This is a genomic window from Rhodospirillum centenum SW (assembly GCF_000016185.1).
GTDB lineage: Bacteria > Pseudomonadota > Alphaproteobacteria > Azospirillales > Azospirillaceae > Rhodocista > Rhodocista centena.
Genome location: NC_011420.2, coordinates 4241201 through 4296697 on the forward strand (window position 1 = coordinate 4241201; position 55497 = coordinate 4296697).

Below are 55497 nucleotides of genomic sequence, written 5' to 3' on the forward strand. Positions count from 1 at the left end.
GGCAGCGTGAGCAGCAGCAGAAGCAGCAGGGCCAGCAGAATCCTGCCGCCTGGCGGCGGGACGGTCCGGTCCGGCGAGGGAAGCGAGGAGGTGCTGGTCATGGCGACCCGGTCCGTCCGGAGAGGGGGCTGTCCGGGCCGGGGGCAACCCGGCCGCGGTCGATGATAAGACTTGCCAAGTGTCGGGGGCGCAGTCAAACAGACAGAACAGACAAAGGAACGGGCCGGCTGCGCCTGTCAGGGGCGGACCGCCTGAATCCTGAAGGAAAGATCCTGAAGGAAAGACGCGGCATGACGACCGCTCAGGGGGTTCCCCCTCTTCGGACCCGCGCCGGGCGGCCGGTTCGTCTTGCCTATGTCGTCACGCATCCGATCCAGTATCAGGCCCCCCTGCTGCGGCGGGTCGCCGCCCGTCCGGACATCGACCTGACGGTCTTCTTCCAGAGCGACCTGTCCGTCAGGGGCTGTGTCGATCCCGGCTTCGGACGCCCCGTCACCTGGGACGTGCCGCTGCTGGAGGGATACCGCCACGAATTCCTGCCGGCCCTCGGCGGCACCGACCGGGTGGATGTGCTGCGCCCCTGGAGCTACGGCCTCTGGCGGCGCCTCCTGCGGGGGCGGTTCGACGTGCTCTGGGTCCATGGCTATGGCCGGCCCTACAACATCGGCGCCATCGCTGCCGCGAGGGTGCTGGGCCTGAAGGTTCTGCTGCGGGATGAGGCGACCTCCCTCAGCCGTGCCCGCTCTCCGGCCCGGCAGGCGGCGAAAAGGCTCTTCTTCGCCCTGCTGTCCCGGGCGGTGACGGCCTTTCTCGCCATCGGCAGCCTGAACCGCGACTATTACCGGGAGCACGGCATCGCTGCGGACCGGATCTTTCCGGTTCCCTATGCCGTCGACAACGAGTTCTTCCGACAGCGGGTCGCGGCCGCGCGGCCGGACCGGGAGGTGCTGCGGGCGCGGCTCGGGCTGCCGCCGGACCGGCCCGTCATCCTCTTCGCCTCCAAGTTCGAGCCCCGCAAGCGGGCGCGCGACCTGCTGGAGGCAGTCCGGCGCCTGCCGGCCCTGCTGCCGCCGGACCGTCTGCCGGTCCTGCTCTACATCGGGGACGGTGAGGAGCGCGCGGCCCTTGAGCACGGCGCGGCCGGGCTCCCCCATGTCCATTTCCTCGGCTTCCGGAACCAGTCCGAACTGCCTGCCTTCTTCGATCTCTGCGATGTCTTCGTGCTGCCCTCGGTGGACGAACCCTGGGGGCTGGTCGTCAACGAGGCCATGAACGCTGGCCGCGCCATCGTCGTCTCCGACAGGGTCGGTTGCGGTCCGGACCTGGTGCGCGACGGGGAGAACGGGCGGGTCTTCCCGGCCGGCGATCCGGACGCCCTTGCCCGGGCGCTGGCCGGAATCCTGCACGATCCGGCGCGCATGGCCGCCATGGGGGCGGCCGGTCTCCGCATCATCGAGGACTGGGGGTTCGAGCAGGATCTGCGGGGTCTGCTGGCTGCCCTGGAATACGCCCTCGGACGCCGCTGACCGGATGTGCCGCCCCGCTGCCGCCGGGAGCCAGGGCCTCCAGCAGGGCATGGACCCGGACGGCATAGGCGGGGAAGCCGAACCGCTCCAGGTCCTGCGGCACGGCTCCCTTCGGTCGGGTGAGGCCGGCCAGGACAGCGCGGCGGAGGTCCGCCGGGTTCCGGGGATCGGCAAGCTCGCCTGGCATCCCGTCCGCGACCACTTCCTGCGACCCGTCCAGCCGGCTGGCGACGACCGGGAGGCCACAGGCCATGGCCTCCACCAGAACCAGCCCGAATCCCTCCCCGGAGCCGCACAGGACGAACAGGTCGGCCAGACGGTAATGGTCGGCCTTCTCCGCCTCCGGTACGAAGCCCGTGAACACGACCCTGTCCCCCAGGCCCAGCCCGCGGGCCTTGCCCTCCAGCCGGGGCCTGTCATCGCCGTCGCCGACGATCAGGTAGGCGAGATCCGGCCTCTCCCGCAGCAGGGTCGGCAGCAGGTCCAGCAGCTCGTCGATGCCCTTGTAGCGTTCCAGCGCGGACAGCCGCGCCAGCGTCATCAGGACCGTCCTGCCGCGCAGACCGTAGCGGTCCAGCAGTTCCGGCCGGGGCGGCCCCGGCGCGAAACGGGACAGATCCAGGGCGTTCGGCAGCACATGCAGTCTTCCGTCCGCCAGCCCTGACCAGGACTGGAGCCTGCGCGCCGTGAAGGCGCTGACCGCGACGGCATGGTCCACCCGGCGCACCAGCCCGTCCACCGGCCACCGGCCGGTCGGCTGCCAGGCATCCACCCCATGCACCATCAGGACCGTCGGGATGCGCCGGCCGCGGCGCAGGAGGGCGGCCGCGGGCAGCAGGTTGACATGGCCGCAGAGGATCAGGTCCGGACGCGGGGCGGTCAGGGTCTCCCGCAGCACCGCGCCCAGATAGGCCGCGGCACCGCTGCCGCGGACGGGCCGGTGCCGGACCCGCTCCGGCACCGGGGCTTCCGGTGGCGGGGCGCGGCGCGGCAGGACGACGATCTCCGCGACGCCGGGATGCCGGGCCAGGGCCGAGAGCAGCAGCCGGTTCACCGCGGCGATGCCGCCGATCCCGCCGAAGGCTTCGTGGAGCAGGACATGCAGTCTCATCCGTCCGACCATTCCGCCAGCACCCGCCGGGCCCAGCCGCGCAGCCCCCTGTCCGGCTGCCTTCTGTCCGTCGCTTCCCCCGGCCGCATCCCGCGCAGCCAGTCGTGCAGCGGAACGAAGAAGCCGGACTTGGGTCTGTCCAGGATCGGGCGGGGCAGCGGGAGCGGGGCGGACTCCGCCATCGCGCGTTTGGATGGCCGTGCCGGCCGTACCAGGACGGGGGCCAGCCGCCCGAGCAGTGCCGTGTCCACCAACGGAACCCGGAGTTCGAGCCCGTGCGCCATGCTGGCCCAGTCCGCATCGCGCAGGAGCTGGTTGCGCATGTACCAGGTCGCCTCCAGCGCCGCGACCTGCACCCAGGGGTCCCGCAGCCCGGCGACGGTCCGGCGCAGGGCTGTCCGCGCCTCCAGCTCCGCCCACCCGTCCCGCGCCGCTTCGGGTCCCAGGATGTCCGGCAGTTCCCAGGGCATGTAGAGCGCCCGGCGCAGCAGGTAGGCATCGCTGACGGAGGTGCCGTATTCCAGCAGTCCCGCATATTTGGGGGAGGTGAAGCGGCGGAGGAGCGGGGCCGCCAGCCGCCGGAAGCCGATCCCCGCGGGCCGCAGGCCAGCGAGCGGCCCCAGCCGTGCGGCAAGGCGGGGAACGTCCCGGAAACTCGGATAGGTGCCGAACAGCTCGTCCCCGCCCAGGCCGGAGAGCGCCACCTTGATCCCGGCCCGGGCCGCGGCGCGGCTGACGTAATAGACGTTCACCCCGTCCGTGCTGGGCTGGTCCATGGCCCGGAGCAGCCCCTCCAGATCGCCCGCGAAGTCGTTGGCGGAAACCCGCAGATGATGGTGGCGGGTGCCCAGGGCGCGTGCCGCCTCGGCCGCCAGGGGGGCTTCGTCGGCCGGCGTTCCCTCCAGCCGGTCGAAGGACACGGTGACCGTGTCCACGACGGCGCCGGCCGCTGCTGCCCTGCCCGCTGCTGCGGCGTAGGAGGCGAGGGTGCAGGAATCGAGTCCGGCGGAGAGGAAGACCGCCACCGGCACGTCGGCGACCAGATGGTGGCGGACCGTGTCCTCCAGGGCTTCCCGCAGTGCCCCCGGCCCCGCAGCATCCCCTGGCGGCCTTTCCGCCTCTGCCTCCGCCAGGACCGTCTCCAGCGACCAGAAGCGCCGGGGCGGGCCGACCCCGGAGCGGTCGATCCAGAGACTCGATCCAGGCGGAACGGGAACGATGTCACGGACGATGGTGAACGGTTCCGGCACGGCCCCCCAGAGCAGGAAGCCGGCGGCGCCGGCCGGGTGGATCCGCCGGGGCACCGCTCCGCCGGCCAGGATCGCCTTCACCTGGGAGGCGAGACGGACGGTGCCGCCGCGGTCGCACAGATAGAGCGGCTTGATGCCATGGCCGTCCCGGGCCACGAGCATGCCCTGGCGCGCCTCGTCCCACAGGGCGAACGCGAACATCCCCCGCAGCCGGGGCAGCATGGCCGCACCATGGCGGGCATAGAGGTGCAGCAGCACCTCCGTGTCGCTCCGGCTGCGCAGGACGACGCCGGCGTCGATCAGCTCGGCACGGAGGTCCTGATGGTTGTAAATCTCCCCGTTGAAGACGAGGTGCAGCCGTCCGTCGGCGGAAGCCATGGGCTGCCGCCCGGCATCGGACAGGTCGATGATGGCAAGGCGGCGGTGGCCCATTCCGATCCGGCCGTCCGGGTGGCGCCATACGCCCTGCCCGTCCGGCCCCCGGGCCGCCATGGCATCCGTAATGGCCTCCAGCTCCACCTCCGACACCCGTGAGGCGGCGGGATCGTAGGCGAAGACGGCGGCTATTCCGCACATGGCTGGCCGATGCGCCCCCTGCCGATGCGCCCCCTGCCGATACGCCCCCTGCCCGGTCCGCCGCTCATCCCGGCTCGGCCTCGGCCAGCAGGGTGGCGAAGTAGCGGATCGTCCGCTCCAGCCCCTCCCGCAGCGGTACCCGCGGTTCCCAGCCGAGAAGGGTGCGCGCCCGCGTGATGTCGGGGCAGCGCTGCATCGGGTCGTCCACCGGCAGCGGCCGGTAGACCAGTTCCGAGCGGGAGCCTGTCAGCCCGATCACCTGGTCCGCCAGCTCCCGGATCGTGAATTCGCCGGGATTGCCGAGATTGACCGGCCCCGTGGTGCCCTCCGGCGCCTGCATCAGCCGGACGATGGCGTCGATCAGGTCATCGACATAGCAGAAGGAGCGCGTCTGGCGGCCATCGCCCTGGATCGTGATCGGTGCGTTCCGCAGGGCCTGGACGATGAAGTTCGACACCACCCGCCCGTCGTTCGGATGCATCCGGGGACCGTAGGTGTTGAAGATGCGCGCCACGCGGATATCGACTCCGTGCTGGCGGTGGTAGTCGAAGAACAGCGTCTCCGCGCAGCGTTTGCCCTCGTCGTAGCAGGCGCGCGGGCCGATCGGGTTCACATTGCCCCGGTAATCCTCCGACTGCGGATGCTGGTCGGGGTCGCCATAGACCTCCGACGTGGACGCCTGGAAGATCCGTGCGCGCAACCGCTTGGCGAGGCCCAGCATGTTGATGGCGCCATGCACGGAGGTCTTCGTCGTCTGCACCGGATCGTTCTGGTAATGCACCGGGGACGCCGGACAGGCGAGATTGTAGATCTCATCCACCTCGACGTAGAGCGGAAAGGTAACGTCGTGGCGGAGCAGTTCGAAGCGCGGGTGGCCCAGCAGATGCGCGATGTTGTCCTTGGTGCCCGTGAAGAAGTTATCGACACAGATCACATCGTTGCCGTCCGCGATCAGGCGGTCGCAGAGATGCGAGCCGAGGAAGCCCGCTCCCCCCGTCACCAGAACCCGTGCCCGCGCCCGTTTCATCGACCATGTCCTCGTTGCCAGCAGTTCCTGGGGGGAAATTACCACTTCGGAGCGGGGGGCGTGAACCCTCGATCAGATGCCGTCAGGCCCGCCGCTTGTCTTTGCCTATGAAGTCATCGGTTTGACTGTCCCTTCCGGATAGCGCATATTTTACACATTGTGGGTCGGTGGCGATTCACAGATGGAGTGTTCGTGATGGGGCCGAAGACGTCTGGCGGACCGAAGAAGGCTCTGATCTTCGGCGTTACCGGCCAGGACGGCTCCTACCTTGCGGAATTCCTGCTGGAGAAGGGGTACACGGTCCATGGCGTGAAGCGCCGGTCCTCGTCCTTCAATACGGGGCGGGTGGACCATCTCTACCGCGACCCGCATGAAGGTCCGACGCGCTTCTTCCTGCACCATGGCGACCTGACCGACGCGACCAACCTGATCCGGCTGGTCCAGGAGATCCGGCCGGACGAGATCTACAATCTCGGCGCCCAGTCGCACGTCCAGGTCAGTTTCGAGGTGCCGGAATACACCGCCAACGCCGATGCGGTCGGCGTGCTGCGGCTGCTGGAGGCCATCCGCATCCTGGGCATGGCCGACACGGTGCGCTTCTACCAGGCCTCCACGTCGGAGCTGTACGGCAAGGTGCAGGAGACGCCGCAGCGGGAGACGACGCCCTTCTACCCGCGCAGTCCCTACGGTGCGGCCAAGCTCTACGCCTACTGGATCACGGTGAACTACCGTGAGGCTTACGGCATGCACGCCTCCAACGGCATCCTGTTCAACCATGAGAGCCCGCGCCGGGGCGAGACCTTCGTCACCCGCAAGATCACCCGCGCCGTGGCGGCGATCGAGCACGGCCTGCAGGAACGCCTCTATCTCGGCAACCTGGACGCCCGGCGCGACTGGGGCCATGCGCGCGACTATGTCGAGGGCATGTGGCTGATGCTCCAGCAGGACCGGCCCGACGACTATGTGCTGGCGACCGGCCAGACCCGGTCGGTGCGCGAGTTCGTGGAGCGCGCCTTCGCCATCGTCGGGCGGCAGATCGTCTGGCGCGGTGCGGGCGTGGAAGAGATCGGCGTCGATGCCCGGACCGGACAGGCGCTGGTCGGCATCGACCCGCGCTACTTCCGGCCGACGGAGGTGGAGCAGTTGCTGGGCGATCCGGCCAAGGCGCGGGAGCGGCTGGGCTGGACATACCGGACCGGCTTCGACGAACTGGTCCGGGAGATGGTCGAGGCTGACCTCGCCGCCGTCCGCCAGGGTGCCGCGCCGGAACTGGAGCCGACATGACGGTGCCGGCCATGCAGGGCGTGGATTTCCGTCTCCAGGGCCGCCGGGTCTGGGTGGCCGGCCACCGCGGCATGGTCGGCTCCGCCGTGGTGCGCCGTCTGGCGGCGGAGGACTGCGAGACCCTCACCGTCGGGCGCGACCGGCTGGACCTGCGCGACGGGGCGGCGGTGGAGCGCTGGCTGGCGGAGACCCGGCCCGAGGTGGTGGTGCTGGCGGCCGCCCGGGTCGGCGGCATCCTCGCCAATGCCCGCCAGCCGGCCGATTTCCTCTACGACAACCTCGCCATCGCCGGCAGCGTGATCCATGCCGCCTTCCGCCAGGGGGTGGCGAAGCTGCTGTTCCTGGGCTCCTCCTGCATCTACCCCAAGCTGGCGCCGCAGCCGATCCCGGAGACGGCCCTGCTGACCGGGCCGCTGGAGCCGACCAACGAGGGATACGCCATCGCCAAGATCGCCGGCATCAGGCTGTGCGAGGCCTACCGGCGGCAGCACGGCTGCGACTTCATCTCGGCGATGCCGACCAACCTCTACGGCCCGAACGACAATTTCCACCCGGAGAACAGCCACGTCCTGCCGGCCCTGCTGCGCAAGGTGCATGAGGCGAAGGCCGCGGGGCGGGAGACGGTGGAACTCTGGGGCAGCGGCCGGCCGCGGCGGGAGTTCCTGCATGTGGACGATCTGGCAGATGCCTGCGTGCATCTGCTGCGGCACTGGTCGGATGAGCGGACGGTCAATGTCGGCACCGGCACGGACATCGCCATCGCCGAACTGGCGGCGCTGATTGCCGAGGTGGTCGGCTGGCACGGGCGCTTCGTCTACGACCCGACGAAGCCGGACGGCACGCCGCGAAAGCTGCTGGACGTGTCCCGCCTGACCGCACTGGGCTGGACCGCCCGCATCCCCCTGCGCGACGGCATCGCCGCCACCAGCCGCTGGTATCTGGAGAATGCCGGGGAGTTGCGCCATGGTTAGGACGGACGGTGCCGGGGGACTGTCCCCGACCGGGCACGGGGCCGGGCTCCGCCGCTCCCCCCTCAGGCGCTGGCGCCGGTATCTGCTGCCGGCGGTGCTGCTGCTGCTCGCCCTGCCACCGGCACTGGACGCCGGCCGGCGGCTGCCCGCTTCGCTCGCCGGGGTGCAGGCGGAGGCGCTGACCGCGACCTGGAAGGCGACCGGAGCCGACGCCGACTGGGAGGCGGCACTGGCAGCCCGGGAGCGGCAGCTCACATGGTTCCCGGACCCGGTGGCGCAGCAGCGCACTGCCCGGCTGCTGCTGGACCGGGCCATGCAGACCGGGGGACGGACCGGCATGGCGGCCCCGTTGCTGGAGCGGGCCCGGCTTCTGGCGGAGGCCAGCCTCTCCCGAGGACCCGCCGACGGCCGGGTCTGGGCCCTGCTGGCTCATCTTTCTTTCCTGCGGGAGGACGATCCGTTCCGGACCGTGGATCTGCTCAGGCTCTCGATCCTCACCAGTCCCGCCGACCCCGGTCTTGCATTCTGGCGGGTCGATCTGGCGCTGCGCCTGCGCCCCTACTGGGGCGAGACGGTGGAGGAGCTGCTGCAGGAGCAGTTCCGGCTGGCCTTCGCCTGGGCGGAGCGGGATTTCGTCACCCTGGTCCTGGACCGGGATGCGCTGCTGGCGGTGCAGCAGGCATTCCCGCCCGGAGAGGCGTTGGGTCGCCGGTTCAACGAGGTCGCGGGCGATGCGGTCGTGCGCCGGCTGGCGTCCCCCTGACAGGGCGGGACCACCGCCAGGGCGGCTCTCGGTCCGCGCAAGCAAGTTTGGGGGGGCTGGTGCGCAACCTGTCGGGCGAGGTCGTGCTGGTGACCGGCGGGGCGGGATACATCGGCTCGCACACGGTCCTGGCGCTGCGGGATGCGGGTGCGGAGGCGGTGGTTCTGGACGATCTCTCGACGGGGGTGCGGGAGGCGGTTCCGGCGGGCGTGGCGTTCGAGCCGGGCTCGACCCTGGATCGGGAGGGGCTGCTGCGGCTGCTGCGCCGGTACGGGGTGACGTCGGTGATGCACTTCGCGGCGAGCCTCATTGTCCCGGACTCGGTGGCGCGCCCGCTGGCCTATTACCGCAACAACGTGGCGGGCTGCCTCGCGCTGGCGGAGGCCTGCGCCGAAGCCGGGATCGGACGGCTGATCTTCTCGTCCACCGCGGCGGTCTATGGCGAGCCCGCGGCGGTGCCGGTGGCGGAGACGGCGCCGGCCCTGCCGCTGACACCCTATGGTGCCTCCAAGCTGATGGCCGAGCGCATCCTGGCGGACGCGGCGGCGGCGCACGGGCTGGATCTGGCGGTGCTGCGCTATTTCAACGTGGCCGGGGCCGACCCGCGGGGCCGGGCCGGGCAGCGCACGCGGTCCGCCACGCATCTGGTCAAGGTGGCGGCCGAGGTCGCGGCGGGGCGGCGGCCCGTCCTGGAGATCTACGGCACCGACTACCCGACGCCGGACGGGACCTGCGTGCGCGACTACATCCATGTCGCGGATCTGGTGGAAGCGCACCTGCTCCTGCTGGGGCATCTGCGCCGCGATGGCGGCCGGCATCTGGTGAATGTGGGCTATGGGCGAGGTTTCTCGGTGCGCGAGGTGGTGCGGGCCGTGGAACGGGCGGCGGGGCGGCCGTTGCCCCTGCGGGAGGCCGGCCGGCGGCCGGGCGATGCCGCCCGCCTCGTGGCCGATGCCACCCTGCTGCGCGACCGCTACGGCTGGCGTCCCTCTTACGACGACATCGACACCATCGTCCGCTCTGCCCTCGACTGGGAGCGCACCCTCGATGCCGCGCCGTCAGATGGCCGCCCCCGGCCTGCTGCCGGCCCCGGCTGACGCCTTTGCGCCGATGTCAGTCGCGGTCGCAGGAGATACGATCCGGGGTGTTCCAGCACGGTTCCGTCACGGGAAGGATGTCCATGAGCCCCGCCGCCCCATCGCTCCGCGACCGCCTGATCCGCAATCTGGACGAGATTCCCAAGGCGCACCGGATCCGCGGAACGCGGGTCGAGAGCCTGTGGGCCCGGCTGGCGGAGGGCACGGCGGCTCGCAAGCTCGGCGCCACGGTGGACATCGTGCCGCCGGGCAAGCTCTCCTGCCCCTACCATCTCCACCACGCGCAGGAGGAGATGTTCGTGATCCTGGCCGGCAGCGGCACCCTGCGGGTGGCGGGTGAGATGATCCCCGTGAAGGCGGGGGACGTGATCTTCATTCCGCCCGGTGCGGAGTATCCGCACCAGATCCTCAACACCTCCGACGCGCCGTTGAAATACCTCTCCGTCAGCACCCAGGAGGACCCGGAGATCTGCGAGTATCCGGATTCCGGCAAGTTCATGGCGGAAGCCGGCCTCGCCACCTCCCGCCCGTTCGAGGCCATCCACCGCCAGGGCACCGGCGTCGATTACTGGGACGGGGAGGCGTAGCCGGCGGCGTCCGTCCTCCCCGTCCTTCTCTGTTCCTCCGTGCTTGTCGGCTTCCGACCCGCCCTAGAAAGCGTCCGGGTCGGGCTGGCCGCGGGCGGCGTCCTCCCGCAGTTCGAACCAGAGCCCGTTCAGCACGGCGAAGACGACGGCCAGGGGCAGGCCGAGGAGCCAGGCGAAATACCACATCGTTTCCTCCATCCGTTCCGGGGCCGCGGGCGCGCGGCTCAGTAGTGGTGCCCGTCCTCGCGCAGGATCGCGGCTTCGTCCACCTTGCCGCGGAGCACCCGGTAGACCCAGGCGGTGTAGGCCAGGATCAGCGGCAGGAAGATCGCCGTCGCCACCAGCATGATGAACAGGGTCCGGTGCGAGGACGAACTGTCCCAGATCGTCAGGCTGGAGCGCGGGTCCAGCGAGGAGGGCAGCACGAACGGGAACAGCGTGATGCCGACCGTCGTGATGATGGCGAAGATCGAGAGGCCGGAGGCCAGCAGGGTCAGCCGCTCCAGCCGGGCCCGCAGCCCCGCCGCCGCGGCCAGCGCCCCCGCGATCCCCAGGGCCGGCACCAGGACCAGCCAGGGGCGGGCGGCGTAGTTGGCGAACCAGGCCCCGGCATCGTGCGCCACCTCCTTCAACAGCGGGTTCGACGGTCCGTCGGTGACCGCCGTGCCGACAAGGCGGTAGCCGTCGATCCAGAGCCACAGCGCCAGCCCGCCCAGCGCGAACAGGACCGCCGTGGCAAGGGCGGCGGCGGTGCCGTAGTCGCGGGCGCGGCGGGCGACGCAGCCGTCCGTCTTGAGCGCCAGCCAGGCGGCGCCGTGCATGGCGAGCATCGCCACGGAGACGAGGCCGCAGAGCAGGGCGAAGGGGTTCAGCAGGCCGAAGAAGCCGCCCTCGTAGAACGCCCGCAGGTCGGCATCCAGCCGGAACGGCACGCCCTGGAGCACATTGCCCACGGCCACCCCGAACACCAGCACCGGCACGAAGCCGCCGATGAACAGGGCCCAGTCCCAGCCCTCCCGCCAGCGCGGCTCCGGGCGCTTGGAACGGTACTTGAACCCGACCGGCCGCAGGATCAGCGCCGCCAGCACCACGTACATGGCGAGATAGAAGCCGGAGAAGGACACGGCATAGAGCGGCGGCCACGCGGCGAAGATGGCGCCGCCGCCCAGGATGAACCAGACCTGATTGCCTTCCCAGACGGGGCCGACGGAATTGATGGCGACACGCCGTTCCAGGTCGTTGCGGGCGACGAAGGGCAGCAGCATGCCGACGCCCATGTCGAACCCGTCGGTCGCGGCGAAGCCGATCAGCAGGATACCCAGCAGCACCCACCAGATCAGGCGCAGGGTCGTGTAGTCGATGAGGGTGTAGAGTTCCATGGCCGTCACTCCCCCGCCGGCGCCGACTGCCAGGACCCGGCTCGCGGCGGTTCCTCCGCCGGGCCGGAGCGGATGGCGCGCAGCATCAACGCGATCTCGATCACGAACAGGGTGCCGTAGAGCAGGGTGAAGCCGGCCAGCGTCAGCATAACCTCGCCGACGCCCAGCGAGGACACGGCCACGGCCGTCGGCAGCACGCCCTCGATGATCCAGGGCTGGCGGCCCACCTCGGCGACGATCCAGCCCAGCTCCGCCGCGATCCAGGGCAGCGGGATGGCGAAGACGGCGACCCACAGCAGCCAGCGCGGGGACCCCAGCCGGTTGCGCACCATCTGCCAGAAGAAGGCCGTCATCAGGACGATGAAGAAGAAGCCGAGCCCGACCATGATGCGGAAGCTCCAGAACAGCGTGGCGACCGGCGGCACCAGATCCCAGGCCGCCGCCTCGATCTGCTCGGGCGTCGCCTGCCGCGGATCGTCCACATACTGGAGCAGCAGCAGCGCGTGGCCGAGATTGGCGACGTTGGCGGCGAAGGCCTCGCGCACCGCCGGATCGGCGGCGTCCGGCCCGCCGGCAGCGCGGATCGACTGGAGCGCGTCATAGGCCAGGATGCCGTTCTCGATCCGGGTCCGGCCGTGCGCCACCAGATCGGCGATGCCCGGCACCTCGGTATCCAGCGAGCGCGTGGCGATCAGCCCCAGCGCGGCCGGCACCTCCACCAGATGGTCGGTCGTCCGCGACTCCTGGTCGGGGAACCCGATGATGGTCAGGGGGGCCGGCGGCGTCTCCGTCTCCCAGATACCCTCGATCGCCGCCAGCTTCATCCGCTGGTGCTCGGTGGCGACATAGCCGCTCTCATCCCCCAGCACGACGACGGAGAAGGAGGAGAGCAGGCCGAAGGACGCGGCCACGGCCATCGAGCGGCGGGCCAGGGCGACATGGCGGCCCTGCAGGAGATACCACGCCGAGACGCCCAGGACGAAGACCGAGGCGGTGACGTAGCCGGCAGAGACGGTGTGGACGAACTTCGCCTGGGCCACCGGGTTGAACAGCACGGCGGCGAAGCTCTCCACCTCCATGCGCATGGTCTCGGGGTTGAACACGGCCCCCACCGGGTTCTGCATCCAGCCGTTGGCGATCAGGATCCAGAGTGCCGACAGGTTGGAACCGATCGCCACCGCCCAGGTGGCGGCCAGATGCTGGACCCGCGTCATCCGGTCCCAGCCGAAGAAGAACAGGCCGACGAAGGTTGCTTCCAGGAAGAAGGCCATCAGGCCTTCGATCGCCAGCGGCGCCCCGAAAATGTCGCCCACATAGTGGCTGTAGTAGCTCCAGTTCATGCCGAACTGGAATTCCATGGTGATTCCCGTCGCCACCCCGACTACGAAGTTGATCCCGAACAGCGTGCCCCAGAACTGCGTCATCCGGCGCCAGATGGGGCGCCCGGTGAGGACGTATACCGTCTCCATGACGGCGAGCAGGACCGACAGACCAAGTGTCAGCGGAACGAACAGGAAGTGATAGAGTGCGGTCGCGGCGAACTGCAGCCGGGACAGGGAGACGATGTCGAATTCCATGGCGATGCCGCCGGAGAAGCCCGGCCTCCCTGAAAGCGTGGGGTCCCGTCGCCTGGACGGGGCCGGCGCACCGCTGGCCGTTCCCTGGACGCCGTTCCGCAGGCATAGTGCCGGCGGTGAACGGCGGCCGGGCACCCGGTGCCCCGGCAGAATGGACCGGGAGATCGGGCATCGGTTCCTTGCGGATTGTCAATGCGCCGCAATGCAGCACGGGCCAGGGGTCTGAAGACAGGGGCGGGAAACCTTGCTAACTCTGAAGATACGAAACTACCGCATGGCTGCCCTGACGGGGCGGTGTAAATCCCGTTGTCCGTGAGCGCCGACATGCCCCGCTCCCATATTCCGCGTGACGGCGGTCCGCGGCAGCCCGAGTCGTCGCCGCTCTCCGGCGGACCCGGCACCGAAGATGCCGCTGCTCCGGCCGCGGCCTCCGCAAAGGCGTCCAGGCGGACCCGCCGTCCGGCCTGGGCCGCCGAACCCGCCCTGCGCCGGGCCGCCTGGCTCCAGGCCGGGGCAGCGCTGCTCTGGCTGCCGCAGGCCTGGCTGCTGGCGCGCGCGCTCGGCACCCTGGTCGCCGGCGGCACGGGCGTGGCGGCCGTGGCCACGGAGGCGGGCCTGGTCCTGCTGCTCGGCCTCGTGCGGGCCGTGCTCGACATCTATGGCGGGCGGCTGGCCTTCCGCTCGGCGCGCGACCGGCTGGGCCGCGACCGTGCCCGCGCCGTCGCCGCCCTGGCCGGGTTGCCGCCGCTGGACCCCGGCCGCCCGGCCGCCGGTGCGGCCGCCGCGCTGGTGACCGAACAGGCCGAGGCCGTTCTGGCCTACTGGCACCGCTTCCGGCCGGCCAAGCTGCGCGTCGTCCTGGTCGGGCCCTTCATCCTGCTGGCGGTGGGCTGGGTCTCCTGGCTCGCGGCCCTGCTGCTGCTGCTGACGGCGCCGCTGATCTTCCTGTTCATGGCCCTGATCGGCTGGCGGGCGAAGGCGGCCAGCGAGGCCCGGCTGGCCGAGGTCGCGGACATGCACGGCCTGCTGCTGGACCGGCTGCGCGGCCTGCCGACGATCCGTGCCCTGGGGGCGGTGGAGGCGGCGGCCCTGCGCCTGCGCTCCCTGTCCGATACGGTGCGCCGGCGCACCATGGCGGTGCGCATCGCCTTCCTCTCCTCCACGGTGCTGGAGCTGTTCTCCGCCCTGGGGGTGGCGATGGTGGCCGTCTATGTCGGCTTCCACCTGCTGGGCGAGCTGACTTCGGCACCTGGGGCGGGACGCTCGGGCTGGAGCAGGGGCTGTTCATCCTGCTGCTGGCCCCGGCCTGGTTCGAGCCGCTGCGCGAACTGGCGACGCTCTGGCACGACCGCGCCTCGGGCGAGGCCGCCCTGGCGGCCCTGCAGAAGCTGGGGGACGGGACCGTCGCCGGACCGGCGGCCGCGTCCGACGCCGCCGGTCCGGCGTCGCCCGCCGGCGTGGCCGGCCAGCCGCCGGCGCTGGAGGTCCGCGCGCTGCGCTTCGCCCATCCCGGTGGCGTCGGCCCCGTCTTCGACGGGTTCGACCTTGCCCTGGCGCCCGGCGAGCGGGTCGCCCTGCTGGGGCCGAGCGGCAGCGGCAAGTCCACCCTGTTGGCCCTGATCGCGGGGCTGCTGCGCCCTGAGGCGGGGGAGATCCGGATCGACGGTCTGCCGATGACACCGGCCAGCGCCCCGGCGCTGCGCCACCACATCGCCTGGGTCGGGCACCGGCCGCATTTCCGCGCCGTCAGCCTGCATGCCAACGCCGCCTTCGGCCGGTCGGGGACGCTGGCGGATGCGGCCATCGCCCGGCTGCTGCCGGGGGTCGATCCGGCCCGCCGGGTGGGCGAGGGCGGGGTCGGCCTGTCGGGCGGCGAGGCGCTGCGGCTGGCGCTGGCGCGCGCCGTCGCCGATCCGGATGCCGGCCTGATCCTGGCCGACGAGCCGACGGCGCATCTGGACGCCGGCACCGCCGACGACGTGGCCGACGCCCTGCTGGCCGCGGCCGAGGGCCGGACCCTGCTTGTCGCCACCCATGACCCGCGCCTTGCCGCGCGGCTCGACCGTATCGTCAGGATCGTGCCATGACGCGCCCCGGACCGCTTGCCGCCCTGATCGCCCTCTACTGGCGCGAACGGCGCGGCACCCTGCTGGCGGCGGCGCTGCTGGCCGGACTGACCGTGCTGGCCGGGGTCGCCCTGCTGGGCCTGTCGGGCTGGTTCATCACCGCGACGGCGCTGGCCGGGGCGGCGGGGCTCGGTCTGGCCGGCCTGGACGTCTTCCGGCCGGCCGCGGCGATCCGTTTCCTGGCCGTGCTGCGGACCGGCGGGCGCTATGGCGAGCGCGTGGTCGGGCACGAGGCGACGCTGGCCCTGCTGGCGGCGCTGCGGGAACGGCTGTTCCGTGGTCTCGCCCGGCCGGAGGCGGCGCGCGCGCTGATGGCCCGGCCGGCCCGGCTCCTGTTCCGCCTGACCGTGGACGTGGACGCGCTGGACAGCCTCTATCTGCGCCTGCTGGCGCCGGCCGCGGCGGCGCTGCTGACCGTCGTGGTCGTGGGCGGCGGGCTGGCGCTGCTGGACGGGCGCCTGGGCCTCGGGCTGGTGCTGGCTTGTCTCGTCGTCGGGGTCGGCGTGCCGCTGGCCCTGCGCGGGGCGGCGGAGCGGGCGGCCCGGTCGCGGGCGGCGGCGCTGGAACTCCTGCGCCTGAGGGCCATCGACCTGATGGCCGGCCAGACCGACCTGCTGATGACCGGCCGGCTGGACGCCCAGCGGCAGTCGGTGCTGGCGGCGGAGGCGGCGCTGGCCGCGGCCGACGACCGGCTGGACCGGCTGGACCTGCGCGCGGCCCTGGCCGTCGGCGCCATCGGCGCCCTGCTGCCCGCCGCGGCCCTGGTCGCGGTCGCGGCCCTGCTGGCGCAGGAGGCTCTGACGGTGCCGCAGGCGGCGATGGTCGTGCTGCTCGCCCTGGCCGTGCTGGAGCCCTTCGGCGCCCTGCGCCGCGGCGTGCTGGAGCTGGGCCGGACCCGCTGGGCCGCCCGCCGCCTGCGCGACTGGTGGTCGCCGCCGCCCCCGGCGTCCGACCTTCCCTCTCCGCCGGAGGGATCGGCGCTGGTCCTGCGCGATGTCGGGTTCCGCCATGCCGGGGCGCCCGCACCGCTGTTCCGCGGCGTCTCGCTGACGGTGGCGGCGGGCGAGCGGGTGGCCGTCGTCGGTCCCAGCGGGGCGGGCAAGTCCACCCTGCTGGACCTGATGGCCGGGGAGCGGATACCGCAGGACGGCTATGTCCTGGCCCTGCCGCGCACCGTGCTGGGCCAGCGCACCGACCTGTTCCGCGACAGCCTGCGCGGCAACCTGCTGCTGGCCGCCCCGGACGCGGACGAGGAGACGCTCTGGCATGCCCTGGCCCAGGCCGGGCTGGACGGCTGGGTCCGTGCCCTGCCGGCCGGGCTGGACACGATGCTGGGCGAGGGCGGCACCGGCCTGTCCCAGGGGCAGGGGCGCCGGCTGGCGCTGGCCCGGCTGATCCTGCGCGGGGCGCCGCTATGGCTCCTGGACGAACCGACCGAGGGGTTGGACGGCGGCACGGCGCGCGCGGTCCTGGCCCGGCTGGCGGATGCCGCCGCCGGTCGGGCGCTGGTGCTGGTGACGCATCTCCGGCGCGAGGCGGAACTGGCCGACCGCCTGCTCCTGCTGGATGCCGACGGCCGGCTGGACGAGGTCCGCCGCGGCGATCCCGGCTTCGCCGCCGCCCTGGACCGGCTGCGCCCGGACTGAGGCGTCAGCGGGCCGGGGGCGGGGCGAGCAGCGCCAGCCGCTGCCATGCCCGGTGTGCCAACGCTTCCCGGCGCTCTGATGGTGCCAGCAGCCGGATTTCGCTCAGGGCGGCAATGCCGCAGACCGTCAGCAGGAAGCCGTCCATGCGCCGGAGCCCCTCCGGCGCATCGTCCAGCGACCGCAGCAGGTGGAAGGAGTGTGCGCCGCGGCCCAGCACCAGCGGCCCGGCCAGACCCGACAGGCTGGGATCGTGTCGGGCTGCCGCCAGCAGCTCGTCTACGGCGACGATCTCCGGGCGCAGCCCCCCGGACCCGTCCAGCAGGGTATCGACATAGCTGTCCACGGCGGCGGCGCGGGGGATCGTCCCGCCCCGCGCGCACGTGATCCAGCAGGTCATTGCGGGCGAGCAGGGCATGCTGCGCATGCTCGAACGTGGCGCGCAGGATATCGGCGCGGGTGCCGAAGCGGTTGACGGCCACCGACGTGGCCGTGCCCAGCTCCGCCGCCAGACTGCGGTGGGTGAAGCGGGCGGCGCCGTCGCGCGCGACCAGGGACACCGCCGCGGTCAGGATGCGCGCCTCCGTTGCCGTGCGGGGTGTCGGCGCCAGCGAGGCGGGGTCCGGCGTGCGCAGCGTGCGCCAGTCGCTCGCCGGCTCGGGCGGCGGCAGTCCCGCCAGCCGGCGGGCGAAGTGCCGCGCGGCCGACGCCGCGGTGGCGCCGGCGATGATCGTGCCGTTCTCCACAAGGAAGATGTCGCCCAGCGCCTGGACCGCTTCCAGGACCAGGCCGGACTGTGCGGCCGGCAGGCGGAACCGCTCCAGGACGGTGCGGACGAAGCGCCGGTCGCTCTCGTACCAGGTCCGGGCGGCCGCCTGAAGGCGCTCGTCCCGGTCGGCCTGGAGGAACAGTTCCCGCCGGATCAGGCAGGACCGGCGCTGGCGCTCCCCCCGGTGCAGGACCCAGACGGCGAACCAGTCCTCGAAATCCGCCGGGCCGGGCGCCAGCCCCGCCAGGGCCTCGGTCTCCGCCACCAGCCCTGCGTCGGCGTCGGCGGCGGCCTGCTCGAAGGCGGCCAGCACCAGCCCGTCCCGCCCCCCGAAATGGTAGCAGAGCAGCGCGGCGCTCACATCGGCGGCCCCGGAGACGGCGCGGGCGGTGGTGCCCCGCAGGCCGACCCGGGCGATCAGGTCGCCCGCCGTCTCCAGGAGCTGGGCGCGCAGGCTGGGGGCAGGGCGGCCCGCATCGGGCAGGGGATCGGTCATGGCGTCTTTCTACCCGCTCCCGAGGGCAGCGGGAATCTGAAAACGACTGTTCAGGACGCTTTCCGGGCCTCCGCCGCCCTGGTCGTCCCGATAGAGGGGGATCAAGGAAAGGCGAGGAATTGTTGTGATGTTTGTGGCGGCTTAAAGAAAAATTTCATGACTCCAACACGAAAAACATACGTTCGAAGTCTATGCAGGGGCAGTCCCGTCTCCGGCCGCATGAGGGGGTTCCCATGTCCCGTTCCCGTTACCCGGCATCCGTGTCCACCCTGGCGCTGCTGCTGGCGCTGGCAGCACCCGCCGCCGCCCAGCCGACCGCCCCCCAGTCGACAACCTCGGGTCCGACAACCTCAGGGCCGACAACCTCAGGGCCGACATCCTCGGGGCCGGGTGCTGCCGGCGACCGGGAGATCGAGGAGATCGTGGTCACGGCCCAGCTCCGTGCCCAGCCCCTGCAGGACGTGCCGATGCCGATCAACGCCTTCACCGGCAGCTTCCTCAGGGATGTCCGGATCGATGATTTCGAGGGGCTGGCCGATCTGGCCCCGGGCCTGGAGGTGCTGGAGCAGACGGTGCAGAACCCGACCATCGTCGTGCGCGGGGTCAGTTCCGGCGGCAGTGCCGCGAACATCGAGAACCGCATCTCCGTCTTCCAGGACGGCATCTCCATCAGCCGGGCGCAGGGCGCGCTCCAGGAGCTTTTCGATGTCGGCCAGGTGGAGGTGCTGAAGGGGCCCCAGGGCACGCTGTACGGGCGCGGCTCCACCGCCGGCGCCATCGCCGTCGCCTCCGCCCGCCCGGACTTCGACGGGACCTACGGGTCGGTCTCGGCCGGGATCGAGGAGTTCGACGGCTGGACGGGCGGCGCCATGCTCAACGTCCCGGTCAATGACCGGGCGGCGCTCCGGGTGGCCGCGACGCGCCACTACCGCGATGGCTTCATCAAGAATCTTGAGAACGGCGAACCGACCGGCGGTACGGACATGATGGCCGGCCGCATCAGCGGCACGGTGCGCCTCAGCGATGCGGTCGAGGCGACGCTGATCCTCAACGGCCAGCGCGACCGCGGCAATTCCAACGTCTTCAAGGCGGTCACCATCCCGACCCGGGGCGGCGGCTTCAGCGGTTCGGGCGACAACACGCCGTGGAACCGGCTGCCCTTCCGCACCGATCCGTTCGCCCCGATGCAGTCCGACCTGGGCGATGCGTCCTACCTGCGCCGCGACGTGGCGGGGGCGACGCTGCTGGTCGACGCGCAGCTCGGCGACATCACCCTCAGCTCCATCTCCGGTTACCGCTATCTCAAGAGCGACGACTATTTCGACGTCGACGGCTCCTACCTCTACATCGTCAACGGGCTGGAGGACACGGACCTCGACCAGTATTCGACCGAGCTGCGCGCCGCCTATGACGGCGGCGGCCGGCTGACCGGCGTGGCCGGCCTCAGCCTGTTCCGGGAATCCACCGACTACCGCATCGCGCTCGACTACGATCCCAACCGCGTGGCGACGCTGGTGCTCGCCAGCTCGCCCTTCTACCGGCTGCCGGTGGCGGCGAACGGCGCGCTCAACCCCGTCCTGCCGCTGGGCTTCCCCGCGCGGGTCGGGGAGGAGGGCCTGACCGAGAGCGACACGACCAGCTACTCCGTCTATCTCGACGGTTCCTACCGGATCACCGACAGCCTCGGCCTCTCCGCGGGTCTGCGCTACACCTTCGACGACAAGTCGCTGGCGACGACCCGCCCGATCAGCAATCTCGGCCTCTTCATCCCCACCTCCACCGGCGACCGGCGCACCCGCTCCGCCGATTTCGACGCCTTCCAGCCGCGCGTCGTCCTCGATTACCGGATCGACGAGGATGCGAAGGTGTATGCCAGCGTCACCACCGGCTACCGCTCGGGCGTCATCCCCGAGGCCGGGCGGACGAACAGCGATCCGGTCACCGATCCGGAATATGTCATCAGCTACGAGGCCGGGGCCCGCACCACCTGGCTGGACGGCCGCCTGCGCCTCAACGGCTCGCTCTACTATTACGACTGGACGGACTTCCAGACCCAGGTGACGGACCCGGAAACCAACCTTCCCGTCAGCGCCGCGGCGGGGGAGGCCAGCGCGTTCGGCTTCGAGCTGGAGGGGGATTTCGACCTGACGAAGGCCCTGCGCCTGTTCGGCAACCTGAACCTGATGCAGGCCGAATACGACAGCTTCGTCTCCGGCGGCCAGGACTTCACGGGCAACACCATGACCCGCTCGCCGAAGGTCCGGTTCACGCTGGGCGCCCAGGCCGACATCGAGCTTCCCGCCGGCTGGACGCTGACGGCGAACGGCTACGCCAGCTACCGCAGCCGGCAGTACTACTCGGACGAGAACACCGCGCTGGAGAGCCAGGACGCCTTCACCCTGGTCAATGCCAACCTGGTCCTGGCGACGCCGGAGGAGGGCATGACCGTCACGCTCTACGCCGAGAACCTGTTCGACGTGGAGTATCTGGCAGACGTCGGCAACACCGGCCGCTCCTTCGGTATCCCCACCTGGGTGCCGGGCCATCCGCGGGTGATCGGCGTCGAACTCGGCGCCCGGTTCTGACCGCTGTCCGCCGACCTTCCCCGCCCATCCCCTGATCTCCCTTCAGCCGCGGAGCGCCGCCATGCCGCAGACCACCCGCCGCGCCTTCCTCTCGTTCGGGGCCGCCGGCCTCGGCCTCACCCTGGTTTCCTCCCTGTCCCCGCTGGCGCCGCGGGCGTCGGCATCGGGACCCGTGGTCCGCTTCCCCCAGGGCGTCGCCTCGGGCGACCCGACGCCGACCACGGTCGCGCTCTGGACCCGGGCTGAACCGGCCGAGGGTCATCAGGGGCCGGTCGCCCTCCAGGTGGAGGTTGCCCGCGATGCCCGCTTCAAGGACATCGTCCTGCGCGCCGCCACGGAGGCGCGCCCGGAGGCGGACTATACGGTGCGTGTCATCGCCACCGACCTCGCGCCCGACCGGACCTACTTCTACCGCTTCATCGCGGGCGGTACGGTGTCGGAACCGCTCGGCCGGACGCGCACCGCCCCGGCGCCGGACTCCGACCGGCCGGTGCGGATCGCTGCCGTCTCCTGCCAGAACTATGAACAGGGGACCTACGAATCCTGGCGGGTTCTGGTGGAGGAGGACGAGGCCGCCGCGCCCGAGGCGCGGATCGACGTCGTGCTGCACCTGGGCGACTTCATCTACGAAGCGATCGGCTACGGCACGGCGCGCCGGGTGCCGCCGTTCCCGAGCGGCGGGCATGCCTATGACGGGGGCCTGCGCCACCATGCCGTGACGCTGGACGACTACCGCCACCTCTACCGGACCTATCTGTCGGACCCCGACCTGATCGCGGCGCGGGCGCGCTTCCCCTTCGTCTGCACCTGGGACGACCACGAATTCTCCAACGACTGCTGGCAGAGTCAGGCGACCTACGAGATCGGCGGAAGCCCGGCGCAGACCCGCCGGCTGGCCGCCAACCGGGCCTGGTTCGAGTACATTCCGGCCCTGCTGTCGGACGCGCCGGCCGTGCCCGGTGCGGAGCGGCATGCCACCGATTTCGCGCCCGCCACGGTGGCGGACGTCCCGTTCGAGCAGGCGCCGCTGGGCTCGGCGGAGCCCGAGCCGAACAACGCCCGCGCCATCGGCTCGCTGACGATCTACCGTGCCTTCCAGTGGGGCCGGATGCTGGACCTGATCGTCACCGATACCCGCTCCTACCGCTCGGCGCACGCGGTGCCCGATCAGCTCGCCATCGCCTACGGTGCCGTGCCGCGCGGGTTGCAGCCGCTCGGCCTCGTCTCCCTGATGGATGCGGGCCGCACGGCCATGGGCGGGCAGCCACCGGCCGAGCTGCCGCTGCCCGACGGCCGCCGCGTGCCCAACCCCCGCGCCGCGGCGGAGCCGGGCAGCATGCTGGGCACGGTCCAGCGCGACTGGTTCCTCTCCGCACTGAAGACCTCGCGCGCCGTCTGGAAGGTCTGGGGCAACTCCGTGCCGCTGACGCCCCTGCGCTTCGACCTGGACGCGGTGGGGCGCACGCCGGAACCGTTGGCCCTCAGCCTGGACGCCTGGGACGGCTACCCGTCCGAGCGCGACCGTATCCTGGCGCAGCTTGTCGCCGACGGCGTGACGAACGTGGTGTCGCTCACGGGCGACCACCACATGCACTTCGCCGGTCTGGCGCTGGCCGACAACTACCGCGGCGACCCGGTGATGGTGGAATTCGCGGTGGCCGGCATCAGCTCCCAGCCGGCCCAGGTCTCGTTCCACAAGGTGGTGCCGACCGACAGCCCGTTCCGGCCCCTGATCGCCTTCGACCGGCCGGTCGCCTCGCCGGCACCGCGCACGGACGCGTTCAACATGGCCATGATGTACGGCGTCGCCTCGGTGGCGGCGACAGCCGCCGCCGGATCGGAGGAGGCCGGCCTCAAGGTCCGCAATCCCGCGCAGAACCGGCATCTGCGCTTCATCGATTCAGCGGCAAACGGCTTCGCGGTCTTCACCTTCGCGGCCGACGGGGTCGAGGCCCGCTATGTCACGGTGACGCCGGGCGTGCCCTCGCCGGATGCCCGGGTGCGCCGCCGCATGGCCCTGCGGGCGGATGCCTGGCGGCCGGGCGGGATGCCGCAGATCCGGGTCACCGCCCTGGAGGGCGAGGCCCTGTTTCCGGCCTCTGCCTACCGGGACCTCTGAGAGAGCGGGGCGGCGGGAGCGGGCGGCCCGCCGCCCCGCCGTTTCCCGGACCGGGCTGCGCCCGTGCTCCGCTCCTGCCTCAGCCGTTCGCGGCCAGCGGGGCGGCCGTGGTGTCCTTCAGGCGGCGGGCCAGCATCTCCGCCACGCCCATGGCGCCCAGGGCGAGGGCGACGTGGGCCACCTGGATCGGCCAGCGGACCTCTCCCACCGACCAGTGGAGCTGCCCCAGGCCGATCACCGGGACCGCGGCACCGACCGCCAGCGCGACCAGGGCGAGGGTCCGCGCCTTTCCCCAGGCGACCAGGGCCAGGGCCCAGAGGCCCAGCACCATCAGTCCGCCCACGCCCATGTGGGCATGCAGCGGCACGGCCCAGCCCCAGAAGTAGCCCAACCCCAGGACCAGGGCCGCAAGCCCCAGGAGACGGACGCTGAAAAGGGGAATCTTGACGCTCATCGGCATAATCCTCGGTTCGGATCGTCAGGGAAATTCAAAGGGGTGCGCCACCACTAAGCGGGGGATGGCGGGCGATCAAGTCTCCAGGTGCCCCAGCAGCTCGTCGAGAAGCTGCGTCAGTGCCGCGATCTTCTCCGGCGGCACGCCGCTCCGCTTCGCCAGTTCCGCGGGGATGCAGCGGCAGCGGGATTTCAGCCCGACCCCGGTCTCGGTCAGGGCGATCTCCACGACCCGCTCGTCCGCCGCACCGCGGCTGCGCCGGACGAAGCCGAGCTGCTCCAGCCGTTTCAGCAGCGGGGTCAGGGTGTTGCTGTTCAGCCGGGCGCGTGTGCCGATATGGCCCACCGTGCAGGGCGCGTCCTCCCACAGGATCATCAGGACGATGTACTGCGGATAGGTCAGACCCAGCGGTTCCAGGACCGGCTGGTAGAGCCGCGTCACCAGCCGGGAGGCGGCGTAGAGCCGGAAGCAGAGCTGCCGGTCCAGGCGCAGCAGATCATCCTCCCCGGGATGCTCCTCCCCGGGGGGCGGCCCGGCTTCGGCCGTTCCGGCCATGTCACTGTCCCAGGGCGGCGCGGACATGCGCCTCGATGCCCTCCGGCTTCGTCATCGGGGCGAAGCGGCGCAGCGGGCGCCCGTCGCGGCCGATCAGGAACTTCGTGAAGTTCCACCTGATCCCCTGTCCGAACAGGCCGGGCAGCCGGGTGGTCAGCCAGCGGAACACCGGATGCGCCTGCGGGCCGTTCACGTCCACCTTCTCGAACATGGGGAAGCTGACCCCGTAATTGACAAGGCAGCTTCCCTCGATGGTGGCCGCGTCGCCCGGCTCCTGGTTGCCGAACTGGTTGCAGGGGAAGCCCAGCACGACGAAGCCCTGGTCGGCGTATTTCCGGTAGAGCGCCTCCAGCCCCGCATACTGGGGGGTGAAGCCGCACTTGCTGGCGGTGTTCACGACCAGCGCGACCTGGCCCGCGAACCGGGACAGCGGGACATCCTGCCCGCGCAGCGAGCGGGCGTGCAGGGAATGGAATTCGCTCATGGCCGGGTTCCCTTCCGTTTCCGTCGGCCGCATGCAGGGTCGGCGGGGTGGTCAGCATTAATCGCAGGCGATAGAATAGCGCACGATCGATATGTCCGAGGGGCGAGCGGCTGTCAATCCTGTTCCCGACTGTCCGGGCGTTCACCGCCATGCGGACGCCGGGGCCGGCGGGGTGGTGGCGGGGGCTTTCTCCTGCGGCAGGCCGGCGAGGGCGGATGCTAGGATCGGCTCCCACCGTCACGGGACCCCAGGCATGGCTTCAGAGATCCGCGCTTCAGAGATCGGCGCCCCCCTCGACGACCGCACGGTCCGGCGCGTGCAGGACAGTTTCGCCCGGCAGGGGCTGATGGCCCATCTGGGCGCGGTGCTGCACGAGGTACGCAGCGGCCTGGTCGTCGTCCGTCTGCCCTTCCGGCCCGAGCTGACGCAGCAGCACGGCTATTTCCACGCCGGCGCCACCGGCGCCATCGCGGACACCGCCGGCGGCTTCGCGGCCTTCACCCTGTTCCCGGAGGACAGCGCGGTGCTGTCCGTCGAATACAAGATCAACCTGCTGAATCCGGGCCGGGGGGAGTTCCTGGAGGCGGTCGGCCGGGTGGTCAAGAGCGGGCGGACCCTGACCGTCTGCCAGCTGGAGGTCAATGCGCACCACGGCGACAGCGTCAGCCCCGTCGCCGTGGGACAGCAGACCCTGATCTGCCTGCGCGGCCGGCCCGACTGATCGGCCCCGCCGGCCGGTACTCAGAAACCAGAAGACCGGAACGCCCGGGAGGGAGACTTCATGACCGTTTATGCCATCGCCCAGGTCAGCATCCACGACCGTGCCCGCTATGACCGCTACGCCCAGGCCTTCATGCCCGTGCTGATGCAGTATGGCGGCCGGCTGCTCGCGGCCGACGAGGCGCCGGAGACGGTGGAAGGCGACTGGCCGCACCAGAAGGCGGTGCTGCTCGCCTTCCCGGATGCGGCGGCCTTCCATGCCTGGGCCGGGTCGCCGGAATACCGCCGCATCTCCGAGGACAGGCTCGCCGGCAGCCGCGCCACGGTGCTGCTGGTCCGCGGGATCGACGCGGGCTGAGGCAGGCCCTGCGGCCGCGGCGGTTGCTATGCCGTCTCCGGGGCCGCCGTCTCCAGGGCCGCCGTCTCCGGACAGATCAGATAGGCGCGCAGAAAGGTATCCAGCGCCGTCTCCACGTCGGCGTCGATCTCCTCCGCCCGCGGCGGCGTGCCCACGTTCCAGAGGCAGCGCATGTGGCTGCGGGCCTGGCACAGGGAGGTGAGCTGCTGTGCCGCCAGCAGCGGGTCCGCCTTCCGCAGCTGACCGCGCTCCATCGCGCTGTGGAGATATTCCGACAGGCGCTGGCCGGTCTCCTTGGGGCCGTGTTCGAAGAAGATGCGGCCGACCTCCGGGAAGCGTTCGACTTCCGAGATGACCAGCCGGTTCAGGCGCAGGATGTCCGGCGACAGCAGCTTGCGCAGGAAGGCACGGCAGAAGCGGCGCAGCGAATCGACCAGCGGGCCGTCCTGGTCCAGCGCCTCCAGCACGCCCATGCGGAACCGGCCGGTCTCCCCCTCCAGCACGGCGGCGAACAGGTCCTCCTTGGACGGGAAACACGACCAGAGGGTCGTCTTCGATCCGCCCAGGCTGGCCGCGATCGAGGACATCGAGGTGCCGGCGTAGCCATGCTCGAAGAAGGAGGTCCGGGCGATTTCAAGGATCGCCTCCCGGCGGTGGCGCCGCCGGGCTTCATGGGTGCTCTGCGTCATGAGCGTACTATACAGTATCGTTCCTGATTGACAAGGAAGGGTGGGCGGCGCAATGGTGCAACGTACCAAGCAGTACGGTTCCCCATGCGCCCTTTCCCCCTCCGCGCCGCGCCCCTGTGGCTGCCGGCTCTGTGCTCTTTCGCGCTCGCCGGATGCGCGGCCGTGCCCGATCTCGGCGCGCCGCCCGCCCCGCGTGACGCCGCCACGCTGGACAGCGCGCGCAGTCTGTCCGCCCCCGCGGCGGACTGGCCCGGCCGCGTCTGGTGGGCGCAGTACGGCGACCCGCAGCTCTCCCGGCTGATGGAGGAGGCGGTTGCCGCCGCCCCCGATCTGGCCGCCGCCGCGGCCCGGCTCCGCTCAGCCGAGGCGCTGGCGGAGCAGGCGGGTGCGGCCCTGCTGCCCTCCGCCACGGCGGATGCCAGTGTCAGCGAGGCGAAGCAGAGCTACAACACCGGCGCTCCGCCGCAGGCCATTCCGCGCGGCTGGAACGACAGTGGCAAGGCCGGGCTCAGCGTCGGCATCGACCTGGACTTCTGGGGTCGCAACCGGGCCGCGCTGGCGGCCGCCACCTCGGAGGCCGAGGCCGCGCGCGTCGAGCTGGAGGCCGCCCGCCTCGCCCTGACGACGGAGATCGCCGCCGCCTATGCCGATCTGGCGCAGCTCCATGCCGACCGCGACGTGGCCGCGTCCGCGGTGCGCATCCGCAGCGACAGCCTGCGGCTGGTCGAGGACCGGCTGAGCAACGGGCTGGAGAACCGGGCCGCCGCCCGGCAGGCCGCGTCCGCGGTGCCCGCCGCGCGGGCCGAGCTGGCCGCCATCGACGAATCCATCGCCCTGACCCGCAACCGGATCGCCGCCCTGCTGGGGGCCGGGCCCGACCGCGGCCTCGCCATCGAGCGACCGGAGATCGCCCGGCTGCACGCCGTCGGGCTGCCGGGCCGCCTGCCACTGGATCTGGTCGGGCGCCGGCCGGACATCGTGGCGGCCCGGCTGCGGGCCGAGGCCGCGGCCTCGCGCATCGCGGTCGCGCGCGCCGCCTTCTATCCGGACGTCAACCTGACCGCCCTGATCGGCGTGCAGTCGCTCGGGCTCTCCAACCTGACGGAGAGCGGCTCCTCCTACGGCAGCGTCGGCCCGGCGCTGAGCCTGCCGGTGTTCGAGGGCGGCCGGCTCAGCGGCGGCTACCGGCAGGCACGGGCGGGCTACGACGCGGCCGTGGCGGAGTACGATGCCACCCTGACCCGGGCCCTGCGCGAGGTGGCGGACGCCGCCACCAGCCAGACCGCCCTGGCGACGCGGCTGCGCGAGGCCCGCGCCGCCCTTGAGGAGTCCGAGGCCGCCTACGCCATCGCCCGGCAGCGGTACGAAGGCGGGCTTTCCACCTATCTCGACGTGCTTTCCACCGAAGAAGGGCTGATCAGCCGGCGCCGTCTCGTCGCCGACCTGGAGGCCCGTGCCTTCACGCTCGACGTGGCGCTGGTGCGCGCACTCGGCGGCGGCTTCTCCCCGAGCTGAGCGACCTTCCGCAGGACGACCCGATCATGACGAACGCCCAACCCCTCCGCCCCGTGCCGGTCGAGCCGCCGCGGTCCGCACCCGACCGCCATCTTCTGCGCAGGCGCCTTCTCGCCGGCATCGCCGCCATCGTGCTGGCCGCTGCCGTCGGCTATGGCGGCTGGTACATGCTGGTCGGCGCCACCCATGTCAGCACCGACAACGCCTATGTCGGCGCGGATTCGGCCCAGATCACGCCCCTGATCAGCGCCCCGGTGAAGGCCGTCCCTGTCAGCGACACCCAGCGCGTGGTCCGCGGCGACGTGCTGGTGGAACTGGACGATGCCGACACCCGGATCGCCCTGGCCCGGGCCGAGGCCGAGTGGCAGCAGGCCCGCCGGCAGTTCGAGCGCACCGTCGCCACCAGCGCCGCCCTGGCCGGGCAGGTGGCCGCCCGCGAGGCGGAGATCGAACGCGCCCGCGCCCAGCTCGTCGTGGCACAGGCGAACTTCGACAAGGCGAAGATCGACCTGGAGCGGCGGCGCAACCTTGCGAAGGGCGGCGCCGTGTCGGCGGAGGAGCTGACGACGGCGACGAACGCCTTCACCGCGGCACAGGCGAACCTGACCCTGGCGCGGGCCGGCGTGACCCAGGCGGAGGCGGCTCTTGCCGCCGCGAAGGGGGAACTGTCCGCCAACGAGGCCCTGGTCGCCGGGTCCACGGTGGACACCGATCCGGCCGTGGCGGCGGCCCGGGCGCGGCTTGACCAGGCCCGCCTGGACCAGGAGCGCACCCTGATCCGCGCGCCGGTGGACGGCATCGTCACCCGTCGGCAGGTGCAGGTCGGCCAGCGCGTGGCGGCCGGCGCGCCGGTCATGACGATCGTGCCCGTGGACCAGCTCTATGTGGACGCCAACTTCAAGGAAGGCCAGCTCACGAAGGTCCGGGTCGGCCAGAAGGTGACGCTCGTCTCCGACCTCTACGGCCCGGACGTGGTCTATCACGGGCGCGTCACCGGGCTTGCCGGCGGCACCGGCGCCGCCTTCGCCCTGATCCCGGCGCAGAACGCGACGGGCAACTGGATCAAGGTGGTGCAGCGCCTGCCGGTGCGCGTCACCCTGGATCCTGACGAGCTGAAGGCGCACCCGCTGCGCGTCGGCCTGTCGATGGATGCCGAGATCGACCTCTCGGACGCCGACTCCCTTTCGGACGCGGACTGAGGCTCCCGTCATGGCCAGCGACAGCGCCGTCCCGATGAGCGGTCCCCGGCTCCTGTTCGCCGGGATGATCCTCGCCGTCAGCAATTTCATGGTGGTGCTGGACACCACCATCGCCAACGTGTCGGTGCCCCACATCGCCGGCAGCCTGGGCATCTCCTCCAGCCAGGGGACCTGGGTCATCACCTCCTACGCCGTGGCCGAGGCGATCACGGTGCCGCTGACCGGGTGGCTGGCGCAGCGGTTCGGCGCGGTGCGCAGCTTCGTGATGGCGATGATCGGCTTCGCCGCCTTCTCGATGCTCTGCGGCCTTGCCGACAGCCTCGGGATGCTGGTGCTGTTCCGCGTCGGCCAGGGGCTCTGCGGCGGGCCGCTGATGCCCCTGTCGCAGACGCTCCTGCTGCGCATCTTCCCGCGGGAGAAGCATGCCGCCGCCATGGGCCTGTGGGCCATGACCACGGTGGTGGCGCCCATCGCCGGGCCGATCCTGGGCGGCGTCATCAGCGACAACTGGTCGTGGCCGTGGGTGTTCTTCATCAACCTGCCGATCGCCGCGGTCTGCGTCGTCGCCGGGATCGGGCTGCTGCGGCCGGCGGAGACACCGACCGAGAATCGCGGCATCGACAAGGTCGGGCTGGCGCTGCTGGTCCTCTCGGTCGGTGCCTTGCAGATCATGCTCGACATCGGCCGCGAGCACGACTGGTTCGCCTCCACCGAGGTGGTGGTGCTCGCCGTCGTGGCCGCCATCGGCTTCGCCGTCTTCATCGCCTGGGAGCTGACGGAGGAGCATCCGGCCGTCGATCTCCGGATCATGCGCCACCGCGGTTTCGCGGTGGCGGTGACGGCGCTGTCGCTGGCCTTCGGCGCCTTCTTCGCCACCGTCGTCATCATCCCGCAGTGGCTCCAGGGCTATCTCGGCTACACGGCGACGGACGCCGGCCATGTCACCGCCTTCACCGGCGTGCTGGCCGTGATCATGTCGCCCATCGTGGCGCAGCTCACGACACGGGTCGATCCGCGCGCCCTGATCTGCTTCGGCATCTTCTGGCTGGGCTGCACCTCGCTGCTGCGCGCTTTCTGGAACACCGGGGCGGACTTCTGGACGCTGGCCCTGCCGCAGCTCATGCAGGGCTTCGGCATGCCCTTCTTCTTCGTGCCGCTGACGACGCTCGCCCTGGGGGCGGTGCTGCCGCAGGAGATGGCCTCGGCCGCCGGCCTGATGAACTTCCTGCGCACCATGGCCGGCGCCGTCGGCACCTCCATCGCCACGACCGCCTGGGACGACCAGGCACGGGTCGCCCGTTCCGATCTGGTGGGGGTGCTGAACCAGCCCGACCAGGCGATGCAGACCCTGCAGGGGGCCGGCTTCACGCTGGAGCAGGCGCGCGGTCAGATCGAGCGGCTGGTGCAGCAGGAGAGCGTGACGCTCTCCACCAACGACATCTTCCTGTCGGCTGCCATGCTGTTCGCCTTCTCGGCCCTGGTGATCTGGCTGGCGCCGCGCCCGCGCAAGGTGCAGGCCGGGCCGGCGCACTGAGCGGGTCCGCCCGTTCCCGTCAGCCGAGGTCGCGGATGATGGTCCGCGCCACCCGCGCCGCCTGCACCCGGATGTCGGGAATGGCCGTCGTCTCCCAGAAGGCGCCGCGGGTCGGCGGACCCACGGCGTAGAAGCGACCGGCCACCCCGTCCGCCCCGACCAGCCGCCCGTCCGCATCGATGTCCAGGCCCAGGGTCAGCGGATCGGCCCGGGCCAGCCCCTGGTCCAGCAGATCGCGGATGATCGGCGGGCCACTGTGCGACAGGTCGCCGCCGGGGCCGGTGCAGTTGATCACCCGCGCCACCCGTGCGCAGTGCAGGCCGTCGCCGCCGCGGGGTTGCCAGTAGGCGGCGACCGTGCGGCCGGAGCCGTCCGTCTCCAGCACGAAGGAGCGCAGCCGGCCGGCCACCACCCGCAGCTTGCCCCGGTCGCAGAGGGACAGGATGCGGTCGGCCACCTGCGGGGCCAGCCGGTGCCGGTGGATGTCCCACCAGGGCCGCAGGTGACGCAGGAAGCGCCGTTTCGTCTCCAGGTCCATCGCCTGCCAGAATCCGGTGGTGACCGGCCGCAGTGCGTCGATCACGCTGCGCCAGTCGCCGCCGCGGCCGAAGGCGTCCTTGGGGCCGCGGGCCAGCCGCCGCACCAGATGCAGCGCCTCGGACAGCCGCGCCGGCAGCGGTGGCAGCGGGCCGGGCGGGATCGGCGGCGGCGGGGCGTGCCGGTGCGGCAGCAGCCCCCGGCGGGACAGGGCGATGCGGGTGCCGTGGTGGCCCTGCTTCTCCAGGGACAGCACGACGTCCACCATGGTCAGGCCGGTGCCCAGCAGCAGCACCGGATCGTCCGGGCGGAACCGCTCCAGCGCCCCGGCCCGCCAGGGGTCCGCCACATAGAGATCGGAGGCGTAGAGCCCGCTGTCGGATACCGTCGGGGCCTCCGGCCGGGGATTGCCGGTGGCGATCACCAGGGCGTCGATGCGGAAGTCCCGGCCCATGCCCAGTCGCAGACGGGGCCGGCTGCCCGGCTCGACCCCCACCGCCTCGTCGTTCACCAGCATCAGCCGGCCGACGGCGCTGGCGGTGGTCGCCGCCTCGCGCAGCAGGGACTGCAGATAGGCGCCGTAGACGCCGCGCGGCACGAAATCGCCGGGGCCTACCGGCCCCGGTCCCTTCTCCGCCATCCAGGCCAGGAAATGGCCGGGCCGGTCGGGAAAGGCGCTCATGTTGCCGGCGCGGACGTTCAGCAGATGCTCGGGGTTGCCCGTGGAATAGGCGGTCCCCGGGCCGAACCCCTCCCGCCGCTCGATCAGGAACAGGCGGGGGCCGTCGGGCTCCGACAGCAGATGCAGGGCCGTCAGGGCGCCGCTCGCCCCGGCGCCCACGATGGCGACCGTCGGCCGGACCATGCTCAGCGGGCCGGACAGGGGGGACGGGAACGCTCCATTCCATTCACCATGGCCGGCCTCCTGTGATGGCAACGGATTCCAGGGCGGACCTGCCGGGGGCCGGACCTGCGGGCGGACGGGTCAGATGCCGGCGCCGTCGGTCAGCCCGTAGATATCGAAGGACGCCAGCCCGCGCGCGATCTCCGCGATCGCCTGATTGGCGGCGGCCAGGGCGCCGCCCATGGTGATGAAACCGTGGACCATGTCGCGGTGGCAGGAATGCAGGACCGGCACGCCGCTCTCCGCCAGCCGTCCGGCGAAGGCCCGCCCCTCGTCCAGCAGCGGGTCGAACCCGGCCGTGACCAGCACGGTCGGCGGCAGGCCGGACAGATCCTGCGCCCGCAGCGGCGACACACGCCAGTCGAGCGCGCTCGTCCCCTGGCCCAGATAGTTGCCGACGTACCAGAGATACTGCGCGCGGGTCAGCAGGTAGCCGTCCTCGCGCAGCCGGTGCGAGGGATGGTAGGCGACCAGATCCAGGCAGGGATAGATCAGGACCTGGCATTTCAGGTGCGGGCCGCCCGCGTCGCGTGCCTTCAGGGCCAGAACGGCCGCCAGATTGCCGCCAGCACTGTCGCCGGCGACGCCGATCGCCAGCGGGTCGATCGCCAGCAGCCGGGCATTCTCCACCAGCCAGGACAGGGCGGCCCAGGCATCCTCCAGCGGTCCCGGGAAGGGGTGCTCGGGGGCCAGCCGGTAATCCACGGCGACGATGGTGTGGCCGGTCGCCCGGGCGATCTGGCGGCACAGCGTGTCGTGGCTCTCCAGATCGCCGAAGGTCCAGCCGCCGCCGTGCAGATAGAGCAGGGCCGGCTGCGGCTTCCAGGTGAAGGAGGGACGGTAGAGGCGGAGCCGGAGCGGTCCGCCCGGCCCCCGGATCTCCTCGTCGCGCACCGAGGCGAGGTCCGGCGGCTCCGGCCCCAGGGACCGGCGCAGTGCCGAGAAATGGCGCCGGCTGGCGGTCAGATCGCCGGCCGGCGGGGGACTGTCGGCGAGCAGCCGCACAACCCGCGCGACAGCTTCCGGCAGGTCCGGGGCCACGAAGGTGGCGGGGGACGACGACGGGTGCAGCGACGTGGCCATGCTCGGTCCCTTCCTGCGGACTGGCGCCCCTGTCCCCGTCCGCCGGACGGCGATGGCGGGCGCTGGCAGCACCGATGCTGGTCACGAATTCCTATCGTGTCAATGGGATTTAAGGTTCGCGTATATACAGCAGATTGTTGTATTTTTATCCTCCCCGTCACTCGCACCGCCGCGGTTTCCACTCAGGCGCGGGTGACGCGGGCGGCGAACAGGTAGCCGGCGTTGCGGACGGTGCGGATCACGGGCGGGGCGTCGGGGTCGCGCTGGATCTTGCGCCGCAGCCGCGCGATCTGGACATCGACGCTGCGGTCGAAGGCCGGCGTGTTGTGGCCGTGGGTGACGTCCAGCAACTGGTCCCGGCTCAGCACCCGCCCGGCCCGCTCCACCAGCGCCAGCAGCAGGGTGAACTCGCCCGTCGTCAGATCCTCGTGTCCGCCGTCCGGACGGATCAGCATGTGGCCACGGCTGTCCAGCGTCCAGCCCTCGAAGCGGTAGACGGGGCCGCCGCCGTCGGGGCCGACGGGGGCCGTTGCCGGCGTGTTCTCCGGGAGTGGCGGGGCTGGGGCCGCCGGCGCAGGCGGGGCGGGCCGGTCGGGTCCGGCCGGTTCCAGCCGGCGCAGCACGCTTTTCACCCGGGCCAGCAGCTCGCGCGGTTCGAAGGGCTTCGGGACATAGTCGTCCGCCCCCACCTCCAGGCCGATGATCCGCTCCATCGGGTCGGAGCGGCCGCTCAGGATGATGACCCCGCAGCGCAGGCGCTGGCGCAGTTCCCGCACCACGGCCAGCCCGTCCATGTCGGGCAGGCCCAGATCGACGATCGCCAGATCGGGCCGGGTGTCCGCCACAACCTCCATCGCCCGGCTGCCGGACGGAGCCTCCTCGACCGTGAAACCGGCGCCGGACAGCACCCGGATCACCAGGGCCCGGATGGCATCATCGTCCTCGACCAGCAGAATGCGTGCGATCGACATTCCCGCACCCCAATCCATCGGGGCAGAGAGTAGCCGCACCGCCGGGACGCATCCAGAGGTACTTCAGCGCGGCACGGCTGCCACCTGGGGCAGGCATCTCTCGAACGCCTCCAGAACCGCCGGGTCGAAGTGCGCCGGTACGGTGCGCGCGTCGCCCACGGTGATGGCGCGCACCGCCTCCTCGTGGGTCAGGGCCGCCTTGTAGGGCCGCGGCGAGCGCAGCGCGTCGTAGGTGTCGGCCAGGGCCACGATGCGCGCCGGCAGCGGGATCGCGTGGCCGGCGAGCGGCGCATAACCGCTGCCGTCGAAGCGGTCGTGGTGGTGCAGGGCGATCTGCGCCGCCAGCGTCGCCAGCGGGTGCGCTTCCGAGGCCAGGATGGCGTGCCCGATCACGGTATGCCGGCGGATCAGCGCGACCTCGCCGGGGTCCAGCGGGCCGGGCTTGCCCAGGATGGCATCGGGCACGCCGATCTTGCCGATGTCGTGCAGGGGGGCAGCGCGGCGGATGTCCTCCACCAGCGCCGGCGGCAGGCCCATGGCCGCCGCGATCAGCCCGGCATGGACGGCGACACGGCGGCAGTGGGCGCCGGTCTCGTGGTCCTTCCAGTCCAGCGCCCGCAGCATCCAGCCGATCCCGGCCGAGACCCAGGGGGCGGGCGGCTCCTCCACCGGCCCCGCCCGGGGCGTGCGGCGCAGGTCGGCGTCGATCCGCTGCGCCAGCTCGGCCAGGGAGAAGGGCTTCGGAATGGTCCCGGCGATCGCCAGTTCCGCTACGAGGCCGCGGTCCACCAGTCCGGGCGCGCCGGACATCAGATAGTAGCTGGCGGCGGTGCCCAGCCCCTGGCTGCGCGCCATGCTGACGAAGCCCGGCCCGTCCAGTCCCGGCATCAGCACGTCGGCCAGCACGCCGCGCACGTCCGGGCGGCGGGCCAGCAGCGACAGTCCGGCGAAGCCGTCCGCGGCCGTCAGCACGGAGAAGCCGGCCCGCGACAGCCCGCGGGACAGCAGGGTGCGGACCTCCGCATCGTCGTCCACCACCACCAGGGTCACAGGCTCCTGCGGAGCGGTCGCGGTCATGCTCATGGCTGGCCTCCTGGGGTCCGCGGCTCCAGGGCCGCGGCAAGGGTGTGGAGAAACTCGTTCCGGTCGAAAGGCCTGGTCAGCACGCCGGCCGCCCCCAGCAGGGTGGCGATGCGGCCGTAGTCGAGGGCGCTGCCGTCGCCGCCCTGGCCCAGGATGATGACGGGCATGCCGGTCAGGTGCGGATTGACCCGGCGCAGCAGCCCCAGCCCGCAGTCGCCCTTCAGGAACAGGTCGGCCACGACCAGATCCACCGGCGTCTCCGCCAGAAGCTGGATGGCATCGTGGCCGTCATCGACGGCCACCACCCGCCAGCCGCTGCCTTCCAGCCACCGGCTCACCAGATCGCGGATCTGGCTGTCGTCCTCGGCAATCAGCGCGGTGCCCATCGTCGTCCCCGGTGCTTGGAATGGGTCCAGAGTGCCCGGCGCGCATGTCGCCCCGATGGACGGCGGGTGTCGCAATGTGTCGGTGTGTGTCCCGGGCGCACGGCGCGCGTGTGGGTTGTTGCCCGGCGCGCGCGCGTGCTACGCTCCGGTCCGGTTACGCACAGAGCCCGGATGCCATGTCGGCCATCCCGTCCAGCCCGACCGGCCTCGAAGAGGTCCGCCTGTCATCGGCGGCCCTGGCCCGGCGCCTGACCCTGCTCTACGTGCCGGCGCTGGTCCTGCTGGCCCTGCTGGCCTCCACCAAGTTCATCACCACCAGTCTGGTGGTCGAGGCGCAGGAGGTCTTCGCGGAGGTGATCAACAGCGCCGGGCGTCAGCGCATGAAGAGCCAGCGTCTGCTGGTCCTGGTCCACGACTATCTGGATGCGCGGGACGAGGCGACCCGCAGCGACCGGCGGGCCGCCGTCGAGGACCTGATCGACCGCATGCTGGCCGCCCATGACCGGCTGCTGGGGCTGTCGCTGCCGCTGGCTCCGTTGGTCGAGCCGAGCACGGATCTGCAGAGGCTGTACCGGCAGCCGCCGCACGCCCTGGACCTCCGTCTGCACGGTTATATCGACAGGGCCAGGGCGCTGCTGGATCTTCCGGCCGGGTCCGTGGGGCCCGACGATCCGGCCTGGGAGGATTTGCGACAGACCGGCACGGGACCGCTGCTGGAGGCGCTGGAGGCAGCCGTTCAGTTCTATGAGGACGAGGCGGAGCGCAATCTGGCCGTGGTGCGGCAGGTCGAACTGGCGGTCTGGCTCGTGACTCTGCTGCTGCTGCTGGTCCTGGCCGTGGCCGTCTTCCGTCCGATGGTCGGTCTCGTGCGCCGCAACACCGCCGCGTCGGAGCAGGTGGAGACACGGCTGCTGTCGGAATCCGCCCGCCAGTCGCAGGACATCGCCGACGAGAAGTCGCGCAATGCCGCCATCCTGGATACCGTGCCGGACGCGATCCTGACCCTGGACCAGGAGGGACGGATCACGTCGGCGAACCGCGCCACCGAGACCATGTTCGGCTGGGATGCGGCTGCCCTGGACGGTCAGCCCTTCTCCGTTCTGATCGCCGGTGGACTGGCGGAGGATGCCGGGGAGGCGGGGCGCCCGCCCGATGATCTGCTGCGGTCGGGCGGCGGTGTCCGCCGGCTGCCGCGCGAACTGGAGGGCCGCCGTCGCAACGGCACCCCGTTCCCGGTCGATCTGACCGTCACCGCGGCCCGGCTGGGCGGCCGTTCCGTCCATATCGCCATGCTGCGCGACCTGACCCTGCGCCGGGCCGGGGAGGAGCGCGAGGCGGCCCTGCGCGGGCAGTTGCAGCAGGCCGACAAGCTGCGCACGGTCGGCACGCTGGCCGGCGGCATCGCACACGACTTCAACAACGTGCTCACGCCCATCCTGGGCTATGCCGACCTGCTGCTGTCCAGCCTGCCGGAGGGCTCGCAGGACCACGAGGATGTGGAGGTGATCCACCGGGCGGCCCGGCGGGCGCGCGACATCGTCGCCCAGATGCTGGCCTTCAGCCGCCCCGGGAGCGAAGCGCTGGGTCCCGTGCCGGTGGCCGATGCGGTGGCGGAGAGCGTGAAGCTCCTGCGCTCCAGCCTGCCCCCGACCGTCCGGCTGACGGTCGGGCCTGTGCCGCCGGGGCTGCGGATCCGGGGCGATGCCGGTCGCCTGCAACAGGTGCTGGTCAACCTGATCAAGAACGCCGGTGACGCTTTGCAGGAGGAGGGCGGGCGCATCGCCGTGGATGTCGGCATCGTCCTCCGACCGGACGCCACGGCAGAGGGCGGGGAGGCCGGGATGCGTCGCTGTGCGGCGATCACGGTGACCGACGACGGCCCCGGCATGCCCGACTCCGTATGCAGCCGCGTCTTCGAGCCGTTCTTCACGACCAAGCCGGCGGGCCGCGGCACCGGCCTCGGCCTCTCGGTGGCCTACGGAATCATCTCCGCCTGGGGCGGCGACATCGCGGTGCGCTCGGCCCCGGGAGAGGGCACGACCTTCACCATCCACCTGCCCCTGGCCGGGGATGACGGGACCGCCAGCGTGGCGGGGGAGGAAAGCGTGACCCCCGCCTTCCGCGGCGCCGCCCTGGTGGTGGATGACGATCCCGATGTGCGGATCGTCGCCTGCCGCCTGCTGCGTCGGCTGGGGCTGGAGGTCGCGGCCGCGGCGGACATCGGTGAGGCGCTGGCGGACCTGGAGCGCCGGGGCCTGCCGCCCGACCTGCTGCTGACCGATCACTCGATGCCCGGCGGGTCCGTGCGGCAGTTGATCGCCGCAGCCCGCGCTGCCGGCGTTCCCCGTGTCATCCAGATGAGCGGCTTCGAGCTGGGGGTCGAGGCCGGGCAGATCGGGGCGGACGTCTTCGTGCGCAAGCCGCTGGCCCTGGCCAGTCTGGCGGACGCGCTCATCCGCGCCGGGGTGCTGCCGCAGGAAACAATCCGACACAATCCGACATGAGCCGTCCATCCCGGCGACACCGGGATCGTGCATGATGGAGCCTGCGCTGCCGCATCAGGAAAGCCATCTCCATGCCAGCCGCCCTCGTGGTGGACGACGATCCCGATATCCGCCGGCTGCTCCGGCGGCTTCTGCATCAGCGCGGCTGGTCCGTCCGGGAAGCCGCCAGCGGCGGCGAAGGGGTGGCCGCCGTGCGTGACAGCCGGCCCGACCTTCTGTTCACCGACATCTTCATGTCCGGTGGCACCGGCATCGATCTGCTGCACGCTCTCGCCCCGCACCGTGCAGGGCTGACGGTCGTCGTGATGAGCGGGGACAGCCACCATGACGGGATCGACCAGTTCCAGCTCGCCCTCAGCCTGGGCGCCAGCGCCACCCTGCCCAAGCCGTTCGACGCCGCCATGATCGACGCCATCCTCCAGGCGCATCTCCCTCGGTAGGAAACCCCGCATCCGTCTGATGACGGTGAAGGGGTGGCATAAAAAAACCCTGTCCGATCCATGTCCTCCGCGTCCAGATGCCAATGGCCCTGATGCATTGCCGGACATCAGAAAGAGAAGGCCGGTTAATGTGGCAGTAACTCTTGTGGTTATGCCCTTGCGCGACCTGGAGCCGTAAAATCCGACACAGATCGGGGCTCGTCAAAAATTCTGGGGTGGGCCGATGAAAAACCTCAAGATTTCCGTGAAAATCATGGGCGTTGTCGCGCTCATGCTTCTGATCTGTGTGATAATTTCTGCATTCTCTGGTATGAAACTGCGCTCGATTGATGCGCGCTATGCCAGCCTTATTGCCAGCGAGGTAGAGGCCGCGACCTGGGGGCCCCGTCTGACGGTCACGACCATGCGGGTCGGGCGCAACATGTACAAGGCCATCGCCGTGACCGACAAGGGCGAGCGGGCGAAGGTCGCGCAGTCGACGAAGGAGCTGGGCGAGGCCTTCGCCCAGCGGGTGGCGACGCTGGTCACCATCATGCCGTCGCTGGCGGGGGAGGCGGCCGACCTGCAACGTCTGTTCGACGGCATGATGGGCCATGTTCCGGCCATCCATGCGGCGCTGGACCGGGGCGATGTGGCCGCCGCCAACAGGCTGATGGCCGAGACATTCGATCCCGCCCTCGACAGGGTGCGGGATGCGACCATCGCCCTGACCGATGATCTGAAGCGCCGGATGGCCGAGGCCTCCGCAGCGGCGACCCAGGGGTCCTGGGCGGCAATCCGGCTGCTGGCCGTGATCACGCTTGCCGGGGTCGTGGCCGCGGCGGTGGCGGCCCAGATCATCTCCCGGCGCGGCATTGCCGGCCCTCTTCTGGGCCTTGCCGCCGCCATGCGCGATCTGGCCGCCGGCAATCTCGACCGGACCGTGGACGGCAGCGACCGCGGCGACGAGGTCGGGATGATGGCCAAGGCGCTGGAGGTGTTCAAGCAGGGGGCGCTCGAACAGCGCCGGCTGGAGGCCGCGCAGCGGCAGGAACAGGCGGCCAGACAGGCCCGGGCCGCCGAGATCGAGCGTCTGGTCCGGCAGTTCGACCAGGCCGTGGGCGGCGTTCTCGACCGCGTCGGCGGTTCCGCAACGGATCTCAGCCGCACGGCCGACGGCATGGCCACACTGGCGGACCAGACCAACCAGCAGGCCGGTGCTTCCGCTGCGGCGGCCGAGCAGACCTCGGCCAACGTGCAGACCGTCGCCTCCGCGGCGGAGGAGATGACGGCCTCCATCCAGGAGATCAGCCGCCAGATGGCCCGCTCCAACAGCGTCGCCGCGCAGGCGGCGGAGGAGGCGGAGCAGACCATGGCCACGGTCCAGAATCTGGCCGAGGCGGCGGCCCGCATCGGCGACGTGGTCCGGTTGATCCAGGACATCGCCAGCCAGACCAACCTGCTGGCGTTGAACGCCACGATCGAGGCAGCGCGGGCCGGCGATGCCGGCAAGGGCTTCGCCATCGTGGCCAGCGAGGTGAAGGCCCTGGCCAACCAGACGGCCAGCGCGACCGAGGACATCTCAGCCCAGATCTCCAGCGTGCAGAGCGCGACCGACGGTACGGTCGCCGCCATCGGACGGATCGGGGCGACGATCACCAGCATGAACCAGATCGCCTCTTCCATCGCCTCGGCCATCGAGGAACAGAACGCCACCACGTCCGAGATCACCCGCAACGTGCAGCAGGCGGCCCAGGGCACCCAGGAGGTCACGGAGAACATCGTGCAGGTGAAGGAGGCCGCGGTGCAGACGGGGGCTGCGGCCGGCCGCTTCCTCACCGCGTCCCATGATCTGTCCCGCGACGCCGAGGCCCTGCGCCGTCAGGTCGCCGACTTCCTGACGGCGATCCGGGCGGCATAGGGCGGCACAGGGGAGGGGACGCGCAGGGGGGAGGGCTGGCCGCCCCGCGCTCACCCCGTCGGCAGACGGCCGGTGTGCCGGCGGGCCAGGTCGTCGATGATGGCCTGGCCGCGTTCCTGCATGAACTGGCGGAACTGGCTGTGGACCGGCAGCAGCGGCAGGCTGCGGCGGTGGACCACGTACCATGCGCGCATCAGCGGCAGCCCCTCGATGTCCAGCTCGCGCAGCAGGCCGATGGCCAGCTCAAGCTGGATGGTGTGGCGCGAGATCAGGGCGATGCCGATGCCGGCCATCACCGCCTGCTTGATCATCTCGTTGCTGCTGGTGGTCATGGCGATCCGCGGGGTCAGACCCTGGCTGCGGAAGAAACCGTCCATCAGCGCCCGGGTGCCCGATCCCTCCTCGCGCACGATGAACCGCTCGTTCTCCAGGTCGTGCAGCCGCAGCCGCCCGCCCCGGGTCAGCGGATGGCTGGGGGCGGCGATGATGGTCGAGGGGTGGTTGGCGAAGGCCACCGACTCGACCACCTCGGCCGAGGGCCGGCCCATGATGGCGATGTCCACATCGCCCTTGATGACGGCCGCATGGATCTTGCGGCGGTTGCCATCCTGCAGGGTGATGGTCACCCCCGGCCGCTCCGCCTGGAAGCGGGACAGCAGGTGCGGCACAATGTACTTGGCCGTGCTGACCAGCCCCAGCGTCACACTGCCGCCGGTGCTGCCGCGCAGCGCTTCCATCTGCTGGTCGGCGTCGTTCAGTTCCTTCAGGATCACGGTGGCATGGTCCAGCAATGCGGCCCCGGCATCGGTCAGCACCACGCTGCGGCCGACCCGCTCGAACAGCGGGAATCCGCACAGCCCCTCTATCTGCTTGATCTGGAAGGAGATCGCGCCCGGCGTCAGGCGGAACTGCTCGGCCACCCGGGCGAACGACAGGGTGCGCGCGGCCGCCGCGAAGATCTGGAGCTGCCGGATCGTGGCGTTGCGGATGGACATGGCCGGCTCGGAAATCGTTTAGGGATCCCTCAACGATACCGCCAGTCCATTTGAATTGTCCTCGATAAAATCCCCAGCTAGGGTGCGGCCATCGAGGAAATGCCTCAGCAACCAATAGGGGTAGTCGCCATGGATACCCGTGTTTCCGGTGATCAGCTGGACGCAAAGGCCCGCTACAAGCCGGGTGTGTTGAAGTACCGGCAGATGGGGTACTGGGTCCCCGACTACGAGCCTAAGGACACGGACGTCCTCGCCGTCTTCCGCATCACGCCGCAGGACGGTGTGGATGCCGAGGAAGCCGCGGCTGCCGTCGCCGGCGAGTCTTCCACCGCCACCTGGACGGTGGTCTGGACCGATCGGCTGACCAACTGCGACCACTACCGGGCCAAGGCCTACCGCGTCGATCCCGTCCCGGGCTCGCCGGGCCAGTATTTCGCGTACATCGCCTATGACCTCGACCTGTTCGAGGAAGGCTCGATCGCCAACCTGACCGCCTCGATCATCGGCAACGTCTTCGGCTTCAAGCCGCTCAAGGCCCTGCGCCTGGAGGACATGCGCATCCCCGTCGCCTACCTGAAGACCTTCCAGGGTCCGGCGACCGGCATCGTGGTGGAGCGCGAGCGCCTGAACGTCTATGGCCGCCCGCTGCTGGGCGCCACCATGAAGCCGAAGCTGGGCCTCTCGGGCCGCAACTACGGCCGTGTCGTCTATGAGGCCCTGAAAGGCGGTCTCGACTTCACGAAGGACGACGAGAACATCAACTCGCAGCCCTTCATGCACTGGCGCGACCGCTTCCTCTACTGCATGGAAGGTGTCAACCGCGCCATGGCGGAGACGGGGGAGGTGAAGGGCACCTACCTGAACGTCACCGCCGCCACCATGGAGGACATGTACGAGCGCGCCGAGTTCGCCAAGGAGCTGGGCAGCGTCATCATCATGATCGATCTGGTGATCGGCTACACCGCCATCCAGTCCATGGCGAAGTGGGCCCGCAAGAACGACATGATCCTGCACCTGCACCGGGCGGGCCACTCGACCTACACCCGGCAGAAGTCGCACGGCGTGTCGTTCCGCGTCATCGCCAAGTGGATGCGCATGGCCGGTGTCGACCACATCCATGCCGGCACCGTCGTCGGCAAGCTGGAGGGCGACCCCAACGTCATCCGCGGTGTCTACGATACCTGCCGCGAGACGCATGTGCCGCAGAATCTCCAGCACGGCATCTTCTTCGACCAGCCCTGGGCCAGCCTGAAGAAGCTGATGCCGGTGGCCTCGGGCGGCATCCATGCCGGCCAGATGCACCAGCTCCTGACCTATCTGGGCGAGGACGTGGTGCTGCAGTTCGGCGGCGGCACGATCGGCCATCCGGAGGGCATCCAGGCCGGCGCGACGGCCAACCGCGTGGCACTGGAGGCGATGGTGAAGGCCCGCAACGAGGGCCGCGACATCTGGAACGAGGGGCCGCAGATCCTCCAGGACGCCGCCCGCTGGTGCGGCCCGCTGCGCGCCGCGCTGGAGACGTGGAAGGACGTCACCTTCGACTACGCCTCCACCGACAGCGTCGATTTCGTTCCCACCCCCACGCCCGCCTGATCGCGGCGGATTGCAGAAGAGGACCAGACCCATGCGGTTGACCCAAGGCCAATTCTCCTTCCTGCCGGACCTGACCGACGCGGAGATCTCCAAGCAGGTGCAGTACGCCCTTGAGCAGGGCTGGGCGGTGGCGGTCGAGTACACGGACGATCCGCACCCGCGCAACTACTACTGGCACATGTGGGGCACGCCCATGTTCGACCTCCGCGACGCCAAGGGTGTCGTGATGGAGATCGACGCCTGCCGCAAGGCGCACCCGGACATGTATGTCAAGGTGCTGGCCTTCGACAGCTCGGAAGGGTTCGAGTCCGTGCGCATGTCGTTCATCGTCAACCGTCCCGCCGAGGAGCCCGGCTTCGAGCTGGTGCGCGACGAGGGCGCGGGCCGGCAGGTCCACTACACGATCCGCAGCTACGCCACGTCCAGCCCCGCGGGGCGGCGTTATCAGGCGGGGACGGGAAATGGCCGATAGGCCCCCGCGGCGTCATCGTCTCGCCCCCTCCATCCTCTCGGCCGACTTCGCGCGGCTGGGGGAGGAGGTGCAGCGGGTCGTGGAGGCCGGGTGCGACGTCATCCATTTTGACGTGATGGACAACCATTACGTGCCCAACCTCACGATCGGCCCGCTGGTCTGCGAGGCGATCCGGCCCTGCACCAAGGCGCCCATCGACGTGCACCTGATGGTGCGCCCGGTGGACGCCCTGGTCCCCATGTTCGCCAAGGCCGGCGCCGACATCATCAGCTTCCATCCGGAAGCATCCGATCATGTGGACCGCACCCTGGCGCTGATCCGCGACCAGGGTTGCCGCGCCGGGTTGGTTCTCAACCCGGCGACGCCGCTCCATCATCTCGACCATGTGATGGACCGGCTGGACCTGATCCTGGTGATGTCGGTCAATCCCGGCTTCGGCGGGCAGTCCTTCATTCCGTCGGCGCTCGACAAGATCGCCGCCATCCGCCGCCGCATCGACGCCCACACCGAACGCACGGGGGCGGAGATCTGGCTGGAGGTGGATGGCGGCATCAAGCCGTCCAACATCCGCGCGGTGGCGGATGCCGGGGCGGATACCTTCGTCGCCGGGTCCGCCATCTTCGGCGCCCGCGATGCCGACGGCGGCTACCATGAGGTGGTGCGCGCCCTGCGCGCCGCGCTGGAGGAGGCGCCGGCCAGCACCGGCGGGAGGTCGGCATGAGCACGCCCATGGACGGTCCCGCGGCGGCGGCGGGCGGTGCGGCGGCGTCAGACACGCCCCGGACGGTGGATCTGGACTCCCTGTACCGCGACTCCGGCATCGGCACGATGCTGGAACAGATGGACCGCGAGCTGGTCGGCCTGAAGCCGGTGAAGACCCGCATCCGCGAGATCGCGGCCCTGCTGCTGGTGGAGCGGGCGCGCCGCTCCCTCGGCATGCAGGCGGACCCGCCGCCGCTGCACATGTGCTTCACCGGCAATCCCGGCACCGGCAAGACCACCGTGGCCCGGCGGATGGCCGGCATCCTGCACGGGCTGGGCTACATCCGGCGCGACCATGTCGTCAGCGTCACGCGCGACGATCTGGTCGGCCAGTACATCGGCCACACCGCGCCCAAGACCAAGGACGTGCTGAAGCGCGCCATGGGTGGTGTGCTGTTCATCGACGAGGCCTACTACCTGTACCGCCCGGAGAACGAGCGCGACTACGGGCAGGAAGCCATCGAGATCCTGTTGCAGGTGATGGAGGACAACCGGGACGATCTGGTCGTCATCCTGGCCGGCTACAAGGACCGGATGGACACCTTCTTCAAGTCCAACCCCGGCATGGCCTCGCGCATCGCCCATCATGTGGACTTCCCGGACTATGAGCCGGAAGAGCTGATGCAGATCGCGCGGCTGATGATGGACGGGATGAACTACCGCTTCTCGCCGGATGCGGAGTCGGCGATGCGGGATTACATCACGCGCCGGATGGCACAACCGCGTTTCTCCAATGCGCGCTCCATCCGGAACGCGCTGGACCGTGCCCGTCTGCGTCAGGCAAACCGGCTGTTCGAGGCGCGCGGAGCGCCGCTTGACCTGGAAGCCCTGCAGACGATCACGGGAGAGGACATCCGCAAGAGCCGGGTTTTCGCGCAATAGGCGCCGTCCTTCCGGCGGTGAAACCGACAAGCTGGCGAGCGAACCGCCGGCAGGATTGAGAACGGGGGAATCAGATGCCGCATCGTCGAACGACGTTCAGTCGCTTCATAATCGAAGATCAGCGCCGCCGCGGTGGCAGCGATACCGAACTGACCGCGCTGCTGAACGACGTGCAGACCGCCTGCAAGTTCATTGCGACGGCCGTCGCCCGGGGCTCCCTCAAGCAGCCTTACACCCCCATCGGGGTGGAAACCGTCGCGGCGCCCGGCGTGAACGTCCATGGCGAGATGCAGAAGCCGCTGGACCTCATCGCCAACGAGATCTTCCTGCGGAACTGCGAGTTCGGCGGCCAGGTCTGCGGCATGGCCTCGGAGGAGATGGAGGAGCCCTACGTCATTCCCGCGCAGTTCCCGCGCGGCCGCTACCTCCTGGTCTTCGATCCGCTGGACGGTTCCTCCAACCTGGACGTCAACGTCACGGTCGGCACCATCTTCTCGATCCTGCGCGCGCCCGAGGGCGTGACCGAACCGACCGTCGAGGATTTCCTGCAGCCGGGCACGCAGCAGGTGGCGGCCGGCTTCGCCCTCTACGGCCCGGTGGACATGATCATCACCACCTTCGGCGAGGGCGTGCACGGCTTCACGCTGGACCGCGAGGTCGGCGCCTATACCCTGACGCATCCGAACATGCGCATCCCCGAGAAGGCGTGCGAGTTCGCCATCAACGCCTCGAACGAGCGTTTCTGGGAACCGCCCGTCCGCCGCTACGTGGAGGAGTGCATCGAGGGCAAGACCGGCCCGCGCGGGCAGGACTTCAACATGCGCTGGGTCGCCAGTCTGGTGGCGGAGGTCTACCGCATCCTGATCCGCGGCGGCCTGTTCATGTACCCGCGGGATACCCGCCCGTCCTGCAAGCCCGGCCGTCTCCGCTTGCTCTACGAGGCCAACCCCATCGCCATGGTGGTGGAACAGGCCGGCGGGGCCGCCAGCACCGGACGTCAGCGCATCCTGGACATCAAGCCGGAGAGCCTGCACCAGCGCGTGCCCCTGATCCTCGGCTCCAAGGCCGAGGTGGAGCGGCTCGACCGCTACCATGCAGCCTACGACCGGGGGGAGGACCTGAAGTTCGAGGCGCCGCTGTTCGGCACCCGCTCGGTCTTCATCACCCCCGTTTCCGCCACCCAGGATTGAGCCCGGACGGGCAGGAGCCACCATGTCGGTCAAGCACCCCATCATCGCCATCACCGGCTCGTCCGGCGCCGGGACGACCACCGTCACCCGCACCTTCCAGCAGATCTTCCGCCGTGAGGGCGTCACCGCGGCCATCGTCGAGGGTGACAGCTTCCATCGCTACGACCGCAAGGAGATGCGGGCGAAGATGAAGGAAGCGCAGGAGAACAACCAGCCCGACTTCAGCCATTTCGGCCCCGAGGCGAACCTGTTCGAGGAGCTGGAGGATCTGTTCCGCCACTACGGCGAGACAGGCCAGGGCCGTGTCCGCAAGTACCTGCACGACGACAAGGAGGCCGAGCCCTACGGTCAGGAGCCCGGCACCTTCACCGACTGGGAGACCTTGCCGGCCGACACCGACATCCTGTTCTACGAGGGCCTGCACGGCTGCGTGAAGACCGACCGGGTTGACGTGTCCCGCCATGTCGATCTCAGGATCGGCGTCGTGCCCATCGTGAACCTGGAGTGGATCCAGAAGATCCACCGCGACCGCAACATGCGCGGCTATTCGCAGGAGGCCGTGGTCGATACGATCCTGCGCCGCATGCCGGACTATGTGAAGTACATCTGCCCGCAGTTCAGCCTGACGGACGTGAACTTCCAGCGCGTGCCGACGGTGGACACCAGCAATCCCTTCGTCGCCCGCGACATTCCCAGCTCCGACGAGAGCATGCTGGTCATCCGCTTCGCCAACCCCAAGGGGATCGACTTCCCCTACCTGCTGGCGATGCTGAAGGACAGCTTCATGTCCCGGCCCAACACCATCGTCTGCCCGGGCGATAAGATGGCGCTGGCCATGCAGTTGATCTTCACCCCCATGATCTGGCAGCTCATGGATCGCAAGAAGAAGGCGTTCTAGAATTCCAAGCACAAGGGTGGCCCGACGTCGCCCGAACCCACCCGGAGGATTTGCCATGACCGCGACCGCAGAGGCCGGCGCACAGGAAGCCCTTGCCCCGACGATGCCCGACCCCCTGTCCCCGGCGGAGCGTCGGCACCTTGCCAACGCGCTGCGGGTGCTGGCGATCGACGCGGTGGAGGCGGCCAAGTCCGGCCACCCCGGCATGCCCATGGGCATGGCCGACATCGCCGAGGCGCTGTGGCGCCGTCACCTGCGCCACAACCCGGCCGATCCGGCCTGGCCGGACCGTGACCGCTTCGTGCTGTCGAACGGCCACGGCTCGATGCTGCTCTACGGTCTGCTGCACCTCACCGGCTACGACCTGCCGATCGAGGAGCTGAAGCGGTTCCGCCAGCTCCACTCCAAGACGCCGGGCCACCCCGAATACGGCCTCACGCCGGGCGTGGAGACGACGACCGGCCCGCTCGGCCAGGGCATCGCCAACGCCGTCGGCATGGCGCTGGCCGAGCGCCTGCTGGCGGCCGAGTTCAACCGGCCGGACCACACCATCGTCGATCACCGCACCTTCTGCTTCGTCGGCGACGGCTGCCTGATGGAGGGTCTCAGCCACGAGGTCTGCTCGCTCGCGGGCACGCTGGGGCTGGAGAAGCTGGTCGTGCTCTATGACGACAACGGCATCTCCATCGACGGCCATGTCGTCGGCTGGTTCGCCGACGACACGCCGAAGCGGTTCGAGGCCTATGGCTGGCGCGTCATCCGCGACGTGGACGGGCACGACGCGGCGGCGCTGGACCGGGCGCTGGCCGAGGCGGTGACACCCTGCGGCAAGCCCACCCTGATCTGCTGCAAGACCGTCATCGGCTGGGGCAGCCCGGCCAAGGCCGGCACCCACGATGTCCACGGCGCGCCCCTGGGGGCCGCCGAGTCCGCCGCCGCCAAGGCGGAGATGGGCTGGACCGCGGCCCCGTTCGAGATCCCCGAGGACGTGCGCGCCGGCTGGGACGCGCGCGGCCGCGGCGCCGCCCTGGAGGGCGCGTGGCAGGAGCGGTTCCGCCGTTATGCCGAGGCGCACCCCGATCTGGCGGCCGAGTTCACCCGCCGCGTCTCGGGCGAGCTGCCGGCGGACTTCGCCAGGGCGGCCGACGCCTGGATCGCGGAGACGGCGGCCCGCACCGACACCGTCGCCACCCGCAAGGCCTCGCAGCAGGCGATCCAGGCCCTGGCCGGCCTGCTGCCGGAGATGCTGGGCGGCTCGGCCGACCTGACCGGCTCCAACCTCACCGACTGGAAGGGTTCCGCCTCGGTCCGCATGACCGGCGGCGGCAGCTACGTGCATTACGGCGTGCGCGAGTTCGGCATGACCGCGATGATGAACGGCGTGGCGCTGCATGGTGGCTACCTGCCGTTCGGCGGCACTTTCCTGGTCTTCTCCGACTATGCCCGCAACGGCCTGCGGCTGGCCGCCCTGATGGGGCTGCGCGTCGTCCATGTGCTGACGCACGACAGCATCGGCCTGGGCGAGGACGGGCCGACCCACCAGCCGATCGAGCACGCCGCCAGCCTGCGGCTGATGCCCAACATGGATGTCTGGCGGCCCTGCGATGCGCTGGAGACGGCGGTCGCGTGGCGTACCGCCGTGGAGCGCCACACCGGCCCGAGCTGCCTGCTGCTGTCCCGGCAGGGGCTGCCGGCGCAGAGCGGCCCCGGCCGGACCGACGGCGCCGCCCGCGGCGGCTATGTGCTGGCGGAGGCCGATGGCGGCAGGCCGGACGTGGTGCTGATCGCCACCGGCTCCGAGGTGCAGGTGGTGATGGAGGCCAGGACGGTGCTGGCCGGGCGCGGCATCGCGGCGCGGGTCGTCTCCATGCCCTGCTGCGAGCTGTTCGACCGCCAGGACGAGGCGTGGAAGGCGTCCGTGCTGCCCGCCGGCGTGCCGCGCATGGCCGTGGAGGCCGGGGCCCCCGACCTCTGGCGCAAGTATGTCGGCCTGGACGGCGACGTGGTGGGCATCGCGCGCTTCGGCGAATCCGCCCCGGCCGGCGACCTCTACCGCTTCTTCGGCCTCACGGCCGATGCCGTGGCGCAGCGCACGGCGCGGCTGCTGGGCCGCGTCTGACCCGGGACTGGCAACGACGGCGCGACCGGCGCCGACACAACGGCCGACACAACGACAGAATCTGGAGGAATCCGATGGCCTTGATCTCCCTCCGTCAGCTCCTCGACCATGCCGCCGAGCATGGCTACGGGGTGCCGGCGTTCAACATCAACAACATGGAACAGATCCACGCGATCATGCAGGCGGCCGACGCCTGCGACAGCCCGGTGATCCTCCAGGCCTCCGCCGGTGCCCGCAAGTACGCCGGCGAGCCGTTCCTGCGCCGCATGGTCGAGGCGGCGGTGGAGATGTGGCCGCACATTCCGATCTGCATGCACCAGGACCATGGCGGCAGCCCGGCCGTCTGCCAGCAGTCGATCCGCTCCGGCTTCACCAGCGTGATGATGGACGGTTCGCTGAAGGAGGACATGAAGACCCCCTCCAGCTACGAGTACAATGTCGCGGTCACGGCCAAGGTGGTGGAGTTCGCCCACGCTGTCGGCGTTTCGGTCGAAGGCGAGCTGGGCTGCCTCGGCTCGCTGGAGAGCGGTCAGGCGGGTGAGGAGGACGGCTCCGGCGCCGAGGGCGTGCTCTCGCACGACCAGCTCCTGACCGATCCGGAGCAGGCGGCTCAGTTCGTCGCCGCCACCGGCGTGGACGCGCTGGCCATCGCCATCGGCACCAGCCACGGCGCCTACAAGTTCACCCGCAAGCCGTCGGGCGACATCCTCGCCATCGGCCGGGTGAAGGAGATCCACGAGCGCATCCCGAACACCCACCTCGTGATGCACGGCTCCTCCTCCGTGCCGCAGGACTGGCTGGAGATCATCCGGGAGAACGGCGGGGCCATCAAGGAGACCTACGGCGTGCCGGTGGAGGAGATCCAGCAGGGCATCCGCTACGGCGTGCGCAAGGTCAACATCGACACCGACGTGCGTCTGGTCATGACCGGCGCCATCCGCCGTCTGATGGCGAAGAAGCCGGACGAGTTCGACCCGCGCAAGTTCCTGGCCGAGGCGACCAAGGCCGCCAAGGCGCTCTGCCAGGAGCGTTTCGAGCAGTTCGGCACGGCCGGTCAGGCCTCGCGCATCAAGCCGCTGCCGCTGGAGAAGATGGCCGCCTTCTACGCCGCCGGGCGCGCTGCGGCGTGAGCGGGAGCACGGCGATGACTTCCCGTCCGGAGCCGACCGTCCAGGCCTTCCCGGCCCTGGTCTTCGATCTGGACGGGACCCTGCTGGACAGCGTTCCCGACATCGGGCAGGCGCTGAACCGCACGCTGATGGATCTGGGCCGGCCGACCGTGTCGCCGGCCCAGGTGCGGCGCTTCGTCGGCGATGGCGTGCGCCGGCTGGTGGAGCGCGGGCTGGAGGCGACCGGCGGCCTGCCCGACGCGGGGGCGCAGGACGCCGCCCTCGACCGCTTCATGGCCATCTATGGCGCCATCCCCGCCGATCCGGCCTGCATCTTCCCCGGGGTGCTGGACACCCTGCGGGCGCTGGCCGCGGCGGGGCACGGCCTTGCCGTCTGCACCAACAAGCCCGAGGCGATCACCCGCGACCTGCTGCGCGACCTCGGCCTGCTGGATCTGCTGGCCGCCGTCGTCGGCGGCGACACGCTGCCCCAGCGCAAGCCGGCGCCGGAGCCGCTGCTGGCGGCTATCGCACGCATGGGGGCATCGCCGGCCGGGGCCCTGATGGTGGGCGACAGCGAGAACGATGTCGCCACGGCGCGCGCCGCCGGGGTGCCCGTCGTCGCCGTCACCTACGGCTATTCCCGCGTGCCGGTCCCCGAGCTGGGGGCCGACCATGTGATCGACCGATTCGATGCGTTGCCCGGCGCGATCGCCTCCCTGGCGTCGCGGCGGGCCTGATCCGGCCCCCACCCCCGCAGAAAGGGACCCCATGCGCCCGAAGGCCATCCTCTTCGACGTGGACGGCACCCTGGCCGAGACGGAGGAACTGCACCGTCAGGCCTTCAACCGGACCTTCCAGGAGTTCGGCCTGGACTGGGACTGGGACCCCGCCCTCTACCGCGATCTCCTGGCGGTGGCCGGCGGCAAGGAGCGTCTGCTCCACTACATCGCGGCCTATGACCCGCCCGACGCGGCGCGGGCCGAGGCCTCGCTGGCGGATCTGCACGCGGCGAAGACCCGGACCTATGCCGACTTGATCACGGCGGGGGAGGCGCGGCTGCGGCCCGGCGTGGCCCGGCTGATGCTGGAGGCGCACGCGGCCGGCATTCCGGTCGCCATCGCCACCACCACCAGCCCGGAGAATGTGGAGGCGCTGCTGGCGACGGCGGGGCGGGACGTGGCGCATACCGTTGCCGTCATCGCCGCCGGCGACATGGTGCCGAACAAGAAGCCCGCGCCGGACGTCTACCATTACGCCCTGGAGCGGCTCGGCTGTGCCGCGGCGGACTGCGTCGCCATCGAGGACTCGGCGGCCGGCGCCGAGGCCGCCCTGGCGGCCGGCCTGCCCACGGTCATCACCCGTTCCGCCTTCACCGAGCCCGGCCCGGCGGAGCGGGTGCTCTGCGTGCTGAGCGACCTGGGCGAGCCGGACGCCCCCTTCGTCCGTCTGGCCGGCGGCGAGGAGCGGGAGGGGGAGGGCATGGTCACCCTCGACCTGTTGCGGCGCTGGCTGGCGGACTGATCCGCCTCCCGGCTCCCGTTCGGAGCGCCGGCCCTATTCGTAGCGGATATGCACCCGTGCCGCGGCCTCGGTCGCGGTGCGGCGTGCCTCCTCGGCGGTGGTGCCGGTGGCGAGCGCCACGCCCATGCGGCGGTAGGGGCGCGTCGTCGGCTTGCCGAACAGGCGCACATCCACTGCCTGGTCCGCGCGGCCCACGGCCAGCGCCTCGGCCAGACCCTCGAAGGCGAAACGGTCGGAATCGCGGTCGGCCAGGATGACGGCCGAGGCGGTCGGCCCGCGCAGGTCGATGGCCGGGATCGGCAGGCCCAGGATGGCGCGGGCGTGCAGGTCGAATTCCGACAGGGTCTGCGACAGCAGCGTCACCATGCCGGTGTCGTGCGGCCGCGGGCTCAGTTCGGAGAAGATCACCTCGTCCTTCGTGACGAAGAACTCCACGCCGAAGATACCGTAGCCGCCCAGATCGTCCACCACCTTGCGCGCCATCTCCTGCGCGGCGGCCAGCAGGGCGGGGGCCATGCCCACGGGCTGCCAGGATTCCTGGTAGTCGCCGCGCTCCTGCCGGTGGCCGATCGGCTCGCAGAACAGCACGCCCTGCCGCGTCCGCACGGTCAGCAGGGTGATCTCGTACTCGAAGCGGATGAACTCCTCGACGATCACCTTGCGGCGGTCGCCACGCATGTTGGCGACGGCGTACTCCCAGGCGGCGGCCAGCTTGTCCGGTGCGTCCACCGTGCTCTGGCCCTTGCCGGAGGAGGACATCACCGGCTTGATGACGCAGGGAAACCCGGTGTGGGCCGCGGCCGCCTCGACGTCCTCCAGGCTCTCGGCATAGCGGTAGCGGGAGGTGCGCAGCCCCAGCTCCACCGCTGCGACCTCGCGGATGCGGTCGCGGTTCATGGTCATGTAGGTGGCGCGGGCGGAGGGCACGACGGTGAAGCCCCGGGCCTCCACCTCCTGCAGCACCTCAGTACGGATCGCCTCCACCTCCGGCACGATGAAGTCCGGCCGGTGGCGCTCGATGGCGTCGCGCAGCCGGTCGGCATCCAGCATGGGGAAGACCTCCGCCGCGTCGGCCACCTGCATGGCGGGAGCGCCGGCATAGCTGTCGCAGGCCACGACATGGCAGCCCAGCCGCTTGGCCGAGATGGCGAACTCCCGACCCAGCTCGCCGGAGCCGAGCAGCAGAATCCGGGCGGTGAAGGCCATGCGCTGTCCCCTCGTCTCAAGGTCCGGCCCGACGGCGGCCGGTCGCGGATGTGTGCATCGGCCGCCGTCCGGGCGCAAGGGCCGCGCGCGCAGCCAGGCCGCGTCAGTGCGCCGTCAGCCGGTCCAGGCAGCGCCGCACCCCGGCCCGCCAGTCCGGCGCCGCGATCCCGTAGACCGTTCCGATCCTGGTACAGTCCAGCACAGAGAAGGCCGGGCGGCGGGTCGGCGTGGGATAGTCCGCGGTCGTGATCGGCAGCAGCCGGGGCACCGGCAGGCCTCTCCGTTCCGCTTCCGCAAAGATCGCGGCGGCGAAGCCGTGCCAGGTCGTCGCCGGGGTGCCGGCGACGTGGAAGGTGCCCCACAGGGGGGAGGCGTCGTCCGGCCGGTCCGCCGCCAGCCGGTCCGCGATGCCCAGACAGGCGGCGGCGATGTCGTCCGCGGCGGTGGGGCAGCCCCGCTGGTCGTCCACCACCCGCACCTCCGGCCGCTCCCGGCCCAGGCGCAGCATGGTGCGCAGGAAGTTGTTCCCGTCGGGGGAGAAGACCCAGGCCGTGCGCAGGATCACATGCCGCGGCCCGGCCTCCCGCACCGCCGCCTCTCCGGCCGCCTTGCTGGCGCCGTAGACGCCCAGCGGCGCCACCGGATCGTCCTCCCGGTAGGGCCGGGTGCCGCTGCCGTCGAAGACATAGTCGGTGGAGAGGTGCAGCAGCGGCCGTTCCGCCTCCGCACAGACACGGGCCAGCAGGCCAGGCCCCGTCGCATTGGCGGCGATGGCGGCGTCACGCTCCGTCTCCGCCTGATCCACGCGGGTGTAGGCGGCGGCGTTCACCACCAGATCCGCCGCCGCGACCGCCTGGCGGAGACTGTCCCTGTCCGCCGTCGCAAGGTCCAGCACGGACCGTTCCGGAGCCGAAACGGACCAGCCGCGCTCAGGGGCCAGCCGGCGCAGGGCGGTGCCCACCTGTCCCGTGCCGCCGAGCAGGAGCAGGCGGCGGCGCTCCATCGTCTCAGGCATCCGTTCCGCCTTCGTAATGGAACAGCGGGCCGAGATCGGCGAGGCGGGGGAGCACGCGGTCCTTGTCGGAGACGACGGCCCGGTCGGGTCCCGCCGGCCAGTCGATGCCCAGCGCCGGATCGGCCCAGTGGATGCCGCCGTCATGCTCCCGGGAATAGGGGGCGGAGACCTTGTAGTGGACCTCCGTATCCGGTTCGAGCGTGCAGAAACCGTGGGCGAAGCCGGCCGGGACATAGAGCTGGTTGCCCGCCTCCGCCGACAGGGTGACGGCGACATGCCGGCCGAAGGTGGGGGAGCCGTGGCGGATGTCCACCGCCACGTCCACGATGCTGCCGCGCAGGACCTGGACCAGCTTCGCCTGGGCGAAGGGCGGGCGCTGGAAATGCAGGCCGCGCACGGTGTAGACCGGGCGCGACAGGGACCTGTTGTCCTGCATGAAGCGCGCGTCCACCCCGGCGGCGCGGTAGCGCTCCTCCTGGTAGAGTTCCACGAAGTAGCCGCGGTCGTCGAAGAACCGTCGGGGCGTGATCAGCAGCACGCCGGCGATCGGAGTCGTCTCCACCTGCATCCCGGTCCCCCGGTCCTTGCCCTTGTTCGCGCCGGCCCCCGGCGCCACGGTCCGCTGGTAGCACAGCGTCGCGGGCGCAGCAAAGCCCTGCCGCTGCCCGGGATTGCCTTCCGGCCGCGCGGCCCTGTACTGATCGTCGCCGATACCGGCCGCCGCCGACCTGACGCGGCGGCGCAAGACCGACGGCCCGGAGACCGAGCGTGACCCCAGCGGGCAGACCCTTCCTCGCCACCCTGAAACGGTCCCTGGCCTCCGTTCCGGGCCTGCAGGGCTGGGTCCACCGGCTGCGCCGGCTGCGCGCCGGCCGCCAGCGCTCCACGGCCGACCATGCCTTCGCCCGCAGCCGCGAGGAGTTCCGCCGCGAGGCGCGGGCGCGCATGGAGGACTTTCTGGCGGGGCAGGGGCGCTTCACCGTGCCCCCGGCGCCGGCGCCGGCCCCGGAGGTCAGCGTCGTGCTGATCCTGTTCAACAATGCGGAGCTGAGCTTCGAGTGTCTGCGACATCTGTTCGCCGCCGATCTGCCGGCCTGGGAACTGATCGTCGTCGACAACGCCTCCGCCGACGACACCGGGCGGCTGCTGGAGCGTTGCGCGGGGGCCCGGATCATCCGCAACGGCGACAATCTCGGCTTCCTTCAGGCCGTCAACCAGGCGGCGGAGGTGGCGCGGGGCCGCTTCCTGCTGCTCCTGAACAGCGATGCCTTCCTCGCCCCCGATGCCGTGCGGCTGGCCCTGGAGACGGCCGCCGATCCGGCGGTCGGCGCCGTGGGCGGGCGCATCGTGCTGCCCGACGGCAGCCTGCAGGAGGCCGGCTCCATCGTCTGGAACGACGGCACCTGCAAGGGCTACGGCCGCGGCGGCCATCCGCTTGCCGGTCCGTACATGTTCCGGCGGACGGTGGACTACTGCTCCGGCGCCTTCCTGCTGTTCCGCCGGGAGGTGTTCGAGCGGCTGGGCCGGTTC

52 protein-coding genes and 1 pseudogene (2 of these 53 only partly in view) are annotated in these 55497 nt (G+C 71.0%); 31 read left to right on the forward strand and 22 right to left on the reverse strand.

The features are described 5' to 3' along the window. Positions 1 to 101, reverse strand: the start of a protein-coding gene (locus tag RC1_RS19240; RefSeq protein ID WP_012569138.1) for an O-antigen ligase family protein. The gene continues 1336 nt to the left of window position 1, outside the view; only the first 101 of its 1437 coding nucleotides appear in the window; the start codon lies at positions 99 to 101; its stop codon lies off the left edge, out of view. A gap of 189 nt (positions 102 to 290) precedes the next feature. Here RC1_RS19240 and RC1_RS19245 point away from each other — a divergent pair, with 189 nt between their 5' ends. Further along, complete coding sequence (locus RC1_RS19245) at positions 291 to 1526, forward strand: glycosyltransferase family 4 protein (RefSeq protein WP_049766773.1); 1236 nt, start codon at positions 291 to 293, stop codon at positions 1524 to 1526. On the opposite strand, the gene RC1_RS20540 is transcribed toward RC1_RS19245, so the two are convergent. The 3 genes from RC1_RS20540 to RC1_RS19260 all read right to left on the reverse strand — a co-directional run bounded on the left by RC1_RS20540 (position 1450) and on the right by RC1_RS19260 (position 5490). After that, positions 1450 to 2637 (reverse strand): glycosyltransferase family 4 protein, encoded by a 1188-nt coding sequence (locus tag RC1_RS20540; protein WP_012569140.1) that lies wholly within the window; start codon positions 2635 to 2637, stop codon positions 1450 to 1452. The two genes, RC1_RS19245 and RC1_RS20540, sit on opposite strands and share 77 nt — an antisense overlap. After that, positions 2634 to 4463 (reverse strand): asparagine synthase (glutamine-hydrolyzing), encoded by a 1830-nt coding sequence (gene asnB, locus RC1_RS19255; RefSeq protein WP_012569141.1) that lies wholly within the window; start codon positions 4461 to 4463, stop codon positions 2634 to 2636. Before asnB ends, RC1_RS20540 begins: the two co-directional genes overlap by 4 nt. 64 nt (positions 4464 to 4527) lie before the next feature. Further along, the gene (locus RC1_RS19260; protein ID WP_012569142.1) at positions 4528 to 5490 is read right to left on the reverse strand and encodes a UDP-glucuronic acid decarboxylase family protein; all 963 of its coding nucleotides are present in this window, start codon (positions 5488 to 5490) and stop codon (positions 4528 to 4530) included. Between the two features lie 195 nt (positions 5491 to 5685). Here RC1_RS19260 and gmd point away from each other — a divergent pair, with 195 nt between their 5' ends. From gmd to RC1_RS19285, 5 genes are all read left to right on the forward strand, one after another. Further along, positions 5686 to 6774 carry a GDP-mannose 4,6-dehydratase gene (gene gmd / locus RC1_RS19265; RefSeq protein WP_012569143.1) on the forward strand — a complete coding sequence of 363 codons (1089 nt, stop codon included), beginning with the start codon at positions 5686 to 5688 and terminating at the stop codon, positions 6772 to 6774. Beyond that, positions 6771 to 7745 (forward strand): GDP-L-fucose synthase, encoded by a 975-nt coding sequence (gene fcl, locus RC1_RS19270; protein WP_012569144.1) that lies wholly within the window; start codon positions 6771 to 6773, stop codon positions 7743 to 7745. Before gmd ends, fcl begins: the two co-directional genes overlap by 4 nt. Continuing rightward, complete coding sequence (locus tag RC1_RS22385; protein ID WP_012569145.1) at positions 7738 to 8508, forward strand: hypothetical protein; 771 nt, start codon at positions 7738 to 7740, stop codon at positions 8506 to 8508. The genes fcl and RC1_RS22385 overlap by 8 nt, the downstream gene beginning before the upstream one ends. 59 nt (positions 8509 to 8567) lie before the next feature. Further along, on the forward strand, positions 8568 to 9605 hold the full coding sequence (gene galE / locus RC1_RS22390) for a UDP-glucose 4-epimerase GalE (protein WP_234703803.1): 1038 nt from the start codon (positions 8568 to 8570) through the stop codon (positions 9603 to 9605). 83 nt (positions 9606 to 9688) lie between these two features. Beyond that, a complete protein-coding gene (locus tag RC1_RS19285) occupies positions 9689 to 10192 on the forward strand; it encodes a cupin domain-containing protein (RefSeq protein WP_012569147.1) in 504 nt (167 codons plus the stop codon). Positions 10193 to 10255: 63 nt separating this feature from the next. On the opposite strand, the gene cydX is transcribed toward RC1_RS19285, so the two are convergent. Genes cydX through RC1_RS19300 form a run of 3 tightly spaced genes read right to left on the reverse strand, consistent with a single transcriptional unit; the run spans position 10256 to position 13148 of the window. Further along, the gene (cydX, locus tag RC1_RS21045) at positions 10256 to 10390 is read right to left on the reverse strand and encodes a cytochrome bd-I oxidase subunit CydX (protein WP_234703804.1); all 135 of its coding nucleotides are present in this window, start codon (positions 10388 to 10390) and stop codon (positions 10256 to 10258) included. 26 nt (positions 10391 to 10416) lie between these two features. Then, positions 10417 to 11571 (reverse strand): cytochrome d ubiquinol oxidase subunit II, encoded by a 1155-nt coding sequence (gene cydB, locus RC1_RS19295; RefSeq protein WP_012569149.1) that lies wholly within the window; start codon positions 11569 to 11571, stop codon positions 10417 to 10419. A 5-nt stretch (positions 11572 to 11576) separates the two neighbouring features. Beyond that, positions 11577 to 13148, reverse strand: a complete 1572-nt coding sequence (locus RC1_RS19300; RefSeq protein ID WP_012569150.1) for a cytochrome ubiquinol oxidase subunit I — start codon at positions 13146 to 13148, stop codon at positions 11577 to 11579. Positions 13149 to 13472: 324 nt separating this feature from the next. Here RC1_RS19300 and RC1_RS22585 point away from each other — a divergent pair, with 324 nt between their 5' ends. The 3 genes from RC1_RS22585 to cydC are packed head-to-tail and all read left to right on the forward strand — an operon-like array spanning position 13473 to position 16920. Continuing rightward, a complete protein-coding gene (locus RC1_RS22585) occupies positions 13473 to 14768 on the forward strand; it encodes an ABC transporter transmembrane domain-containing protein (RefSeq protein ID WP_272912051.1) in 1296 nt (431 codons plus the stop codon). Continuing rightward, on the forward strand, positions 14726 to 15235 hold the full coding sequence (locus tag RC1_RS22400; RefSeq protein WP_234703907.1) for an ATP-binding cassette domain-containing protein: 510 nt from the start codon (positions 14726 to 14728) through the stop codon (positions 15233 to 15235). Before RC1_RS22585 ends, RC1_RS22400 begins: the two co-directional genes overlap by 43 nt. After that, positions 15232 to 16920, forward strand: coding sequence for a thiol reductant ABC exporter subunit CydC (gene cydC, locus RC1_RS19310; protein ID WP_012569151.1), 1689 nt, complete (start codon positions 15232 to 15234; stop codon positions 16918 to 16920). Before RC1_RS22400 ends, cydC begins: the two co-directional genes overlap by 4 nt. A 4-nt stretch (positions 16921 to 16924) precedes the next feature. On the opposite strand, the gene RC1_RS19315 is transcribed toward cydC, so the two are convergent. Next, a complete protein-coding gene (locus RC1_RS19315) occupies positions 16925 to 17317 on the reverse strand; it encodes a hypothetical protein (protein WP_012569152.1) in 393 nt (130 codons plus the stop codon). A 59-nt stretch (positions 17318 to 17376) separates the two neighbouring features. On the opposite strand from RC1_RS19315, the gene RC1_RS20545 reads away from it, so the two are divergent. After that, entirely contained in the window at positions 17377 to 17796 is a 420-nt protein-coding gene (locus RC1_RS20545; RefSeq protein ID WP_049766774.1) for a hypothetical protein, read from the forward strand. Here the strand turns inward: RC1_RS20545 and RC1_RS22665 are convergent. Then, positions 17745 to 18182, reverse strand: a pseudogene (locus tag RC1_RS22665) (TetR/AcrR family transcriptional regulator); the annotation flags it as partial. The gene RC1_RS20545 and the pseudogene RC1_RS22665 sit on opposite strands and share 52 nt — an antisense overlap. A gap of 233 nt (positions 18183 to 18415) precedes the next feature. Here RC1_RS22665 and RC1_RS19330 point away from each other — a divergent pair. Together RC1_RS19330 and RC1_RS19335 are read left to right on the forward strand one after the other, a co-directional pair. Next, complete coding sequence (locus tag RC1_RS19330) at positions 18416 to 20767, forward strand: TonB-dependent receptor (RefSeq protein WP_012569153.1); 2352 nt, start codon at positions 18416 to 18418, stop codon at positions 20765 to 20767. 61 nt (positions 20768 to 20828) lie between these two features. Beyond that, entirely contained in the window at positions 20829 to 22886 is a 2058-nt protein-coding gene (locus tag RC1_RS19335; protein WP_012569154.1) for an alkaline phosphatase D family protein, read from the forward strand. Positions 22887 to 22965: 79 nt separating this feature from the next. Here the strand turns inward: RC1_RS19335 and RC1_RS19340 are convergent, their stop codons facing one another. The 3 genes from RC1_RS19340 to RC1_RS19350 all read right to left on the reverse strand — a co-directional run bounded on the left by RC1_RS19340 (position 22966) and on the right by RC1_RS19350 (position 24379). Further along, entirely contained in the window at positions 22966 to 23340 is a 375-nt protein-coding gene (locus tag RC1_RS19340) for a hypothetical protein (RefSeq protein WP_012569155.1), read from the reverse strand. 75 nt (positions 23341 to 23415) lie between these two features. Further along, positions 23416 to 23895, reverse strand: a complete 480-nt coding sequence (locus tag RC1_RS19345) for a MarR family winged helix-turn-helix transcriptional regulator (protein WP_012569156.1) — start codon at positions 23893 to 23895, stop codon at positions 23416 to 23418. 1 nt (position 23896) lies between these two features. Continuing rightward, positions 23897 to 24379 carry a glutathione peroxidase gene (locus RC1_RS19350; RefSeq protein ID WP_012569157.1) on the reverse strand — a complete coding sequence of 161 codons (483 nt, stop codon included), beginning with the start codon at positions 24377 to 24379 and terminating at the stop codon, positions 23897 to 23899. Positions 24380 to 24632: 253 nt separating this feature from the next. On the opposite strand from RC1_RS19350, the gene RC1_RS19355 reads away from it, so the two are divergent. Further along, entirely contained in the window at positions 24633 to 25100 is a 468-nt protein-coding gene (locus RC1_RS19355; protein WP_012569158.1) for a PaaI family thioesterase, read from the forward strand. A gap of 60 nt (positions 25101 to 25160) precedes the next feature. Beyond that, positions 25161 to 25457: a DUF1330 domain-containing protein gene (locus tag RC1_RS19360; RefSeq protein ID WP_012569159.1), complete on the forward strand. Its 297-nt coding sequence runs from the start codon at positions 25161 to 25163 to the stop codon at positions 25455 to 25457. A 26-nt stretch (positions 25458 to 25483) separates the two neighbouring features. On the opposite strand, the gene RC1_RS19365 is transcribed toward RC1_RS19360, so the two are convergent. Then, positions 25484 to 26146: a TetR/AcrR family transcriptional regulator gene (locus RC1_RS19365; RefSeq protein WP_012569160.1), complete on the reverse strand. Its 663-nt coding sequence runs from the start codon at positions 26144 to 26146 to the stop codon at positions 25484 to 25486. 84 nt (positions 26147 to 26230) lie between these two features. Between RC1_RS19365 and RC1_RS19370 the strand changes: the two genes are divergently transcribed. From RC1_RS19370 to RC1_RS19380, 3 genes are read left to right on the forward strand one after another with little or no spacing between them, the layout of a single operon-like run. Continuing rightward, the gene (locus tag RC1_RS19370; protein WP_012569161.1) at positions 26231 to 27661 is read left to right on the forward strand and encodes an efflux transporter outer membrane subunit; all 1431 of its coding nucleotides are present in this window, start codon (positions 26231 to 26233) and stop codon (positions 27659 to 27661) included. 26 nt (positions 27662 to 27687) lie between these two features. After that, complete coding sequence (locus RC1_RS19375; RefSeq protein ID WP_012569162.1) at positions 27688 to 28860, forward strand: HlyD family secretion protein; 1173 nt, start codon at positions 27688 to 27690, stop codon at positions 28858 to 28860. Positions 28861 to 28870: 10 nt separating this feature from the next. Further along, positions 28871 to 30394: a DHA2 family efflux MFS transporter permease subunit gene (locus RC1_RS19380; RefSeq protein ID WP_012569163.1), complete on the forward strand. Its 1524-nt coding sequence runs from the start codon at positions 28871 to 28873 to the stop codon at positions 30392 to 30394. Positions 30395 to 30413: 19 nt separating this feature from the next. Here RC1_RS19380 and RC1_RS19385 read toward each other — a convergent pair whose 3' ends face one another. The 5 genes from RC1_RS19385 to RC1_RS19405 all read right to left on the reverse strand — a co-directional run bounded on the left by RC1_RS19385 (position 30414) and on the right by RC1_RS19405 (position 35358). Then, positions 30414 to 31796, reverse strand: coding sequence for an FAD/NAD(P)-binding protein (locus RC1_RS19385; protein WP_012569164.1), 1383 nt, complete (start codon positions 31794 to 31796; stop codon positions 30414 to 30416). A 120-nt stretch (positions 31797 to 31916) separates the two neighbouring features. Further along, entirely contained in the window at positions 31917 to 32918 is a 1002-nt protein-coding gene (locus RC1_RS19390; RefSeq protein ID WP_012569165.1) for an alpha/beta hydrolase, read from the reverse strand. A gap of 182 nt (positions 32919 to 33100) precedes the next feature. Beyond that, complete coding sequence (locus tag RC1_RS19395; protein ID WP_012569166.1) at positions 33101 to 33889, reverse strand: response regulator transcription factor; 789 nt, start codon at positions 33887 to 33889, stop codon at positions 33101 to 33103. 63 nt (positions 33890 to 33952) lie between these two features. Beyond that, entirely contained in the window at positions 33953 to 34972 is a 1020-nt protein-coding gene (locus tag RC1_RS20550) for an HD domain-containing phosphohydrolase (RefSeq protein WP_012569167.1), read from the reverse strand. Further along, a complete protein-coding gene (locus tag RC1_RS19405; RefSeq protein WP_012569168.1) occupies positions 34969 to 35358 on the reverse strand; it encodes a response regulator in 390 nt (129 codons plus the stop codon). The genes RC1_RS20550 and RC1_RS19405 overlap by 4 nt, the downstream gene beginning before the upstream one ends. Before the next feature lie 176 nt (positions 35359 to 35534). Here RC1_RS19405 and RC1_RS19410 point away from each other — a divergent pair, with 176 nt between their 5' ends. The 3 genes from RC1_RS19410 (at position 35535) to RC1_RS19420 (ending at position 40202) form a co-directional block, all read left to right on the forward strand. Continuing rightward, entirely contained in the window at positions 35535 to 37862 is a 2328-nt protein-coding gene (locus RC1_RS19410) for an ATP-binding protein (protein ID WP_012569169.1), read from the forward strand. A gap of 71 nt (positions 37863 to 37933) precedes the next feature. After that, positions 37934 to 38302, forward strand: a complete 369-nt coding sequence (locus tag RC1_RS19415) for a response regulator (protein WP_012569170.1) — start codon at positions 37934 to 37936, stop codon at positions 38300 to 38302. Between the two features lie 223 nt (positions 38303 to 38525). Further along, complete coding sequence (locus RC1_RS19420) at positions 38526 to 40202, forward strand: methyl-accepting chemotaxis protein (protein ID WP_012569171.1); 1677 nt, start codon at positions 38526 to 38528, stop codon at positions 40200 to 40202. A 50-nt stretch (positions 40203 to 40252) separates the two neighbouring features. Here RC1_RS19420 and RC1_RS19425 read toward each other — a convergent pair whose 3' ends face one another. Next, on the reverse strand, positions 40253 to 41197 hold the full coding sequence (locus RC1_RS19425; protein WP_012569172.1) for a LysR family transcriptional regulator: 945 nt from the start codon (positions 41195 to 41197) through the stop codon (positions 40253 to 40255). Between the two features lie 129 nt (positions 41198 to 41326). Here RC1_RS19425 and RC1_RS19430 point away from each other — a divergent pair, with 129 nt between their 5' ends. The 10 genes from RC1_RS19430 to RC1_RS19475 all read left to right on the forward strand — a co-directional run bounded on the left by RC1_RS19430 (position 41327) and on the right by RC1_RS19475 (position 51746). Continuing rightward, complete coding sequence (locus tag RC1_RS19430; RefSeq protein ID WP_012569173.1) at positions 41327 to 42790, forward strand: form I ribulose bisphosphate carboxylase large subunit; 1464 nt, start codon at positions 41327 to 41329, stop codon at positions 42788 to 42790. A 31-nt stretch (positions 42791 to 42821) separates the two neighbouring features. Beyond that, positions 42822 to 43262 (forward strand): ribulose bisphosphate carboxylase small subunit, encoded by a 441-nt coding sequence (locus RC1_RS19435; protein WP_012569174.1) that lies wholly within the window; start codon positions 42822 to 42824, stop codon positions 43260 to 43262. Then, the gene (gene rpe, locus RC1_RS19440) at positions 43252 to 43983 is read left to right on the forward strand and encodes a ribulose-phosphate 3-epimerase (RefSeq protein ID WP_012569175.1); all 732 of its coding nucleotides are present in this window, start codon (positions 43252 to 43254) and stop codon (positions 43981 to 43983) included. The genes RC1_RS19435 and rpe overlap by 11 nt, the downstream gene beginning before the upstream one ends. Beyond that, positions 43980 to 44906, forward strand: a complete 927-nt coding sequence (gene cbbX, locus RC1_RS19445; RefSeq protein ID WP_012569176.1) for a CbbX protein — start codon at positions 43980 to 43982, stop codon at positions 44904 to 44906. The genes rpe and cbbX overlap by 4 nt, the downstream gene beginning before the upstream one ends. Before the next feature lie 74 nt (positions 44907 to 44980). After that, positions 44981 to 46096 (forward strand): class 1 fructose-bisphosphatase, encoded by a 1116-nt coding sequence (locus tag RC1_RS19450; RefSeq protein ID WP_012569177.1) that lies wholly within the window; start codon positions 44981 to 44983, stop codon positions 46094 to 46096. A gap of 22 nt (positions 46097 to 46118) precedes the next feature. Beyond that, complete coding sequence (locus RC1_RS19455; RefSeq protein WP_012569178.1) at positions 46119 to 46994, forward strand: phosphoribulokinase; 876 nt, start codon at positions 46119 to 46121, stop codon at positions 46992 to 46994. Positions 46995 to 47049: 55 nt separating this feature from the next. Further along, positions 47050 to 49113 (forward strand): transketolase, encoded by a 2064-nt coding sequence (tkt, locus tag RC1_RS19460; RefSeq protein WP_012569179.1) that lies wholly within the window; start codon positions 47050 to 47052, stop codon positions 49111 to 49113. 74 nt (positions 49114 to 49187) lie between these two features. Further along, entirely contained in the window at positions 49188 to 50243 is a 1056-nt protein-coding gene (gene fba / locus RC1_RS19465; RefSeq protein ID WP_012569180.1) for a class II fructose-bisphosphate aldolase, read from the forward strand. A gap of 14 nt (positions 50244 to 50257) precedes the next feature. Next, on the forward strand, positions 50258 to 50962 hold the full coding sequence (gene gph, locus RC1_RS19470; protein ID WP_012569181.1) for a phosphoglycolate phosphatase: 705 nt from the start codon (positions 50258 to 50260) through the stop codon (positions 50960 to 50962). A gap of 31 nt (positions 50963 to 50993) precedes the next feature. Beyond that, complete coding sequence (locus tag RC1_RS19475) at positions 50994 to 51746, forward strand: HAD-IA family hydrolase (protein ID WP_012569182.1); 753 nt, start codon at positions 50994 to 50996, stop codon at positions 51744 to 51746. Between the two features lie 33 nt (positions 51747 to 51779). Here the strand turns inward: RC1_RS19475 and purT are convergent, their stop codons facing one another. From purT to rfbC, 3 genes are all read right to left on the reverse strand, one after another. Beyond that, positions 51780 to 52952: a formate-dependent phosphoribosylglycinamide formyltransferase gene (gene purT / locus RC1_RS19480; protein ID WP_012569183.1), complete on the reverse strand. Its 1173-nt coding sequence runs from the start codon at positions 52950 to 52952 to the stop codon at positions 51780 to 51782. A gap of 103 nt (positions 52953 to 53055) precedes the next feature. Beyond that, a complete protein-coding gene (gene rfbD / locus RC1_RS19485; protein ID WP_234703806.1) occupies positions 53056 to 53967 on the reverse strand; it encodes a dTDP-4-dehydrorhamnose reductase in 912 nt (303 codons plus the stop codon). Continuing rightward, positions 53960 to 54712, reverse strand: coding sequence for a dTDP-4-dehydrorhamnose 3,5-epimerase (gene rfbC / locus RC1_RS19490; RefSeq protein ID WP_336884702.1), 753 nt, complete (start codon positions 54710 to 54712; stop codon positions 53960 to 53962). The genes rfbD and rfbC overlap by 8 nt, the downstream gene beginning before the upstream one ends. A 23-nt stretch (positions 54713 to 54735) precedes the next feature. Between rfbC and RC1_RS19495 the strand changes: the two genes are divergently transcribed. After that, on the forward strand, positions 54736 to 55497 hold the 5' portion of the coding sequence (locus RC1_RS19495; protein ID WP_012569186.1) for a glycosyltransferase. Its footprint extends 1368 nt past the window's final position; 762 of the gene's 2130 nt are visible here — the first part of the coding sequence; the start codon lies at positions 54736 to 54738; its stop codon lies beyond the right edge, outside the window.

Excerpts from the sequence above, each read along its gene's own strand:
- RC1_RS19245 (WP_049766773.1), top strand. The coding sequence starts at position 291 with ATGACGACCGCTCAGGGGGTTCCCCCTCTTCGGACCCGCGCCGGGCGG.
- RC1_RS20540 (WP_012569140.1), bottom strand. The coding sequence starts at position 2,637 with ATGAGACTGCATGTCCTGCTCCACGAAGCCTTCGGCGGGATCGGCGGC.
- asnB (WP_012569141.1), bottom strand. The coding sequence starts at position 4,463 with ATGTGCGGAATAGCCGCCGTCTTCGCCTACGATCCCGCCGCCTCACGG.
- RC1_RS19260 (WP_012569142.1), bottom strand. The coding sequence starts at position 5,490 with ATGAAACGGGCGCGGGCACGGGTTCTGGTGACGGGGGGAGCGGGCTTC.
- gmd (WP_012569143.1), top strand. The coding sequence starts at position 5,686 with ATGGGGCCGAAGACGTCTGGCGGACCGAAGAAGGCTCTGATCTTCGGC.
- fcl (WP_012569144.1), top strand. The coding sequence starts at position 6,771 with ATGACGGTGCCGGCCATGCAGGGCGTGGATTTCCGTCTCCAGGGCCGC.
- RC1_RS22385 (WP_012569145.1), top strand. The coding sequence starts at position 7,738 with ATGGTTAGGACGGACGGTGCCGGGGGACTGTCCCCGACCGGGCACGGG.
- RC1_RS19285 (WP_012569147.1), top strand. The coding sequence starts at position 9,689 with ATGAGCCCCGCCGCCCCATCGCTCCGCGACCGCCTGATCCGCAATCTG.
- cydX (WP_234703804.1), bottom strand. The coding sequence starts at position 10,390 with ATGGAGGAAACGATGTGGTATTTCGCCTGGCTCCTCGGCCTGCCCCTG.
- cydB (WP_012569149.1), bottom strand. The coding sequence starts at position 11,571 with ATGGAACTCTACACCCTCATCGACTACACGACCCTGCGCCTGATCTGG.
- RC1_RS19300 (WP_012569150.1), bottom strand. The coding sequence starts at position 13,148 with ATGGAATTCGACATCGTCTCCCTGTCCCGGCTGCAGTTCGCCGCGACC.
- RC1_RS22585 (WP_272912051.1), top strand. The coding sequence starts at position 13,473 with ATGCCCCGCTCCCATATTCCGCGTGACGGCGGTCCGCGGCAGCCCGAG.
- cydC (WP_012569151.1), top strand. The coding sequence starts at position 15,232 with ATGACGCGCCCCGGACCGCTTGCCGCCCTGATCGCCCTCTACTGGCGC.
- RC1_RS19315 (WP_012569152.1), bottom strand. The coding sequence starts at position 17,317 with ATGACCTGCTGGATCACGTGCGCGCGGGGCGGGACGATCCCCCGCGCC.
- RC1_RS19330 (WP_012569153.1), top strand. The coding sequence starts at position 18,416 with ATGTCCCGTTCCCGTTACCCGGCATCCGTGTCCACCCTGGCGCTGCTG.
- RC1_RS19335 (WP_012569154.1), top strand. The coding sequence starts at position 20,829 with ATGCCGCAGACCACCCGCCGCGCCTTCCTCTCGTTCGGGGCCGCCGGC.
- RC1_RS19340 (WP_012569155.1), bottom strand. The coding sequence starts at position 23,340 with ATGAGCGTCAAGATTCCCCTTTTCAGCGTCCGTCTCCTGGGGCTTGCG.
- RC1_RS19345 (WP_012569156.1), bottom strand. The coding sequence starts at position 23,895 with ATGGCCGGAACGGCCGAAGCCGGGCCGCCCCCCGGGGAGGAGCATCCC.
- RC1_RS19350 (WP_012569157.1), bottom strand. The coding sequence starts at position 24,379 with ATGAGCGAATTCCATTCCCTGCACGCCCGCTCGCTGCGCGGGCAGGAT.
- RC1_RS19355 (WP_012569158.1), top strand. The coding sequence starts at position 24,633 with ATGGCTTCAGAGATCCGCGCTTCAGAGATCGGCGCCCCCCTCGACGAC.
- RC1_RS19360 (WP_012569159.1), top strand. The coding sequence starts at position 25,161 with ATGACCGTTTATGCCATCGCCCAGGTCAGCATCCACGACCGTGCCCGC.
- RC1_RS19365 (WP_012569160.1), bottom strand. The coding sequence starts at position 26,146 with ATGACGCAGAGCACCCATGAAGCCCGGCGGCGCCACCGCCGGGAGGCG.
- RC1_RS19370 (WP_012569161.1), top strand. The coding sequence starts at position 26,231 with ATGCGCCCTTTCCCCCTCCGCGCCGCGCCCCTGTGGCTGCCGGCTCTG.
- RC1_RS19375 (WP_012569162.1), top strand. The coding sequence starts at position 27,688 with ATGACGAACGCCCAACCCCTCCGCCCCGTGCCGGTCGAGCCGCCGCGG.
- RC1_RS19380 (WP_012569163.1), top strand. The coding sequence starts at position 28,871 with ATGGCCAGCGACAGCGCCGTCCCGATGAGCGGTCCCCGGCTCCTGTTC.
- RC1_RS19385 (WP_012569164.1), bottom strand. The coding sequence starts at position 31,796 with ATGGTCCGGCCGACGGTCGCCATCGTGGGCGCCGGGGCGAGCGGCGCC.
- RC1_RS19390 (WP_012569165.1), bottom strand. The coding sequence starts at position 32,918 with ATGGCCACGTCGCTGCACCCGTCGTCGTCCCCCGCCACCTTCGTGGCC.
- RC1_RS19395 (WP_012569166.1), bottom strand. The coding sequence starts at position 33,889 with ATGTCGATCGCACGCATTCTGCTGGTCGAGGACGATGATGCCATCCGG.
- RC1_RS20550 (WP_012569167.1), bottom strand. The coding sequence starts at position 34,972 with ATGAGCATGACCGCGACCGCTCCGCAGGAGCCTGTGACCCTGGTGGTG.
- RC1_RS19405 (WP_012569168.1), bottom strand. The coding sequence starts at position 35,358 with ATGGGCACCGCGCTGATTGCCGAGGACGACAGCCAGATCCGCGATCTG.
- RC1_RS19410 (WP_012569169.1), top strand. The coding sequence starts at position 35,535 with ATGTCGGCCATCCCGTCCAGCCCGACCGGCCTCGAAGAGGTCCGCCTG.
- RC1_RS19415 (WP_012569170.1), top strand. The coding sequence starts at position 37,934 with ATGCCAGCCGCCCTCGTGGTGGACGACGATCCCGATATCCGCCGGCTG.
- RC1_RS19420 (WP_012569171.1), top strand. The coding sequence starts at position 38,526 with ATGAAAAACCTCAAGATTTCCGTGAAAATCATGGGCGTTGTCGCGCTC.
- RC1_RS19425 (WP_012569172.1), bottom strand. The coding sequence starts at position 41,197 with ATGTCCATCCGCAACGCCACGATCCGGCAGCTCCAGATCTTCGCGGCG.
- RC1_RS19430 (WP_012569173.1), top strand. The coding sequence starts at position 41,327 with ATGGATACCCGTGTTTCCGGTGATCAGCTGGACGCAAAGGCCCGCTAC.
- RC1_RS19435 (WP_012569174.1), top strand. The coding sequence starts at position 42,822 with ATGCGGTTGACCCAAGGCCAATTCTCCTTCCTGCCGGACCTGACCGAC.
- rpe (WP_012569175.1), top strand. The coding sequence starts at position 43,252 with ATGGCCGATAGGCCCCCGCGGCGTCATCGTCTCGCCCCCTCCATCCTC.
- cbbX (WP_012569176.1), top strand. The coding sequence starts at position 43,980 with ATGAGCACGCCCATGGACGGTCCCGCGGCGGCGGCGGGCGGTGCGGCG.
- RC1_RS19450 (WP_012569177.1), top strand. The coding sequence starts at position 44,981 with ATGCCGCATCGTCGAACGACGTTCAGTCGCTTCATAATCGAAGATCAG.
- RC1_RS19455 (WP_012569178.1), top strand. The coding sequence starts at position 46,119 with ATGTCGGTCAAGCACCCCATCATCGCCATCACCGGCTCGTCCGGCGCC.
- tkt (WP_012569179.1), top strand. The coding sequence starts at position 47,050 with ATGACCGCGACCGCAGAGGCCGGCGCACAGGAAGCCCTTGCCCCGACG.
- fba (WP_012569180.1), top strand. The coding sequence starts at position 49,188 with ATGGCCTTGATCTCCCTCCGTCAGCTCCTCGACCATGCCGCCGAGCAT.
- gph (WP_012569181.1), top strand. The coding sequence starts at position 50,258 with ATGACTTCCCGTCCGGAGCCGACCGTCCAGGCCTTCCCGGCCCTGGTC.
- RC1_RS19475 (WP_012569182.1), top strand. The coding sequence starts at position 50,994 with ATGCGCCCGAAGGCCATCCTCTTCGACGTGGACGGCACCCTGGCCGAG.
- purT (WP_012569183.1), bottom strand. The coding sequence starts at position 52,952 with ATGGCCTTCACCGCCCGGATTCTGCTGCTCGGCTCCGGCGAGCTGGGT.
- rfbD (WP_234703806.1), bottom strand. The coding sequence starts at position 53,967 with ATGCCTGAGACGATGGAGCGCCGCCGCCTGCTCCTGCTCGGCGGCACG.